Raw genomic sequence first — 48,664 nt, 5'->3', positions numbered from 1 at the left:
GCCGCCCTGCGCGCCACCGAAGACGAAGTCATCCCGCTGCTCGGCGAGGACGTGACGATCGCGGCCGTCAACTCGGCTGACAGCGTGGTCATTTCGGGCGATGAGGCAGCCGTCGAGGCCGTGCTCGCCCACTTCTCCGACCGCAAGCACACCCGGCTGAAGGTCTCGCACGCCTTCCACTCACCGCTGATGGACCCGATCCTCGAAGACTTCAGGACGGCCGCCAAGAGCATCACCCACCACGCGCCGACCATCCCGGTCATCTCCAACCTCACCGGCCAGCCCCTCACCGACGCCAACGCCGACTACTGGGTCAACCACCTCCGCGGCACCGTCCGCTACCACGACACCGTCACCCACCTCGCCGAACAAGGCATCACCACCCACCTCGAAATAGGCCCCGACGCCGCCCTCACCCCCCTCACCCCCAACACCACCCCCACCACCCGACGCAACCACCCCGAACCCCGTCAGCTGGTCACCGCCCTCGCCACGCTGCACCTCACCCCCCTCAACCCCACCGCCCACACCATCCCCCTCCCCACCTACGCCTTCCAGCGTGAGCAGTTCTGGCTGCCCACCCCGCTGACCACCGCCGACCCGGCGGCTCTCGGCCTCACCCCCCTGGGCCACCCGATCCTCACCACGCACCTCATCGTCCCCGACACCGGCACCACCGTCCTCACCGGGCGCCTGTCCACCACCGCCCAGCCCTGGCTCACCGACCACGTGGTCGCGGGCACCATCGTCTTCCCCGGTACCGGCCTGATCGAGCTGGCCACCCAGGTCGGCGACCACACCGGGTGCCCGACCGTCGAAGAGCTCACCCTCCACACCCCGCTGACCGTCCCCGAGCAGGGCACCGTCCAGCTCCAGGCCGTCGTCACCGCACCGGACGCCACCGGCCGCCGCACCCTCACCATCCACTCCCGCCGCCCCGATGAGCAGGACTGGACCCGCCACGCCGAGGGCACCCTCGCCCCCACCACCGACGCGACACCCGAACCACTCACCACCTGGCCCCCCACCGGCGCCGAGCCGGTGGACGTCAGCGGGCTGTACCCGCGGATGGCCCTGGGTGGTCTGCCGTACGGCCCGGTGTTCCAGGGCGTACGCGCCGCCTGGCGCCTCGGCGAGGACGTCTACGCCGACATCGCCCTCCCCGAGGACGAGGACGCGTCCCCCTTCAACCTGCACCCGGCGCTGCTCGACGCCGCCCTGCACCCGATGGCGCTGACCAGCGCCTCGGAGGACCGCGCCGCCCTGCCGTTCGCCTGGTCCGGCCTGCACCTGCACGCCACCGGCGCCCGCGCCCTGCGCGTGCGGATCACCCCGCTGCGGCACGGCGAGATCCGGCTGACGGCCGCAGACCCGACCGGGCAGCCGGTGCTGGCACTGGACTCGCTCGTCCTGCGGGAGTTCAGCGCCGAGCAGATCGGTGGCGGCCCCGGCCGCAACCCCTTCGAGTCGCTCTACCGGGTGGCCTGGGAGGCCCTGCCCGCGCCCGCGGGCGGCGTGCCCGAGGACGGCCCGGCCGCGTCGTACGGCCGCTGGGGCGAGCCGACGGCCGACGGGGCGGTCCCGGGCCTGGTGTTCCTGGACGCCGCGCCGGCCGAGGGCCTGGACGTTCCGGAGGCGGTGCAGGAGCTGACGGACCGCCTGGTCGGTGCGCTGTCCTCGTGGGCCGCCGACGAGCGCTTCGCCGAGTCCCGGCTGGTCGTCCGCACCCGGGGCGCGGTCGCCCTCGACGGCGAGCGGGTCACCGACCTGGCCGCCGCGTCGGCGTGGGGCCTGGTCCGGGCGGCTCAGGCCGAGGCACCGAACCGCTACCTGCTGGTGGACGCCGACGACGCGACCACCGAGGCCCGGATCGCCGCGCTGCTGGCCTCCGGGGACGAGCCGCAGCTCGTGGTGCGCGCCGGTACGGCCCACCTGGCACGGCTGCGCGCGGTGTCCGCCCGGGACGGGCTGGTGCCGCCGGCCGGGCCCTGGCGGCTGGAGACGACCGGCGGCGGCACCCTGGAGAGCCTCGAACTCGCCCCGGCTCCGGACGCCGCGGCGCCGCTGGAGCCCGGACAGGTCCGGGTCGGGGTCCGGGCGGCCGGCGTCAACTTCCGGGACGTGATGATCGCGCTGGGCATGTACCCCGGCGGAGGGGCGATCGGCGGCGAGGGAGCCGGCGTGGTGCTGGAGTGCGGGCCCGGGGTCACCGGCCTGCGGCCCGGCGACCGGGTGTTCGGCATCTTCGAGAACGCCTTCGGCCCGGTCGCGGTGAGCGACCACCGGCTGCTCGCCCCGATGCCGACCGGCTGGACCTTCCAGCAGGCGTCGACCGTCCCGATCGTCTTCCTCACCGCCTGGTACGGCCTGGTCGACCTGGCCGCGGTCCGTCCCGGCGAGCGGGTCCTGGTGCACGCGGCGACCGGCGGTGTCGGCATGGCCGCCGTACAGGTGGCCCGGCACCTCGGGGCCGAGGTGTTCGGCACCGCCTCCCCCGGCAAGTGGCCCGCCCTGGCCGAACTCGGCCTGGACGAGGCGCACATCGCCAACTCCCGCACCCTGGACTTCGCCGACCGGTTCCGCACCGCCACCGACGGCGCCGGGGTGGACGTGGTCCTCAACTCGCTCGCCCGCGAGTTCGTGGACGCCTCGCTCGGTCTGCTGCCGCGCGGCGGCCGCTTCGTCGAGATGGGCAAGACGGACGTCCGCGACGCCGAACAGATCGGCCTGGACCACCCCGGCGTCACCTACCGGGCGTTCGACATGCTGGACGCCGGGCCCGAGCGGATCCGGCAGATGCTGCACGAGCTGCTGCCGCTCTTCGAGTCCGGCGCGCTGCGCCCGTCACCGGTCACCGCGTGGGACGTCCGCCGGGCCGCCGAGGCCTTCCGGCACATCAGCCAGGCCCGGCACGTCGGCAAGGTGACGCTCACCGTCCCCACCGACCTGGACCCCGAGGGCACGGTCCTCGTCACCGGCGGCACCGGTGGCCTCGGCGCCCTGGTCGCCCGCCACCTGGTCGCCGAGCAGGGCGTCCGCCACCTGCTGCTGCTCAGCCGGCGCGGCGGCGACGCGCCCGGCGCCGCCGAACTCGTCCGCGAACTCACCGGACTCGGCGCGGACGTCCGGATCGCCGCCGGGGACGTCGCCGACCGGGAGCTGCTGGCCGCCGTCATCGACGGCATCCCCGCCGAACACCCGCTGACCGGCGTGGTGCACACCGCGGGCGTCGTCGACGACGGCGTCATCGCCTCGCTCACCCCCGAGCGCGTCACCACCGTCCTGCGCCCCAAGGCCACCGCCGCCTGGCACCTGCACGAGCTCACCCGCCACCTCGACCTGGCGATGTTCGTCCTGTTCTCCTCCGCCTCCGGCATCGTCGGCTCCGGCGGGCAGGGCAACTACGGCGCGGCCAACGCCTTCCTGGACGCCCTCGCCGCCCACCGCCGGGCGACCGGACTGCCCGGTCAGGCACTGGCCTGGGGCCTGTGGGCCGACGGCATGGGCCGGGCGATGAGCGAGACCGACATCCGCCGGGTCGCCCAGTCCGGGATGCGCCCGCTCTCCGCCGAGCAGGGCGTCGGGCTCTTCGCCGCCGCCACCCGGCTCACCGAACCGGTGGTCCTCCCGATGCGGCTCGACCTCCAGGTCGTCCGCACCACCACGCCGCTGCTCTCCGGACTCGTCCGGGTGCCCACCCGCCGCACGGCCGCCGACGGCGCCGCGAACGGCGACACGCTCGCCCTGCGCATCGCCCAGGCCCCGGCCGACGAACGGCTCGAACTCGCGCTGAACGCCGTCCTCACCCAGGCCGCCGCCGTCCTCGGGCACAGCTCGGGCGCCGCCGTCGACCCGCTGCGGGCCTTCAAGGACCTCGGCTTCGACTCGCTCTCCGCGATCGAACTGCGCAACCGCATCAACACCGCCTCCGGCCTGCGCCTGCCGGCCACCCTCGTCTTCGACTACCCGAACGCCGAAGCCCTCGCCCGCCACCTCGCGGCCGAGCTCGCCGCCGACGGACCCGGCACCGCGGCCACCACCGCCACGCCCGGCAGCACCGGACGCACCGCCGGCGCGGGCGACCCCGACGAGCCGATCGCCATCATCGGCATGGCCTGCCGCTACCCCGGCGGGGTCTCCTCACCCGAGGACCTGTGGCGGCTGGTCGCCGACGGCGTCGACGCCGTCTCCGCCTTCCCCACCGACCGCGGCTGGGACCGGACCCACCTCTACGAGGCCGCGGCCGGCGCCGACGGCGGTCACACCCTGGAGGGCGGATTCCTCTACGACGCGGGCCGGTTCGACCCCGCGTTCTTCGGCATCAGCCCGCGCGAGGCGCTCGCCATGGACCCGCAGCAGCGCCTGCTGCTGGAAGCCTCCTGGGAGGCGCTGGAACGGGCCGGGATCGCCCCGGCATCGCTGGCCGCCACGGCGACCGGCGTGTTCGTCGGGGCCTCGCACCAGGAGTACGCGAGCGGCTCGGGCGTCCCCGAGGAGGTCGCCGGGTACACGGGCGCCGGACGGGCGACCAGCGTCGCGTCGGGGCGCATCTCCTACACCTTCGGGTTCGAGGGCCCGGCCGTCACCGTCGACACCGCCTGTTCGTCCTCCCTGGTCGCGCTGCACATGGCCGCCCAGTCACTGCGCACCGGCGAGTCCACACTCGCCCTCGCGGGCGGGGTCTGCGTGATGGCCACCCCCGAACTGTTCGTCGAGTTCAGCCGCCAGCGCGGACTCGCCGCGGACGGGCGCTGCAAGGCCTTCTCCGACGCGGCGGACGGCACCGGCTGGGCCGAGGGCGTCGGCATGCTGCTCGTCGAACGGCTCAGCGACGCCCGACGCAACGGCCACCCGGTGCTCGCCGTCGTCCGCGGCACGGCCGTCAACCAGGACGGCGCCTCCAACGGCCTCACCGCACCCAACGGCCCCGCCCAGCAACGCGTCATCCGCGCCGCGCTGGCCAACGCGCAACTGACGGCGGCCGACGTCGACGCCGTCGAGGCGCACGGGACGGGCACCACGCTCGGCGACCCCATCGAGGCCCAGGCCCTGCTCGCCACCTACGGACAGGACCGCCAAGCCCCGCTCTGGCTCGGCTCGTTGAAGTCCAACATCGGACACGCCCAGGCCGCGGCCGGCGTCGGCGGCATCATCAAAATGGTCGAGGCCATGCGCCACGGCGTCCTGCCGAAGACCCTCCACGTCGACACACCGTCCAGCCATGTCGACTGGGAGACCGGCAAGGTCGAACTCCTCACCCAGGCCCAGGACTGGCCGCAGACCGGGCGCCCGCGCCGGGCCGCCGTCTCCTCCTTCGGCATCTCCGGCACCAACGCCCACGTCATCATCGAACAGGCCCCCGAACCGGCAGCCGTCGAACCGGCCACCCCGGCCACCGAACCCGCCCTGCCGCTGGCCTGGCCCCTGTCCGCCCGCACCCCCGACGCCCTGCGCGACCAGGCCACCCGCCTGCTCGCCCACATCGAGGCGACCGACGCCGACCCGCGCGACATCGCCCACTCCCTCACCACCACCCGCGCCCAGCTGGACCAGCGGGCCGTCGTCATCGGCACCGGACGCGACGAGCTCCTCGACGCGCTCCGCGCACTGGCCGAAGGGAAGAACCACCCCGGGATCGTCAGCAGCCAGCCCCTCACCGGCCGCCTCGCCTTCCTCTTCACCGGCCAGGGCGCCCAACGCCTCGGTATGGGCCGGGAGCTGTACGAGGCGTTCCCCGTCTTCGCCTCGGCGCTGGACGACGTCCTCGCACGCTTCGACGTCCCCGTCCGGGAGGTCATGTGGGGCGAGGACCCGGACGCCCTCAACCAGACCGGCACCGCCCAACTCGCCCTGTTCGCCTTCGAAACCGCGCTGTACCGACTGCTGGAGTCACTGGGCGTCCGCCCGGACTACCTCGCCGGACACTCCCTCGGCGAGATCACCGCCGCCCACGCCTCCGGCATCCTCACCCTCGACGACGCCTGCACCCTCGTCTCCGCCCGCGCCCGCCTCATGCAATCCCTGCCCACCGGCGGCTCGATGGCCGCCCTGCGCGCCACCGAAGACGAAATCCAGCCCCACCTCGGCGAAGACGTGACGATCGCCGCCGTCAACTCCGCCGACAGCGTCGTCATCTCAGGAACCGAAGCCGCCGTGGACGCCGTGCTCGCGCAGTTCGCCGACCGCAAGCACACCCGACTGAAGGTCTCCCACGCCTTCCACTCCCCCCTCATGGACCCGATCCTCGAAGACTTCCGGGCCATCGCCACGAGCATCACCCACCACGCCCCGACCATCCCGGTCATCTCCAACCTCACCGGGACACCCCTCACCGACGCCAACGCCGACTACTGGGTCAACCACCTCCGCGGCACCGTCCGCTACCACCACACCATCACCCACCTCGCCACCCAAGGCGTCACCACCCACCTCGAAATCGGCCCCGACGCCGCCCTCACCCCCCTCACCCCCAACACCACCCCCACCACAAGCCGCAACCACCCCGAACCCCGTCAGCTGGTCACCGCCCTCGCCACCCTCCACCTCACCCCCCTCAACCCCACCGCCCACACCATCCCCCTCCCCACCTACGCCTTCCAACACCGGACGTACTGGCTCGCCACACGGGCCGGATCCAGCAGCCCCGACCATCCGCTGCTCGGCGTCGCCATCGACACCCCCGACGGCGCCACCCACGTCACCAGCAGCCTCACCCCGGACGCCCTCCCCTGGCTGACCAGCACCGCCGTCGTCGAGCTGGCCACCCGGGCCGGCAACCACACCGGCTGCCCGGTCATCGAAGAGCTCACCCTCCACGCCCCGCTGACCGTCCCCGAGCACGGCACCGTCCAGCTCCAGACCACCGTCACCGCACCCGACACCACCGGCCGCCGCACCCTCACCATCCACTCCCGCCACCCCGACCAGCAGGACTGGACCCGCCACGCCGAAGGCACCCTCGCCCCCACCACCGACCCGACACCCGAACCACTCACCACCTGGCCCCCCACCGGCGCCGAACCGATCCCCCTCGACTCCCTCGACGGCCTCCACGACCAGCCCGCCGTGCTCGACACCGCGCTCCGGTGCCTGCGCGCCGTCTGGCGCCTCGGCGAGGACGTCTACGCCGACATCGCCCTCCCCGAGCACGAGACCGAGGTCAAGGCCGAGACCGAGGACGCGACCCCGTACAACCTGCACCCCGCCCTGCTCGACGCCGCCCTGCTCTCCGCCCTGGCCGCGCGGGGCGGTGTCGCCTCACCGGTCGCCTGGCGCGGGGTGAGCGTGTTCGCCGCCGGCCGGCGGGTGCTGCGGGTCCGGCTGACCCGCAGCGACGAGGAGACGGTGTCGCTGGGCATCGCCGACGACGAGGGCCACCCGGTGGCGGTGGTGGACGCCGTGACGCTGCGGGCCGAACGTCACCGGGCCCCGCTGTTCCGGGTGGAGTGGCAGCCGCTGGCACCGGCCGCGCCGAGCCGTTCCGCCGTTCTCGTGGAGCTCGGGGAAGTCCGGCCCACCGATGAGGAGTTGGCGGCCTCTGACGGCGCCGTCTTCCGCTGCCCGTCGAACGCCCGGGCGGCCGCCCGTACGCTGGCGGCGCTCCAGCGGTGGCTCTCGGACGACCGGTGCGCGGACACGCCGCTGGTCGTCGTGACGACCGGGGCCGTCGACGGGCCGGACCCGGCGCAGTCCCAGGTCTGGGGCCTGGTGCGCGCGGCGCAGGCGGAGCACCCGCACCGGTTCGTCCTGGTGGACACCGACGGCGGCCCTGGAGCCGAGCGGGCACCGGCGGTCGCCCTGGCCTCCGGCGAGGCCGAACTGGCCTTCCGGGGCGGCGTACCGCACTCCCCGCGCCTGGTCCGCCGCCGGTCCGTGGAACCCGAGGCCCAGGCCGCGACCGCGAGCCCGTCGTTCGACCCGGACGGCACCGTCCTGGTCACCGGCGGCACCGGCGCCCTCGGCTCCCTCCTCGCCCGCCACCTCGTCACCCACCACGGCGTCCGCCACCTGCTTCTGCTCGGCGCCGGTAGCGACCCCGCCGAACTGGCCGCCCTGGGCGCGGACGTCCGGGTGGCCGACGGGGACGCCGTCGCCGACCGTGACGCGCTCACCGAGCTGATCCGTGGCACCGAGCCGCCGGTCCGCGCGGTGGTCCACGCCGCTCCGGCCGGTGAGGCCGCGACGGTGTCCACGTTCGCCCCGGAGCGGTTCGGCGACCTGCTCGCCGCCGGGGCCGACGACGCCCGCACCCTGCACGAGGTCACCGGCGAACTCGGCCTGGAGCTTTCCCAGTTCGTCGTTCTCACCGGGGCGTCCGCACTGCTCCAGTCGGCCGGTCAGGCGGCCGCCGCAGCGGTCGACGCCGGGCTCGCCGCGCTCGCCGGGCACCGCCGCGGCCTCGGCCTCCCGGGGATCGCTCTCGCCTACGGGCCCTGGGCCGGGGCCAGGACGGAGGGGTCCGAGGACTCCGACCGTCCGTCCCGACGTCGGCCCGGTCTGCGGGAGTTGGCCCCGGCCGACGCCCTCGCGCTGTTCGACGAGGCCCTGTGCCACCCGGAGGCGCTCCTGGTGGCCGCGCGGCTCGACCAGGGCGCGATCCGCGAGCTGGCCTCGGACGGCGTCCTGCCGCCGCTGCTGCACGGCATCGTGCGCCCGGTCGCCCGCTCCGGCTCGGCCGGCCGGGCCGACGGCGCCGCGGCCGCCGAGGACCTGCTCCGCCGGCTGGCCGGCCTGGCCCCGGCGGAGCGGGAACGGACGCTGACCGAGCTGGTGCGCTCGCACGTGGCCGTGGTGCTGGGGTACCCGTCGGCGGCCGCCGTGGACCAGCGGCTGCCCTTCCGCGAGTTGGGCTTCGACTCGCTCAGCGCGGTGGAGCTGCGCAACCGGCTGACCACGGCGACCGGCGCCGTGCTGCCCTCGACGCTGGTCTTCGACCACCCGACCGTGCCCGATGTGGTGGCTCTGGTGGACGAGCTGGTCGGGGAGGCCGAGCGGGCCGGGACGACGGGCGCCGTGCTCGCCGAGGTGGACCGCCTGGAGGCGGCCATGGACGCGGCGTTCGCGGCGGCCGATCCGGCGGGCGGGCCGGCGGCGGGTGACGCCGCCCGGGCCAAGGTGACGGACCGGCTGGAGGCGCTGCTGCGCCGCTGGCGGGTCGACCGGGAGGCGGTGCCGGAGGCCGACCTCAGCGCCGCGACCGACGACGAGCTCTTCGACATCCTCGACCAGGAGTTCGGCCTGCCCGACCAGCCCTGACCGCCACCGCCCGACACGGGCACGACTCCGCACCGCACCACGAAGCACCGCACCACGAAGCACCGCACCGCACCACGACCGCACCGCACCGAGCCCGCCGAGGACAGGGGCGACTAGGGGTGCCCGGCCGAAAAATCCCCGCCCTATCGTGGCGGGCGCCGGGCACCCCGCCCCGGGCCTTGCGCCCCCGGGCATCCGGGCCCGTACGCCGACCCGGGTGACCGCCCGGTGTTCTCCGGCACCATTCCCGTCGCGCGCCGAGGAGTTCCGCGCCACGGGGCCGACCGACACGATCGGAGCCCGTCATGACGACGACCGAACCGACCACCGAACCGGTGACCGACGCCACCCGCGAGGCGGCCAACACCGCGCTGAACCGTCTCGGCACGCCGCCGATGGTCACGGACCCGTACCCGCTGTACGACGAGCTCCGCTCCGCCGGCCGGGTGTTCCCGAGCGCCCAGTACCCCGGCCTCTGGGCGGTGACGGGCTACCGCGAGGTGGCCGAGGTCATGCGGATGCAGAACACCGCCAACGGCCCGGCGGCCGCGGCGAAGTGGCGCGAGGACTGGGCCGACCACGAGTCGATGCGCCTCTACCTGAGCGCCCTCGTCTGCCTGGACGCGCCGGACCACACCCGGGTCCGCGGCGCGGCCGGCCACGTCTTCACCCCGAACGCGATCCAGAAGATGCGCGAGGTCGTGGAGCGGCTGGCCGCCAAGCACCTGGACGACCTGGCCGAGCAGGGCGCGGGCGGTCGGCCGGTGGACCTGATCGACGTGCTGGCCAGCCGCTTCCCGGTGGCCGTCATCGCCGAGATGCTGGGCGTCCCGGACGACCAGGCGATGCTCTTCTACGAGCTGGCGAACGGCTGGACCCGGGTCTGGGCCGGCTACTACACCGAGGAGGACCTCGCCGGGGCCGACCGCGCCGCGACCCAACTGCGCGGCTACTTCAGCGAGTTGCTGGACGAGCGGGCCCGGAACCCGCGCGAGGACCTGCTCTCCGGCCTCGCCGCGCGGCGCGGCCAGGACGGGATGTCCGAGGACGAGCTGCTGGGCCTGGCGAGCTTCCTGTTCGTGGCCGGTTTCGAGACCACGACCAACTTCATCGGCAACGCGGTCCACGCGCTCTGGGAGTTCCCGGACCAGCAGAAGCTGCTGCGCGACGACCCGAGCCTGACCCCGAAGGCGATCGAGGAGCTGCTGCGCCACGGCACGCCGATCGTGGGCGCCAGCCGGGTCGCCACCGAGCCGACCCTGCTGGGCGGCCAGGAGATCCCGCCGGGCCACTTCATGTGGCTGATCCTGGCGGCGGCCAACCGCGACCCGCTGCAGTACCCGGACCCGGCCAAGCTGGACTTCACCCGCGACCAGGGCCCGCACCTGAGCTTCAGCGGCGGCCCGCACTTCTGCATGGGCGCGGCGCTGGCGCGGATGGAGACCCAGGTGCTCTTCCCGGCGCTGCTGGAGCGCTTCAAGACCATCGAGGTGGTCGGCACGCCGGAGAAGCGCACCGGCCTGGGCCTGATCGGTTACGAGCACCTTCCGGTCGTCGTGGGCTGACCGGCCCGCCCGCAGCACGGCGAAGGCCGCGCCCCCTGCCCGGGGCGCGGCCTTCGCCGTCGGTGCGGCCGTGGGTCAGGCGCCCGGGCGGGCTCCGGCGGCGAGCTTGTTGATCATGCCGGCGTCGACCCGCAGCTGGGTGCCGGTGACGAACCGGGACTCCTCCGAGGCCAGGTAGACGATGGCGTGCGAGACGTCGGCGGGCTCCAGGAAGGCCACCGGGAGGCCGTGGACGGCGTGCAGCGCGCCCGCCACGTCGTCCGCGGTGGGGTTCTCCAGGTCCGGGCGGAAGGTCTTGTACATGGTGGTGTTCTGCATCAGCTCGGTGGCGACGGTGGTGGGGTGCACCACGTTGACGCGCTGGTTGTGCGGGGCGAGCTGCACGCCCAGCCAGTCGGCGTACTCGGTGAGCATGGACTTGGTGAAGTTGTAGCCGGCGTTGCCCGGGCCGCCGATGCCCATGCCGTCGAAGCGCGGCATGAGGGCGACCACCGAGCCGATGACGATGATCGAGGCGCCCTCGCCGAGGTGCGGCAGCGCGGCGTGCACGGTGTTGATCGCGCCGACCAGGTTGATGTCGACGGTGTCGGTGAAGGCGGTGACCGGCAGGTCGTTGCCGACCGGGTTGATGCCGGCGTTGGGGATGACGACGTCGAGCCGGCCGAGCTCCTCGACGGCCTCGGCGATGGCCGCGGCGAGCGCGGCGCGGTCGCGCACGTCGGCCTGCTTGGCGACGGCGCGGCGGCCGGTCTTGCGCACCAGCTCGACGGTCTCGTCCAGGTCGGAGACGGTGGAGCCGGCGTAGTGGGCCGCCGAGGGGTCCTTGCAGACGTCGACGGCGATGATGTCGGCGCCCTCCTCGGCCAGGCGCAGCGCGTGGCTGCGGCCGAGTCCGCGAGCGGCGCCGGTGATAAGTACGACCTTGTCCTGCACGCGACCCATCTGGTCCTCCATCGTTGAGCGGTCGGGTTGGGGGCTGCCGCGCCGACGGGCGGCCGCGTGCGGGACGCGGTCGGCCGGTGGCGGGAGCGGTGGTGGTCCGCCCCCTTGTCCTACCGCCTGGCGGGAGGAAAGCTGACCCCTAACCGTGCTCGGTGAGCACTGTTAGGGGTCCTGAAGAGCCCGCCGGGGTACGGCTGTTGGCGGGGCCGGCCCGGCGGGCCGACAGGTCTCAGCGGTGCAGCCAGCCCTGGCGCCGGGCCACGTCGACCAGCCGGTGGCAGAGCGAGGACGCCTGCTGCGGTGTCAGGGCGGCGTCCTCGGTGCTGATGACGGCGGCGACCTCCCGCCGGTACTGCGCCTCGGCGAGCGGGGTCGCCCGTCCGACGGGGCGCCGCGGGGAGGAGAGCCGGGCCGTGGCCTCGGCCTCGCCGATGACCTGGACCGCGTAGGCCTTGAGTCCGCGGTCGCTCGAGAAGATCTCGAACGACACCCTGACCCCGGGACGCAGTTCCCGGTCGGCCGTGACGAGGTCGTTGGCGTGGACGAAGACGTCGGCTCCGCCCTCCATCGGCGTGATGAAGCCGTATCCACGGGCTTCGTCGAAGCGGATGACCCTTCCTACGGTCATGGCTCGTCGCTCCTCTCTCGCGGTTGTGCCGTACGGGGTGGGATGGGCCGGATCAGGCCTCGGGGTCCTCGGGGAACTCGTCGGGGACGCCGCGGAGGGTGTAGATCGAGATCACGGCGAGCACCATCAGCAGGCAGGCGGTGATCAGGGTGGCCTTGTTGAGGCCGTGGGCGAAGGCGGTCTTCGCGGCCTCGATCACCTTGCCGCCGACGTCGGCGGGCAGCTGGCCGGCGGCCTGCATGGCACCGCCGAGCGAGTCCTTGACGGCGTCCGTCGCGGCGCCGGCGGGCACGCCCTTCGGGACGGTGATGTCGCGGTGGAAGACGGCGTTGAGGATGGTGCCCAGGACGGCGGTGCCGAGCGCGCCGCCGAGTTCGGCGCAGGTGGTGGCGATCGCGGAGGCGGCGCCCGAGCGCTCCTTGGGGGCGCTGTTGATGATGATGTCGGCGGTCACGGTGAAGGTGGAGGTCGCGCCGATGGCCTGGATCAGGAGCGGGATCAGCACGGAGACGTAGCCGGAGTCGGCGTCCACCCAGCCGTACATGAACATCGAGACGCCGATCAGGAAGATCCCGGTGCCGATGATCTTGGCGCGGCCCAGCTTGGGGATGAGCATCGCGACGACCGGCCCGAAGAAGATCGCCAGGACGATCGGCGGCAGCATCGACATGCCGGTGCGCAGCGGGGACCACTGGTGGCCGAGCTGGAAGTACTGGCTGAGCAGCAGGGTCACGCCGATGAAGGCGAACAGGCCGCCGGTGTTGGCGGTGACGGCGCCGGCGAAGTAGCGGTTGGTGAACAGCCGCACGTCGATGAGCGGCTCCTCCAGCCGGGTCTGGCGCCAGACGAAGAGGATCAGGGAGAGCACGCCGATCGCGATGGCGGCGATGATGCGCGGCTGGCCGATGCCGTCCCGGACGGACTCCTGGATGGCGTAGACGATGCCGATGATGCCGATGGCCGAGAGCGGGACGCTGACGACGTCGAGCCGGCTGGCGTTGGGGTTGCGGGACTCGGGCACCACGAAGAGGGCGACCAGGACGACCGCGGCCATAACGAAGGGGTTGATCAGGAAGACCGAGCCCCACCACCAGTGGGTGAGCATCGGGCCGGCCAGGATCGGGCCGAGCGCGAGGCCACCGCTGATCAGGCCGGACCAGATGCCGATGGCGGTGGTCCGCTCCTTCGGGTTGGTGAAGATGTTGCGGATGATCGACAGCGTGGTCGGGTAGACCGTGGCGCCGGCGATGCCCTGGATCGCGCGGGCGGCGATGAGCATGCCCGCGCTGTCCGCGTAGGCGGCCATCAGCGAGGCCGCGCCGAAGGCGACGCAGCCGAAGAGCAGGAGCTTCTTGCGGCCGATCCGGTCCCCGAGGCTGCCCATGGTGATGAGCAGGCCGGCGAGGGCGAAGCCGTAGATGTCCGCGATCCAGAGGATCTGCGAGGCGGAGGTGTCCAGGTCGTCGATCAGGTTGGGGATCGCGAGCTGCAGGACGGTGGTGTCGAGGCTGAGGACCAGTGCGGCCATGCAGATGACGACCAGGGCGATCCATCGGCGGGCGGCCCCGACGGCGGGCGGCGCCGAGGCGGCGGGTGCGTGGAGATCAGCGGCCATGGAAGGACGCTCCTTCGGTGACGGATGTGGTGGCACGGCAGCGGGACAGGCTGCGGGACAGGCTTTGCTGATGGGCCAAACTGTATAGCCCTCATACCTGACTGCTTAACTTGTATACTGGTCCCACGTCCGGTGTCAACCGGCCTGCGAACAGGGCCAGTCGGGGTCAACACGAGGCCACCAGCGCATACGTCTCGACATGGCACGACGAGGATGAAGAACCGCAGTCAGATGCCCGGGAGAACACAGATGTCATCGAAGGAAGCCAGCGTCTTCGGCGATCGGGAGCGGAGCGTCAAGCTCCTCTGGCGGCCGCGCCAGAAACCCACCCGGGGGCCGAGACCAGGTCTGTCGGTCGAGATGATCGTGGAACGGGCGATCGCCATCGCCGACGAGGAGGGCTTCCCCGCCTTCTCGATGCAGCGGGTGGCCGGCGACTTCGGCTTCACCACCATGTCGCTCTACCGGTACGTGCCCGGCAAGGCCGAACTGGTCGACCTGATGATCGACACCGCGCTCGGCCCGCCGCCGACCTTCGACCCCGGGCTGACCGGCTGGCGCCCCCGGCTGGAGTTCTGGGCGCGCGCCATGCGGCACGTCTACGACCAGCACCCGTGGGTCTCCCGCGCGGTCACCGACGACCGTCTGATGGGTCCCAACGAGCTCGGCTGGGTCGAGATGGCCATGCAGGCACTCGCCGACAGCGGACTCACCGGCAGCGAGAAGACCGACGCCATCCGGGTGGTCTCCAGCCACGTCCGCAGCTGGGCGCAGTACTCGGTCGACATGGGCAGCGCCAAGCACGCCATGACCGGCGAGCAGTGGGGCATGGCCATCGCGACCCTGATCAACGACCACCAGGACCGCTACCCGGCGCTCCAGGAGGCGCTCGTCTCCGGCGCCTTCGGGCCGGCCGAGGGCTCCGGCCCGGAGTTCGGGCTGCGCTGCGTACTGGACGGCATCAGCGTCCGGGTCGCCGAGCGCGAGGCCAAGCGTTCGGCCTGACCGGGGCACCCGCCCCGGAAACGGCGGCGGGGTGACGGCCGTACGCCGTCACCCCGCCGCCGTTCCGTCCGCTCAGCTCCCGGCGGCCCGCTCGGCCAGCAGCCCCCGGTCCACCTTCCGGTTGGCGTTGAGCGGAAACTCCGCCAGGTGCTCCAGCCGTCGCGGCACCATGCCCGCGGGCAGCCGCTCACGCAGCAGCCTGGCCAGCACCACCGGCGCGGTCCGTTCACCGGTGTAGTACACGGCCAGCTCGGTCGTGCCCCCGGCGGTCACCGGCACCGTGACCGCGTCCGTCACCCCGGGGAGCTCGCGCACCGCCTGGTCCACCTCGGAGAGCTCCACCCTCAGCCCGTGCACCTGGACCTGGGAGTCCGAGCGGCCCAGGTAGGCCAGCTCCCCGCCGGGCAGCAGCCGCACCCGGTCGCCGGTGCGGTACCAGGTGCGGCCGGCCATCTCGACGAACCGCCCCCGGTCCTGCTCCGGGTCCAGGTAGCCCGGCGACATCTGCGCCCCGGTGACGCACAACTCGCCCTCGTCCTCGGCCGGTTCGCCGTCCGGGCCGAGCAGCACCCGGTCGTGGCCCTCGTGCACCCGGCCGATCGGCACCAGCCCGTTGACGGCCAGCTCCCGGGTGCGCGGCGAGTACCGGTGCCCGGTCACCGTGATGGTCAGCTCGGTCGGCCCGTAGAGGTTCTCCACCACTCCGCCGGTCGCCCGCTGCCACTGCTCGGCGTCCGAGCACAGCAGCGCCTCGCCCGCGAAGTAGCTCAGCCGCAGCCCGGGCAGTGCTCCCGGCCGCAGCCCGCCCATCCGGCGGACCAGGGCGATCGCGCTCGGTGTCGAGAACCAGACCGTCAGGCCGTGCTCGGCCGCGAACCCCGGCAGGTCGCCGAAGGCCTGGCCGGACACCACCTGGACGGCGGAGCCGGCCGCCCAGGCACCGAACATGTCGACCAGGGAGCAGTCGAAGTTGAGCCCCAGGGTCTGCGAGAACACGTCCTCCGGCGCGAAGGCGTAGCGGGCGTCGAAGGTGCGGAAGTACGCCGCCAGGTTGGCGTCGGTCAGCCGCACCCCCTTGGGCCGGCCGGTGGAGCCCGAGGTGAACAGGACGTACGCGCTGTCCCGGGCGGCCGCGGCCGGCTCGGACGGCGCGCCCGCCGCCCCGTCCGACTCCGCCGGGCTGAGCACCGGCACGTCCACCCCGGTCGCCGCCAGCGCGGCCCGGCCCGGCCCGTCCGCCAGGACGGTCTCCACCCGGGCGTCCTCCAGCATCCAGCGGATCCGCGGCGGCGGGAAGGACGGGTCCATCGGCACCACGGTGGCCCCGCTGTACAGGCCGGCCAGGATGCCCGCGTACGCGGTCGTGCCCTTCTCCGCCAGCACGCCGACCACGCCCGGCGGCCGCCGCGCACGGGCGGTGAGCAGCCCCGCCCAGCGCAGCGCGATCTCGTGCAGTTCCTCGTAGCTGAGGGCGCGCCCGCCGAAGCGGACCGCCGGGCGCCGCGGGGCGAGGGCCAGCCCACGGAGGAACCGCTGGTGCAGCAAGGGGGATTCAGTCATCTTCACTCCCGGGATAAGGGGCGGTAAGGGTGGTTGGCGCTCGCCCGTCCGGCCTACCGTCACGGCGGTATTCGTGCTCGTTCGCACTCGGGAGAGGATCGGACCATCGTGTGGGACCAGCAGTTCGAGGAGATCGTGCGCAAGCGGCTGCCGTACCTGACGGCCGCGGACGCCTTCACCGCCGACCTCAGCCTGCGTGACTACGGGCTGGACTCCATGGGCGTCGTGGAGCTGCTCAAGGCCCTGGAGACGGCCTACCGGATCGAACTCGCCGACGACGCCATGGACCTGGCGAACTTCGAGACGCCGGCGGTGCTCTGGAGCACCCTCGCCCGTCAGCTGCCCTGAGGCACGGCCGGCCGGGTCACGGTGCTCCGGCGCCGCGGGCGCAGCGCCAGCTGCGGGGTGAGCGGGACCACCTCGAAGGTGTCGGTGACCACCGGGACCCGGCCCCAGAGCGCGTCCGGGCCCGAGACCACGGCCGTGCCGACCCCGTGCTCGCGCATGGTCCGGACGGCCTGCGGCCAGCGGACCGGGCGGGTGATCGCGTCGAGCAGCAGTTCGCGGACGCCGTCGGCGGTGGTCACCAGGGAGCCGTCGTGGTCGTCGACCAGCGGCAACCGCGGGTCGGCCAGGGTGAGTCCGGCGAAGACCTCGGCCGCGACGGCCTCCCGCAGCGGGGCGAACGCGGCCGAGTGCATCGGCGGGCGCATCGTGTACAGCGGCAGGCCGCCGAGGGCGCGGGCCCGCCGCAGCAGCTGCTCCAGCCGGTCCTCGGTGACCGACACCAGGTGGAAGTCCTCGTCCACGTAGCAGGCGATCTCGTACCAGGCGCGGGCCTCGAACAGCTCGGCCAGGACCTCGGCGAGCCGGTCGGCGGACAGCCGGGCGATCGACTGGGTGACCACGTCACGGTGCTCGCGGGCGAAGTACTCCTCGGTGTGCCGGCCGAGCGCGACGGTCAGCCGGACGGCATCGGGGAACGCCAGCGCCCCGGCGTACACCGCCGCCGGGGTCCCGCCGAAGCTCGGCCCGACGCAGAGCTCCGGCCGCAGGCCCCTCGCCTCGTGGGCCCACTCCGCCAGCGCCAGGCAGTTCACCAGGAAGGCCACCCGGGAGGCCTCGTCGAAGTCCTCCCCGGTCTCCTGGAAGCGCTCCAGCAGCGAGTAGCCGAGGACCTCGTCGGCGACGGCGACCAGGCGCCGCGCGGCCGGGTTCACGACCATGAACCTGGCCACCTCAGGAAACCGCGACGGCGCGATCCCCGGAAATATCAGCCCCTGCTTTTCCCGGATGGCGCCGGCCGCCGCATTCTCGGACAACGCATTGTCGGACACCACCGAAGCCTCATTTCTGCCGTTTTCCCCGCACCGCGCGTTTATCCGCGCGCCGCGCGTCGATCGGCGTCATTCTGTTCGGCGGCCCGGCCGGCACTGTACCCCTAGCACCCCCTAAGCCTCCCGGGCGCACCGCACCGCCGGTCCGCGGACCGTCGACGGAAGTGTGCCGGAATGCCAAGCTGAACCCGCCGATCACTGATCGAGTCCGAAGGTGAATACGTGAATACAAACCAGCTGCCGGCCGCCCGGGTGCACGGTTCGGTGGAAAACCTGCACCGATTTCTGCTGGCCGCCGCGGAAACCGCGCCGGACCGCGTCGCCGTGGTCGAACTCGGACCCGACGGCGCGTTCACCGACGTCAGCTACCGCGAGCTGGCCCGGCGCACCGACGCCTACACCGAGGCGCTGGCCGGGCTCGGCCTGGACGTCGGCGACCGGGTCCTGATCGAGTCCGACACCTCGTCCTGGGCGATCGCGATGCTGCTGGCCTGCGCCCGGCTCGGCCTGCCGTTCGTCCCGGTCAGCCACGAGACGCCCGAGCAGCGGCTGCGCACCATCGTCGAGGCCGCCGAGCCGGCGCTGCTGGTCCAGGCCGCGGGCAACGCGCCGCGCGAGCTGCCCGGGTCGGTCGGCACCGGGTGGTTCGGCCCGGACGGGCTCTCCGTGGAGCGCCGGCCGGCCGCCCGCGCCCGGCACCGGCACGAGGTCACCGAGACCGACCCCGCCTACCTGGTCTTCACCTCCGGCACCACCGGGCGCCCCAAGGGCGTGGTGATGAGCCACCGCGCGGTGGTCACCTTCTTCCGCGGCATCCTCCAGTACGGCGTCATCGGCGCCGAGGACCGGGTCGCCACCACCTCCTCGCTCCAGTTCGACTTCGCCCTCTTCGACATCGGCTTCACCCTGGGCGCCGGCGCGACCCTGGTCGTCGTCGACCGCGACCGGCTGCGCTGGCCCCGGCGGTTCGTCAACCTCCTGCGCGACACCGGGGTCACCCACGTGGACGGCGTGCCGTCGATCTGGCGTCCGATCCTGCAGAACGAACCCGGGGCGCTGGCCGGCCTGGACCGGCTGCGCGGCATCCTGTTCACCGGCGAGGACTTCCCGCTGCCCGAGCTGCGCCGGCTCCAGGAGCTGCTGCCGCACGTGCGCTTCGTCAACGGCTACGGCGCCACCGAGTCGATGGCCTGCTCGGCGGGGCTGCTCGGCAACCCGCTGCCGGAGGGGCTGGAGCGGCTGCCGATCGGCACCGGCCACCCGGGCGCCGAACTGCTGCTGTTCGACCCCGAGGGGCGTCCGGTCGAGTCCACCGGCGTGGTCGGCGAGATCCACCTGCGCAGCCCCGCCCTGTTCACCGGCTACTGGGACGACCCGGAGGCCACCCGCAAGGTCCTGGTGCCCGACCCGCTGAACCCGCGCTCGGGCCAACTGGTGTTCCGCACCGGCGACCTCGCCTACCGCGGCGAGGACGGCCAGCTGTACTTCTGCGGACGCGCCGACTCGCAGGTCCAGATCCGCGGCCACCGGGTGGAACTCGGCGAGGTCGAACGCCGGCTGCGCGAATTCCCGGGCGTTTCCTCGGCGGTCGCCCTGGTCGCCCCCCGGCCCGGCGCGGACCCGGCCCTGCACGCGTTCGTGGTCGCCGACGATTTCGACGCGATCGGAATCCGGAAGTTCTGTCTGGAATCCCTTCCGCATTACATGGCGCCGCAGCTGGTCCACGCCGTGGACGACATCCCGGTGACCGTCAACGGAAAGGTCGACCGGGCCGCGCTGCTCGCCGTCGCGGCCGCCTCCGAGCAGGCGAACAGGGGGATCTAGGGGTTCAGCCCGAACTCCCCCGAATTTACGCTGGCCGGGCCCGGCGTCCGATTTCCGGCGCTTTCCCGGCCTGTCGCCCCGCGCCCGGCGCCGCCGTCCCGGCGCCGGCGGCGACGGCCCCCTTTCCCGGCCCACACCCTGGAGTGCAGATGAGCGAGCCCGGCGATCTCCCCGCACGGCTGGCGGCCGCGACCGCGACTGAACAGCAGGAGATCCTGCGCGACCTCGTCCGCTCCGGCCTGCTGGCCGCCCTGCGCCGCACCAGGCCGGACGCCGACCCCGACCCGGACCTCGACCGGCCGTTCCTGGCCCTCGGCCTGGAGTCGCTCGGCCTGGTCGACCTGCACGCCCGGCTGACCGCGGCGACCGGGCTCGCACTTCCGGTGACCATCGGGTTCGACCACCCCACCGTGGCCGCGCTCGCCGACCACCTGCGCGCCCTGCTGCTCGGCGAGGACGCGGCGCCCGCCGCCGAGCCGCTGCCGGCGCGCCCGGCCGGTGCCGAGGACGAGCCGATCGCCATCGTCGGCATGGGCTGCCGCTTCCCCGGCGGCGTCTCCTCCCCCGAAGAGCTGTGGCGGCTGCTCGACGACGGCACCCACGTCATCACCGGCTTCCCCGCCGACCGCGGCTGGGACCTGGCGACGCTCTACGACCCGGACCCCGACGCGCCCGGCGCCAGCTATGTCCGGCACGGCGGATTCCTGCACGACGCCGGGGAGTTCGACGCCGACTTCTTCGGCATCAGCCCGCGCGAGGCCGTCGCGATGGACCCGCAGCAGCGCCTGGTGCTGGAGACCGCCTGGGAGGCCCTGGAACGCTCCGGCACCGACCCGGCCACCCTGCGCGGCAGCCGCTCCGGTGTCTTCCTCGGCGTCGAGCCGCACGAGTACGGGCCCCGGGTGCACGAGGCCCCCGAGTGGGTCGAGAGCTACCTGATGTCCGGCACGATGCTGAGCGTCGTCTCCGGGCGGGTCGCCTACACCCTCGGACTCGAGGGCCCGACGCTCACCGTCGACACCGCCTGCTCCGGCTCGCTGGTCGCGCTGCACCTGGCCGTCCAGTCGCTGCGCCGCGGCGAGTGCTCGCTCGCGCTGGCCGGCGGCGTCACGGTGATCTCCAGCCCCGGCACCTTCATCGCGTTCAGCCGCCAGCGCGGCCTGGCCGAGGACGGACGCTGCAAGGCCTTCGCGGCGGCCGCCGACGGCACCGGCTTCGCCGAGGGCGCCGGCGTGCTGGTGCTGCGCCGGCTCTCCGACGCGCTCGCCGACGGACAGCAGGTGCTCGCCGTCGTCCGCGGCTCCGCGATCAACCAGGACGGCGCGAGCAACGGGCTCACCGCCCCCAACGGCCTCGCCCAGCAGCGGGTGATCCGCGACGCGCTGGCCGACGCCGGGCTGACCGCCGACGAGGTCGACGCGGTCGAGGCGCACGGCACCGGCACCCGCCTCGGCGACCCGATCGAGGCCCGGGCGGTGATCTCCGCGTACGGGCGGGAGCGCCGCCGGTCGCTCTGGCTCGGCTCGGTGAAGTCCAACCTGGGCCACACCGGGGCCGCGGCCGGCGTCGCCGGGGTGATCAAGATGGTCGAGGCGTTGCGCCACGGCGTCCTGCCCAGGACCCTGCACGTGGACGAGCCGACCCCGCACGTCGACTGGACGGCCGGGGACGTCCGGCTGCTCACCGAACCGGTCGCCTGGCCCGCCGCCGACGGCACCACCCGGCGGGCGGGCGTCTCCTCCTTCGGCGCCAGCGGCACCAACGCCCACGTGATCATCGAGGACGCGCCCGCCCCGGCCGCCGAGCCGCGGCCCCGGACCGCCGCACCCGGTGTCCTGGCCCTGCCGCTCTCCGCCCGCACCGAGGCCGCGCTGCGCGACCAGGCCGCCCGGCTGCACGCGCTGCTCGACACCGAGCCCGCCCCGGCCCTGGCCGACGTCGCCTACTCGGCCGCCACCACCCGCACCGCCTTCCCGTACCGGGCTGCCGTCCTGGGCACCGACCGCGCCGAGGTGCTGCCCGCCCTCGCCGCGCTCGCCGCGGGCGAGCCCGCCACCGCCCTCCGGCTCGGCCGCGCCGGCGGCAAGCTCGCCTACCTGTTCACCGGCCAGGGCAGCCAGCGCCTCGGCATGGGCCGCGAACTGTACGAGCGGTTCCCGGTCTTCGCGCAGGCCCTCGAGGACGCCGCCGACCACCTCGACCTCCAGCTCGAACTCCCGCTGCTCGACGTGCTGTTCGGCACCGAACCGGCCCTGCTGGACGGCACCGGGTACGCCCAGCCCGCGCTCTTCGCCGTCGAGGTCGCGCTGTTCCGGCTGCTGGAGTCCTGGGGGCTGCGGCCCGACCTGCTCTCCGGGCACTCGGTCGGCGAGTTCGCCGCCGCGCACGCCGCCGGGGTGCTCACCCTCCAGGACGCCGCCCTGCTGGTCGCCGCCCGCGGCCGGCTGATGCGGGAACTGCCCGCCGGCGGGGCCATGGCCGCGCTGCCGGTGTCCGCCGAGGACGTGCTGCCGCTGCTCGCCGAGCACGCCGACGCCGTCGGCCTCGCCGCCGTCAACGGGCCGGCCTCGGTCGTGGTCTCCGGGACCACCGAGGCCGTCGCGGCGATCACCGCGCGGTTCCCGCGCAGCCGCACCCTGCGCACCTCGCACGCCTTCCACTCCCCGCTGATGCGGCCGATGCTGGCCGAGTTCCGGCAGATCGCCCGCGCGATGGCCTACGCGCCGCCGAGCATCCCGCTGATCTCCACGGTCACCGGCCGGCCGGTCGCCCCCGACGCCGAGCACTGGGTCCGCCAGGTCTGCGAGCCCGTTCGCTTCCAGGCCGCGCTGGAGCGGCTGGCGGCCGCCGGAGCCACCACCTTCCTCGAACTCGGCCCCGACCCGGTGCTCTGCGGCCTGGGCGGCGCCGTCCTGCCCGACGCCGCCTTCGCCCCGACCCTGCGCGCCGACCGCGGCGAGGAGCAGGAGCTGACCGCCGCCTTCGCGCTGGCCCAGGTCCGAGGTGCCCGCCCGGACTGGGAGGCGTTCTTCGCCGGCCGCGGCGCCCGCCGCACCGGCCTGCCGACCTACGCCTTCCAGCGCGAGCACTACTGGCTCGACCCCGCCGCCGGACGCGACAGCGGCCACCCGCTGCTGGACGGCACCGTCCGGCTGGCCGACGGCGGCGCCGTGCTGACCGGCCGGCTCCCGGCCGAGCGAGAGGCGGCCGACGCGGAGACCGTCCCCGGCGCCTCCTTCCTCGAACTCGCCCTGCACGCGGGGCGGTCCACCGGCGCACCCGTGGTGCACGCGCTCTCCGTCGAACCGCTCCCGCTGGCCGTCGGCACCGCAGCCGAGTACCAGCTCGTGGTCGGCACGGCCGACCTGGCCGGCCGGCGCACCGTCGAACTGCACGGCCGGGCCGTCGGCGGCGACTGGGCCCGCCAGGGCTCCGGCCTGCTGGCGCCCGAGCCGGACGGCACCGAACCGGGCAGCACCGACCCGGACGGCCTCGCAGCCGCGGCGGACGAAGCCTGGCCGCCCGTCGGCGCCGAGGCCACCGAGTGGACCGACCCGGCCGGCACCGGCGGTACCGCCGTCAGCACTGTCAGCGCCGTCTGGCGACGCGGGGACGAGCTGTTCGGCGAACTCGACCTGCCCGAGGCCGTCGCCGAGGACCCGGACACCGAGCGCCACGGTCTCCACCCGACCCTGCTCGCCGCCCTCGCCCGCGCCACCGCACTGATCCTGGACACCCCGCAGGACCACCTCCGGCACGCCGTCGGCTGGGCCGACGTCACCCTGCACGCGGCCGGCGCCACCGCCGTCCGCGCCCACCTCGCGCCCACCGGCGCCCCCGACTCCGTCCGGGTCACCCTCACCGACCCCCGCGGTGAGCAGGTCGCGACCATCGCGGCCCTGGTGACCCGGGCGGTGCCGACCGGCCTCCCGGCCGGGTCGGCCGGCAGCCCGGCGTCCACGCCCACGCACGCCCCCGCGCGTCGCGCTGGACGCCGGGCCACCGTCAAGGCGACCCCGCTCGCCAAGCGGCTCGCCGCACTGCCCGACAACGAGCACCCGCAGGCCGTCCTCGACCTCGTGCTCGACCAGATCGCCGCCGTCCTCGGCCACCGCGGCCCCGGCGCGGTGGACCCGCGCCGGGCCTTCAACGAGCTCGGCTTCGACTCCCTCGCCGCGATCGAGCTGCGCAACGGGCTCAACACGGTGACCGGGCTGAGCCTGCCCTCCTCGCTCGTCTTCGACTACCCGACGCCCACCGCGCTGGCCGAGCACGTCCGCGCCAAGGTCGCACCCGCCGACGCCACCGCGCCGGCCCGCGGGACCGGCGGCACCGCCCGGGTCCTCCCGGACGAGCCGATCGCCATCGTCGGCATGGCCTGCCGCTTCCCCGGCGGCATCACCGGCCCCGACGAGCTCTGGCAGCTGGTCACCGACGGCGTCGACGCGATCTCGCCGTTCCCCGCCGACCGCAACTGGGACACCGCCGCCCTGTACGACCCGGAGCCCGGAACCCCCGGCAAGAGCTACGTCCGCGAGGGCGGATTCGTCGACCGGGCCTCCGAGTTCGACCCCGCCTTCTTCGGCATCAGCCCGCGCGAGGCCCAGGCCATGGACCCGCAGCAGCGCCTGCTGCTGGAGACCACCTGGGAGGCGTTCGAGCACGCGGGCATCGACCCGCACAGCGTCCGCGGCACCCGCACCGGCGTCTTCACCGGCGTCATGCCGTACTTCTGGCCGAGCCGCTCCAACGAGGTCCCCCAGGAGATCGCCGGCTACCTCGGCAACGGCAGCGCGGGCAGCATCGCCTCCGGCCGCATCTCCTACGTCCTCGGGCTGGAGGGCCCGGCCGTCTCCGTCGACACCGCCTGCTCCTCCTCGCTGGTCGCCCTGCACTGGGCGATGCAGGCGCTGCGCTCCGGCGAGTGCACGCTCGCCCTGGCCGGCGGCGTGACCGTCATGGCCGAACCGGACGCCTTCGTCGACTTCAGCCTCCAGCGCGGGCTCGCCACCAACGCCCGCTGCAAGCCCTTCGCCGACGCCGCCGACGGCACCAGCTGGGGCGAGGGCGCCGGCATGCTGATGCTCGAACGGCTCTCCGACGCACGCCGCAACGGACACCGCGTCCTCGCCGTGGTGCGCGGATCCGCCGTCAACCAGGACGGCGCCTCCAACGGCCTCACCGCACCCAACGGGCCCGCCCAGCAGCGGGTGATCCGCGCCGCGCTCGAAAGCGCCCGGCTGTCCACCGCCGACGTCGACGCCGTCGAGGCGCACGGCACCGGCACCCGCCTCGGCGACCCGATCGAGGCCCAGGCACTACTCGCCACCTACGGGCAGGACCGCGAAGCCCCGCTCTGGCTCGGCTCGATCAAGTCCAACATCGGCCACCCGCAGGCCGCCGCCGGCGTGGCCGGGATCATCAAGATGGTCGAGGCCATGCGGCACGGCGTGCTGCCGAAGACCCTCCACGTCGACAAGCCGTCCACGCACGTCGACTGGACCGAGGGCTCGGTCGAACTCCTCACCGAGGCAAGGGAATGGCCTGAGACCGGGCGCCCGCGCCGGGCCGCCGTCTCCTCCTTCGGCGTCAGCGGCACCAACGCCCACGTCATCATCGAACAGGCCCCGGCGCAGCCGGCCGCCGGCGCGCCGACGGCGCCGGCGAAGCCGGATGCGGTGCCGCTGGCCTGGCCGCTCTCCGGGCACACCGAGGCCGCCTTGCAGGCCCAGGCGGCCCGGCTGCTCGCGCACGTCGAGGCGACGGACGCCGACCCGCGCGACATCGCCCACTCCCTCACCACCACCCGGGCCCGACTGGACCAGCGGGCCGTCGTCATCGGCACCGGACGCGACGAACTCCTCGACGGGCTCCGCGCGTTGGCCGAGGGCCAGAGCCACCCGGGGGTGATCCCCGGACGGTCCGCCGACGGGCAGCTGGCCTTCCTGTTCACCGGCCAGGGCGCGCAACGCCTCGGCATGGGACGCGAGTTGTACGAGGCGTTCCCGGTGTTCGCCTCGGCGCTGGATGCCGTGCTGGAGCGGTTCGACGCCCCCGTGCGGGAGGTGATGTGGGGCGAGGACGCGGACGCGCTCAACCAGACCGGCACCGCCCAGCTCGCCCTCTTCGCCTTCGAGACCGCGCTGTACCGGCTGCTGGAGTCGCTGGGGGTACGCCCGGACTACCTCGCCGGGCACTCCCTCGGCGAGATCACCGCCGCGCACGTCTCCGGCATCCTCACGTTGGAGGACGCCTGCACCCTGGTCTCCGCCCGCGCCCGCCTCATGCAGTCCCTGCCCACCGGCGGAGCCATGGCCGCCCTGCGCGCCACCGAAGACGAAATCCAGCCCCACCTCGGCGAGGACGTCACCATCGCCGCCGTCAACTCCGCCGACAGCGTCGTCATCTCAGGAACTGAAGCCGCCGTGGACGCGGTGCTCGCACAGTTCGCGGACCGCAAGCACACCCGGCTGAAGGTCTCCCACGCCTTCCACTCACCGCTGATGGACCCGATCCTCGAAGACTTCAGGACGGCCGCCAAGAGCATCAACCACCACGCGCCGGCCATCCCGGTCATCTCCAACCTCACCGGCCAGCCCCTCACCGACGCCAACGCCGACTACTGGGTCAACCACCTCCGCGGCACCGTCCGCTACCACGACGCCGTCACCCACCTCACCACCCAAGGCATCACCACCCACCTCGAAATCGGCCCCGACGCCGCCCTCACCCCCCTCACCGACAACACCACCCCCACCACAAGGCGCAACCACCCCGAACCCCGTCAGCTGGTCACCGCCCTCGCCACCCTCCACCTCACCCCCCTCAACCCCACCGCCCACACCATCCCCCTCCCCACCTACGCCTTCCAGCGCAAGCGCTACTGGATCGACGTGACGGGCGCCTCCGACCTCGGGTCGGTCGGGCTGGAGCCGGTCGGGCACCCGGTGCTCACCGCCGCGCTGCCCTCTCCCGACCCGGACGGTGGGGTGGTGCTCACCGGCCGTCTCGCCGAGCCCGCCGGACTGGTGCCGAGCGCGGTCCTGGTCGAGCTGGCGATCCGCGCGGGCGACGAGGTCGGCTGCGGTCGCCTGGTGGAGCTGGTCACGGACACGCCACTGGTGCTGACCGGGCCGGGTGGCGTGCGGATCCAGGTGGCCGTCGGAGCGGTGGACGGCTCCGGACGGCGCAGCGTTCGGATCGACTCCCGTGACACCGGGGGCGGCTGGACACGGCACGCGGCCGGCACCCTGGGGACCGCCACCGGCGAGCCGGGCTTCGACGCGGAGGTCTGGCCGCCGGCCGGCGCCGCCGACGACGAGGTCCACACCGAGGTCGCGCTGGAGCCGGGCGAGTCGGCCGCCGGTTACGCCCTGCACCCGGCACTGCTGGACGCCGCCCTCCGGGCCGGCGGGCAGGTCGACGACGCCGTGGTCGCGGTCCGCTGGAGCGGGGTGGAGCTGTTCGCCGAGGGTGCCGAGCTGCTGCGGGTGCACGGCCGGCGGACCGGCGCGGACGGGGTGCTGCTGCACCTGTCGGACGGCGCCGGCCGGCCGGTGGCGGTGGTGGAGGGCGTCGCGCTGGGCCCGGTTCCGGCCGGGACGCTCGGCGCGGTGCGCAACGCCCCGTACCGGATCGAGTGGCGTCCGGTGCGGCTGGGCGCCGAGGACGGGGTCACGGCCGCCCCGGTGGAGCCGGCGGAGGTCGACCGGGCCCGCCCGGCACCGGACACGGTCGTCCTGCGGGTCTCCCCGGCCGACGGCGACCGTCTGGCCGCCGCCCACCGGACCACCGTCGAGACCCTGGCGACGATCCGGACCCACCTGGCCGACCCGTTCTTCGCGGACTCGCGCCTGCTGGTGCTCACCCGCGGCGCCACCGACGGCGGCGATCCGGCGCAGGCCCCGGTCTGGGGTCTGGTGCGCGCCGCCCAGGCGGAGAACCCGCACCGGATCACCCTGCTGGACCTCCCCGCCGGCGGCGACTGCACCGCGGAGCAGCTTCGCGCGGTGGCCGCGGCGGCCGGCCGGGAGCCCGAACTGCGCCTCCGCGAGGGCGTGTTCCTGGTGCCGAGGCTGGTCCGTGCGCTCTCCGGCAGCCGTCGCTTCGACCCGGCCGGCACGGTCCTGATCACCGGCGGCACCGGCGGCCTGGGCGCGCTGGTCGCCCGCCACCTGGTGGCCGAGCACGGGGTGCGCCATCTGGTGCTGCTGAGCCGGCGCGGTCCGGCGGCGCCCGGTGCCGAGGAGCTGGTGGCGGAGCTCGCCGCGGCCGGTGCCGAGGTGACCGTACGGTCCTGTGACGTCGGCGACCGGGCGGCGCTGGCCGCGGCCGTCGACTCCGTTCCGGCGGACCGGCCGCTGCGCGCCGTGGTCCACACGGCCGGCGTGTCCGACAGCGGACTGTTCGCGTCCTTCACGGCCGAGCAGGTCGCGGCCTCCTTCCGCCCGAAGGCGGACGCCGCGTGGCACCTGCACGAGCTGACCCGGGACCACGGACTGACGCACTTCGTCCTGTTCTCCTCGCTCGGCGGCCTGGTGCTGGCGGCCGGGCAGGCCAACTACGCGGCGACCAACGTGTTCCTGGACGGACTCGCGCTGCACCGCCGCTCGCTCGGCCTGCCCGCGACCTCGCTCGCCTTCGGCCTCTGGGCCCTCAACACCGAGATGAACGGCGAGCTGACCGACGGCCAGCTGGACGGGATGGCCCGTCTCGGCCTGCCGCCGCTGACCGCCGAACGCGGCCTGGAGCTGTTCGACGCGGGTGTGGCGGGCGAGGAGGCGCTGGTCCTGGCGACCAACCTCGACCCGGCCGCCGTCCGGGCCCGGACGGACTACCTTCCGGCGCTGCTGCGCGGCTTCGGCGGAGCCCCGGCCCGACGGGCCGCGACCAACGAGCCGGCCGTCGCCGAACTCCCGCTCGCCGAACGCCTGTCGGCCATGGCGCACGAGGAGCGCGAGCGGCTGCTGCTCGACCTGGTGCGCAAGCACGTGGCCGCCGTGCGGCACGACGACGAGCCGGACGCCATCGGGCCGCACCGGCCGTTCAGCGAGCTGGGGCTGGACTCCCTGGCCGGGATCGAGCTGCGCAACGGGCTGGCCGGGGCCACCGACGTCCGGCTGCCCGCGACGCTGATCTTCGACCACCCCACCCCGCTGGACCTGGCCCGCTTCCTGCTCGACGAGCTGGTCCCGGACAGCGCCCCGGAGGCCGAGGACGAGGAGGGCCTGGTCCGCCGGGCGCTCGCCACCGTCCCGCTCGCCCGGCTGCGCCAGGCGGGACTGCTCACCGCCCTGCTGGACCTGTCGGCCGAGGGCGGCGCGCCCGCGGCCGCCGCGACGCCGGAGCCGGCGGCCGACCCGGAGGCGGCGATCGCGAGCATGGGGCTCGACGAACTGCTCCGCGCGGCCCAGCAGAACACCACCGACTGACCGACCGCGACCTGGAGGCACCTAGTGCACACGACAAGCCCGACGGAACCGGACGTCGTCCAGTACCCGGACGACCCGGAGCTCCTGCACCGGGTACTGACGCCCTACCGGGCCAAGAACTGCGAGTACCTCAAGTCGGCCGTGATCCTCCGCGAGGGCCGCACGCCGGAGACGGCCAAGCTGACCGCCCGCTGCACCTTCGAGATCCCGGAGTCGTGCTACATCGACGACACCGGCCACTTCAACTCGGTCGAGTTCAACATCTGCTACAACCAGATGGCCTACTACCTGACCGCGAAGGCGGTGAAGGACAAGCTCGTCGAGCCGCTGTCCCGCTGGGACATGGCGGACTTCTGGGACCGGCAGCTCGGCAACATCCTGATCACCGACTTCCGCAGCGCCTTCCGCACCGAGATGCGCGGGCGGCACTTCCGGGGCGAGATGGAGATCATCGACATCGCCGAGTGGGAGGGCACCGACCTGCGCGAGCCGCTGCTCGTCATGCGGACCAAGTGCCGCTACTGGGACGAGTTCGACGGCGACTCCTTCGGCGAGGTCACGGTGGCCATCACCAACCCGCCCGCGCCGGCCGCGCCCGCGGCCGGGCAGTGACCGGCAGGAGGAGCGCGCGATGAGCATCACCCAGGACTCCGGTCCGGCCGCCGGGAGCGCGTGGCCGCCGCCGGACGCCGAGCCGGTGGACCCCGAGGCCCTGTACGGCCGGCTGGCCGACCGCGGCCTGCGCTACGGGCCCGCGTTCCGCGGCGTCCGGCGGGCCTGGCGCGACGGGGCACGGATGAGCGCCGAGGTCGCCCTGGACGCCGGCGTGCCGACCGGCGACTTCCTGCTCCACCCGGCCCTGCTGGACTCGGCGCTGCACGCGGCCGTCGTCCCGTTCCTGGACGGGGACGACGAGTCGGCCCAACTCCCGTTCGCCTGGCGGGGCGTTCGGGTGCACGGCCCGGCCGGACGGGCGGTCCGGGTGCGGATCACGCCCGGCGACGACCGGACGATCGGGCTGGAGCTGACCGACGGGGAGGGGCGCCCGGTCGCCACCGTCGACTCGCTGGTGGTCCGCTCGGTCAGCCCGGAGCAGCTCGGCGCCCGCGGCGGACGACTGCTGCGGACGGTCTGGCGCCCGGTTCCGCCGGCCACGGGCCGACCCGCGCCGCAGGGCTGGGCCCTGCTGGGCGCCGACCACCTCGGGCTGACCGGAAGCCCCGCCGCCGACCGGGCGCTGGCCGCCGTCCACCCGACCCTGCGCTCCCTCGTCGTCGCGCTGCGCGAGCGCCGGGTGCCGGAGACGGTCCTGGTCTGCGTGGACGGCTCGGCTCCGCTCGCCAACGCGCTGCAGCGCGCCCTCTCGCTGCTCCAGGAGTGGCTGTTCGACGAGCGGCTGGCCGACGGCCGGCTGGTCTTCGTGACCCGCGGCGGGGTCGCCGTCCGCCCGGGCGAGGTGCCCGAGCCCGCGGCCGCGGCCGTCTGGGGCCTGGTGCGCAGCGCCCAGCTGGAGCACCCGGGCCGGTTCGCCCTGGTCGACCTCGACGCCGACGCGCCGTGGCGCGCCGTGGAGGCGGCGGCCGGTTCCGATGCCGCCCAACTGGCCGTCCGCCAAGGCGCGTTGCTGCACCCCCGGCTGGCCGCCGCGGCGAAGGCCGCGCGCCCCGGGTGGGACCCGCGGCGCAGCGTCCTGATCACCGGCGGCACCGGCTCGCTCGGCCGGCTGGTCGCCCGCCACCTGGCCGAGCGCCACGGGGTGCGCCACCTGGTGCTGCTCAGCCGCCGCGGCCCGGACGCCCCGGGCGCCCGCGAACTGGTGGACGAGCTGGCCGGGTTCGGCACCGAGGCGAAGGTCGTGGCCTGCGACGCCGGGGACCTCGCCGCGCTGCGCGCGGTGGTGGCCGCCCTGCCGCCCGAGCACCCGCTGGGTGCCGTGGTGCACTCCGCCGGGGTCACCTCGGACGCCACCGTCGGTTCGCTGACCCCGCGGCTGCTGGACACGGTGCTGGCCGCCAAGGTGGACTCCGCGCTCGCGCTGCACCGGCTCACCGAGGACCTCCCGGACTGCGCGCTGGTGCTGTTCTCCTCCGTCGCCGGTGTGCTCGGCAGCGCCGGCCAGGGCAACTACGCCGCCGCGAACGCCGCGCTGGACGCGCTCGCGCACCGCCGCCGGGCCGCCGGACTGCCCGGCGTCTCACTGGCCTGGGGGCTCTGGGCGGACGAGGACGGCATGGCGAGCGGCCTGGCCGCCGCCGACCTGGCCCGGATGGCCCGCTCCGGCCTGGCGGCGCTCTCGGTCGAGCAGGGCCTGGCCCTGCTCGACGACGCGCTGACCGCCGAGGACCCCGTCCTGGTGCCGCTGCGGCTCCACGAGGACGCGCTGCGCTCCCCCGACGCTCCGCTGCCCGAGCTGCTGCTGGACCTCGCCGCGCCGCGGACCCGCGCCACCGCCCCGGTGGCCGACGCGGACGCGTTCCGGGCCCGGCTGGCCGGGCGGCCCGAGGACGAGCGGGCGCAGGAGGTGCTGGAGCTGGTCCGCGCCCAGGTCGCGGTGGTCCTCGGTTTCACCGGCGGGGAGGAGGTCGAGCCGCACCGGGAGTTCTCGGCGATCGGCTTCGACTCGCTGACCAACCTGGAGCTGATCCGGCGGCTGACCGCGGCCACCGGCGTCCGGCTGCCGAACACGCTGGCCTTCGACCACCCGACTCCGGTCGAACTGGCGAACTCGATGACGAAGTTGCTCGGATGAGCGGGCGCACCGCCCGGCCGGGCGCGATGCGGGCGAGGGTCCGCGAAAGGGGCATGCCATGCATGTGGTGATCGTCGGCGGCGGGGTGATCGGCCTGGCCACCGCCTGGCGCTCGCTGGTCGCGGGCCTGACCGTGACCGTCCTGGACCCGGAGCCGGCCGGCAAGGCCACGGCCGTCGCCGCCGGGATGCTGCCGGCCGGCAACGAGAACCTGTACGACCAGGAGCTGTTGCTGCGGCTGTGCATCGCCTCCCGCGACCGCTACCCGTCCTTCGTCGCCGAACTGGAGGAGACCGCCGGCCTCCCCGCCGGGTACCGTCGCGACGGCGTGCTCGAAGTCGCCTACGGCGAGGCGGACCTGGCCGTGCTGAACGGTCTGCGCAGGTGGCAGGAGAACCTCGGGTTCGCCGTCGAGGCACTGGACGCCGAGGAGTGCCGCCGGCAGGAGCCCCAGCTCGCGGAGCGGGTCAGCGGCGGTCTGCTCAACCCGGACGACGGCTCGGTGGACCCGCGCACCCTGAGCGCCGCGCTGATCGCGGCGATCGGGCGGCTCGGCGGCACCGTGCGAGCCGAGCGGGTCACCGACCTGCTGGTCGAGGGCGACCGGGCCGCCGGCGTCCGGCTGGCCGACGGCGGCGAGGTGCGCGGGGACCGCGTGGTGCTCGCCGCCGGGGTGTGGACCCACCGGCTGGGCGGCCTGCCCACCGGGATCGTCCCGGAGATCAAGCCGCAGAAGGGCCAGACCGTACGGCTGCGCGCCGAGCGGCCCTTCCTGGCCCGCACGACCCGCGGGCTGGTCAACGGCCGGTCGGTCTTCGCGGCGCCCCGGCTGGACGGCGAGGTGATCGTCGGCGCGACGCATGAGAGCCGCGGCTACGACACCACCGTCACCGCCGGCGGGATCGGCGAACTGCTGGACATCACCCGGGAGTTGCTGCCGGGCATCGGCGAGCTGGAGTTCGTCGGCGCCGGCGCCGCCTCCCGGCCCGGGTCGCCGGACGGCCTGCCGGTGCTCGGCCACACCGCGCTGGAGGGCCTGCTGCTGGCCTCCGGGCACGGGCGGATCGGCATCCAGCTGGCGCCGGTCACCGGCGACGTGATGGCCCACGCGCTGATCTCCGGGGAGCTGCCGGAGGTCGCGAAGCCGTTCTCGGCGCAGCGGTTCTGACCCGGCGCACCCGCAGCCCGGCGGCGCACCCGCAGCCCGGCGGCGCACCGGAAAACCGGCGGCGCCCCGGAAACGACCCGCCCCCGCCAGAGCCTCACGCTCTGGCGGGGGCGGCTGTCTTTCCGGCCCGGCCGGCCTCAGCGCCCGGCGCTGCCCCGCCAGCCCCGCGGCGGGGCGTAGCCCTCGCGGGCCCAGGCCGTCGGGGGCGCCGCCCGCGGGACCGGCGGGACCGGCCGCCGCCGGCCGAGGACGACGGCGGTGACCACGGCCAGCTCCTCCGCCGTCGGGCGGCCGGCCAGCACTCGCAGCAGCGGCTCGCCGGTCACGTCGGCGGGTTCCCGTGCTTGCGGGCGGGCAGCCGGGCGTCCTTGCGGCGCAGCGCGTCCAGCGCGCCGATCAGCACCGCCCGGGTCTCGGCCGGGTCGATGACGTCGTCCACGAGGCCGCGCTCGGCCGCGTAGTACGGGTGCATCAGCTCGTCCTTGTAGGCCTTGACGCGCTCGGCCCGCGCGGCCTCCGGGTCGGGAGCGGCGGCGATCTCCTTGCGGAACACCACGTTGGCCGCGCCCTCGGCGCCCATCACCGCGATCTCGTTGGTCGGCCAGGCGTAGCAGAGGTCCGAGCCGATCGACCGGGAGTCCATCACGATGTACGCCCCGCCGTAGGCCTTGCGCAGCACCAGCGAGACCCGCGGCACGGTGGCGTTGCAGTACGCGTACAGCAGCTTGGCGCCGTGCCGGATGATGCCCTCGTGCTCCTGGTCCCGTCCGGGCAGGAAGCCGGGCACGTCCACCAGGGTCACCAGCGGGATGGAGAAGGCGTCGCAGAGCTGCACGAAGCGGGCCGCCTTCTCCGAGGCGTGGATGTCCAGCACCCCGGCCAGCGACTGCGGCTGGTTGGCGACGATGCCGACGGTGTGGCCGTCGAGGCGGGCCAGGCTGCAGACGATGTTGGTCGCCCAGCCGGAGTGCAGCTCGAAGTGCTCGCCGTCGTCGACGATCTCCTCGATCACCTGGCGCATGTCGTACGGGCGGTTGCCGTCGGCGGGCACCAGGTCGAGCAGCCGCTCGGTGCGCCGCTGCGGCGGATCGTCGCTCGGCTGGACGGGCGGCAGCTCGCGGTTGTTGGCCGGCAGCAGGGAGAGCAGGTAGCGCACCTCGGACAGGCAGTCCTCCTCGGTGTCGCAGACCACCTGGGCCGCGCCGGAGACCGCCCCGTGGACGTCCGCGCCGCCGAGTTCGTCGTGGCTGATGGTCTCGCCGGTGACGGCGCGCACCACGTCCGGCCCGGTGATGTACATCTGCGAGATGTCCCGGACCATGAACACCACGTCGGTGAGCGCGGGCGAGTAGGTCGCGCCGCCCGCGCAGGGCCCGAGGATCACGCTGATCTGCGGGATCACCCCGGAGGCCCGGACGTTGCGCAGGAAGATGCCGCCGTACCCGGCCAGCGCGGTGACGCCCTCCTGGATCCGGGCGCCGGCCCCGTCGCAAAGGCTCACCAGGGGCGCCCCGGCGGCCTCGGCGAGGTCCATCACCTTGTGGATCTTCTGCGCGTGGGCCTCGCCCAGCGAGCCGCCGAAGATCCGGAAGTCGTGCGCGTAGACGAAGACGGTCCGGCCGTCCACCTTGCCCCAGCCCGTGACCACGCCGTCGGTGTGGTGGCGGCGGTCCTCCAGCCCGAAGCCGACGGCCCGGTGCCGGCGCAACTGCTCGACCTCCTGGAAGGTGCCCGGGTCGAACAGCAGGTCCAGCCGCTCACGCACCGTCAGTTTCCGGCGCGCGTGCTGCTGTTCGGTCGCCCGTTCGGACGGTCCGGCTGCGGCCGCACGGCGCAGCTCCGCCAGCTCGGCGGCTCTGCTCCTGGTGTCCGAGCCGTGGACACTCGGTTCCGCGACGACGGTCATATGCCACCTCTCCCCGTTCTCCTGTGGTGTCCGATCCACCACGTGGGTTCCGATCCACCACGAACGGCGCGTTCTCCGCGCGCGGAGACGTGTCCTCCGCGCGCGGCGCGCGAGAACGGGGTCCCCCCGGTTCGATGGCTCCCCCCGATTCAATGGCGCCGCGCCGACCGCCGCCAGCGGACCCGGCCCCTACCATGTCCGGCCATCCCCCTATCGCCGGTTAGGGGTTGGGCCCGGCAGGACGCGGTGAAAACATCGCCACCGGAACGGCGTGAGCGCCAGCGCGCCCGCCGTTGCGACCGGAGCAGGACAGAGCGAGGAAGCGGGCCCAAGGTGACCGGATCGACGGTGGAGAACACGGCAGGCGACGTCTGGATCCGGCGGTACCACCCGACCGGGGCCGGAGCCCCGCGCCTGGTGTGCTTCCCGCACGCCGGCGGCGCGGCCAGCTACTTCTTCCCGCTGTCCGCCGCCCTGCGGGACGAGGCCGAGGTCCTCGCGGTGCAGTACCCGGGCCGCCAGGACCGGCGCCACGAGCCGGCCGTGGACGACATCCACCGGCTGGCCGACCTGCTCACGGTGGCGCTGGAGGGCACCGTCGACGACCGCACGGTCTTCTTCGGGCACAGCATGGGCGCCTCGGTCGCGTTCGAGGTCGCCCGGCGGCTCGAACGGGGCGCCGGGCGCGGCCCCGCCCTGCTGATCGCCTCCGGCCGGCGCGCCCCCTCCCGCCACCGCGACGAGCGGATCCACCGGCTCGACGACGCCGGCCTGGTCCGCGAGACCCGGGCGCTCAGCGGCACCGACAGCACGCTGCTGGACGACGAGGAGATCCTGCGGATGATCCTCCCGATCCTGCGCAACGACTACCGCGCCGTCGAGACCTACACCAGCGCGCCGGACGCCGCCATCGACGCGCCGATCACCGCGTTCATCGGCACCGGGGACCCGAAGGTCTCCGTCGACGAGGCGCAGGACTGGTCGCACCACACCCGCGGCGCGTTCCGGCGCGAGGACTTCGCCGGCGGGCACTTCTACCTGACCGAGACCCCGGACGCCCTGCGGCACAAGCTGCTCGCCGAGCTGCGCACCGTCGGCTGAACGGGGCGGGAACCCCCAGGCCCGGGGGACAGCCCCTAGGCGAATCCCCTGGCCACCGTAGGGGTGGGCACGGGTAGCACCACCGGTCCGGACCCGAGGACCATCGAGTAGACACGGCGACCGCCCGTGACAGCGGTGCCCGCGGGGCAACGCCATGAAGGCCCGGTCAGCCGCACGCCTTCATGCCCTTGGCCGGTCCAAGATCGAGGAAGGCGTTCGGCACATGATGGGTGAGACCTCCCCCTCCGCTTCCACCGTCCAGGATGCCCGGGAAGACGCGGTCGCGGTCATCGGCATGGCCTGCCGGCTCCCCCGCGCGGCGACCCCGGACGCCTACTGGCGGCTCCTCAGCGAGGGCACCAGCGCGGTCGGCGGCGTACCGGCCGACCGCTGGGACCTCGACGCCCTCCCCCTCGACGACCTCACCCCCGACGCCCGGCAGGCGCTGCGCCACGGCGCCTTCGTCGACCGGGTGGACGGCTTCGACGCCGGCTTCTTCGGGATCTCCCCGCGCGAGGCCGCCGCGATGGACCCCCAGCAGCGCCTGATGGCCGAACTCGGCTGGGAGGCCCTGGAGGACGCCCGGCTGCTCCCCGACACCCTGCACGGCACCGCCACCGGCGTGTTCGTCGGCGCCATCGCCCACGACTACGCCACCCTCCTCCAGCAGCACGGCCCCCGGCAGCTCGACACCCACAGCCTCACCGGCCTGCAGAACGGCGTCATCGCCAACCGGCTCTCCTACCTGCTCGGCGCGCACGGCCCCAGCCTGACCGTCGACACCGGCCAGTCCTCCTCGCTGGTGGCGGTGCACCTCGCCGTCGAGAGCCTGCGCAAGGGCGAGTCGAGCCTCGCGCTGGCCGGCGGCGTCAGCCTCAACCTGCTGCCGGAGAGCGCCGTCGCGGTCGCCAAGTTCGGCGCCCTCTCGCCGGACGGACGGTGCGCCACCTTCGACGCCCGCGCCAACGGCTACGTCCGCGGCGAGGGCGGTGCCGTCCTCGTCCTCAAGCCGCTCGCCCGCGCCCTCGCCGACGGCGACACCGTGTACGGCGTGATCCGCGGCAGCGCGGTCAACAGCGACGGCGGCACCGACGGCCTGGCCAAGCCCGGCCCCACCACCCAGGCGGCGGTCCTGCGCGCCGCCTGCGACCGGGCCGGGGTCGACCCCGCCGCCGTCCAGTACGTCGAACTGCACGGCACCGGCACCCGGATCGGCGACCCGATCGAGGCCGAGGCGCTCGGCCGGGCGTACGGCACCGAGCGCACCGAACCGCTGCTGGTCGGCTCGGCCAAGACCAACATCGGGCACCTGGAGGGCGCCGCCGGCATCGCCGGCCTGCTGAAGGCCGTCCTCAGCGTCCACCACCGGCGGATCCCCGCCAGCCTGCACTACGAGCACCCCAACCCGCGGATCGACCTGGACGGCTGGAAGCTGCGCGTCCAGACCGAGGCCGGGCCGTGGCCGCACCCGGACCGCCCGCTGCTGGCGGGCGTCAGCTCCTTCGGCATCGGCGGGACCAACTGCCACCTGGTGCTCTCCGGTCCGCCCGCCGACCTCCCGGCGCCCGAGGCCGGCGGGGACGCCGAGGCCCCGCGGGTGCCGATGGTCCCGTGGCTGCTGTCCGGCCGGACCGAGCCGGCGCTGCGCGCCCAGGCCGCCCGGCTTCGCGAACACCTCGACCGGCACCCGGAGCCCGACGACGAGCGGATCGGCTGGTCGCTCGCCACCACCCGCGCCACCTTCGAACACCGCGCCGTCCTCGTCGGCGAGGACCGCGCCCGGCTGCTCGCCGGCCTGGACGCCCTCGCCCTCGGCGAGGACGCCCCCCGTCTCGTCCGCGGCCGGGCCGGCCGCACCGGCGGCACCGTCCTGGTCTTCCCCGGCCAGGGATCCCAGTGGCACGGCATGGCCGTCGGCCTGCTCGACCGCTCCCCGGTCTTCCGGCAGCACCTGGAGGCCTGCGACGCCGCGCTCGCCGAACACCTCGACTGGTCACTGCTCGACGTCCTGCGCCAGGCCCCCGGCGCACCCTCGCTGGACCGCTCCGACGTCGTGCAGCCCGCGCTGTTCGCCGTGATGGTCTCGCTCGCCAGGCTCTGGGAGTCCCTCGGCATCCGCCCCGACGCCGTCGTCGGACACTCCCAGGGCGAGATCGCCGCCGCCCACATCGCCGGCGCCTTCACCCTGCGCGAGGCGGCCCGGATCAGCGCCCTGCGCAGCAAGGTCCTGATGGAACTGCGGCAGAGCGGCAACATGGCCTCCGTGCCGCTGCCGGCCGACGAGGTCGCCGAGCTGATCGCCGAATCCGGCGCCCCGATCGAGATCGGCGCCTACAACAGCCCCAGCAACACCGTCCTGTGCGGCCCCACCGAGGCCGTCACCGCGCTGCTGGAACGGTGCGCCGCCCGCAACGCCCCCGGGCGGCTCGTCAACATCGACTACCCGTCGCACTCCGCCGGCGTCGAGCCGATCGAGCGGCGGCTGCTCGCCGAGCTCGGCACGCTCACCCCGCGCAGCTCCGACATCCCGTTCTACTCCACCGTCACCGGCGCACCCCTGGACACCGCCGAGCTCACCGCCGAGTACTGGTACGCCAACCTGCGCCGACCGGTGCTATTCCGGCAGGCCGTCGAGGCCCTCGCCGCCGACGGCCACGGCGTGTTCGTCGAGAGCAGCCCGCACCCGGTGCTGCTCGGCGGCATCCGGCTGACCCTGGCCGGCGCCGAGCAGCCGCCCGTCGTCATCAGCACCCTGCGCCGCAACGAGGCCGAGTGGCCGCGCGTGCTGACCGGCCTCGCCGAGCTGCACACCCGGGGCGTGGACGTGCCCTGGCGACAGCTGCTCAGCGGCCGGCCGACGGCCACCACGGCCCTGCCGACGTACCCGTTCCAGCGCGAACGCCACTGGGCGGCCGACGAGTCCGCGCCCGGCACGGCGCGGGGCGCCGTCCCGCACCGCCCGGTCGCGGCCACGGCTGCGGCTACGGCTACGGCTACGGCTACGGCTACGGAACCGGAGCCGGCGGGCCGGGAGCTCGGCTGGGCCGAACGACTGGCCCAACTCCCGGACACGGAACGGCTGGACCGCCTGCACGAACTCGTCCGCACCCAGGCCGCCGTCGTCCTCGGCCACGCCACCGCCGACACCCTCGACCCGGACCGCACCTTCAAGGACCTCGGCTTCGACTCCACGCTGACGGTCGAGTTCTGCACCCGCCTCGCCTCCGTCACCGGCCTGCCCGTCCCCAGCACCACCACGTACGACCACCCGACCCCGGGCGACGTCGTCCGCCACCTCCACACCCGGATCACCGGCCCCGCCCCAGCCGGGAACCCCCTCGCCCCGGCACACCCCGGGACCGCCACCGGCCCGCGCCCCGACGAGCCGATCGCCATCATCGGCATGGCCTGCCGCTACCCCGGCGGGGTCTCCTCACCCGAGGACCTGTGGCGGCTGGTCGCCGACGGCGTCGACGCCGTCTCCGCCTTCCCCACCGACCGCGGCTGGGACCTCGGCGAGCTCTACGACCCGGAGCCCGGCCTGCCCGGCCGCACCTACGCCCGCGCCGGCGGCTTCCTCACCGGCGCCGACACCTTCGACGCCGCGTTCTTCGGCATCGGCCCCCGCGAGGCCCAGACGATGGACCCGCAGCAGCGCCTGCTGCTGGAGACCACCTGGGAGGCCCTGGAGCACGCCGGCATCGACCCGGCCACCCTGCGCGGCAGCAACACCGGCGTCTTCACCGGCATCATGTCCCCCGAGTACGGCCCGCGCCTGTACGAGACCGCGGAGAAGCTCAACGGCTACCTCCTCACCGGCACCACGGCGAGCGTCGCCTCCGGCCGGATCGCGTACACCTTCGGGTTCGAGGGCCCGGCCGTCACCGTCGACACCGCCTGCTCGTCCTCCCTGGTCGCGCTGCACATGGCCGCCCAGTCACTGCGCACCGGCGAATCCGACCTGGTGCTCGCGGGCGGCGCCGCGGTCATGTCGACACCCGGCATGCTGGTGGAGTTCAGCCGCCAGCGCGGGCTGTCGGCGGACGGGCGGTGCAAGGCCTTCTCGGACTCCGCGGACGGCACCGGCTGGGCCGAGGGCGTCGGCATGCTGCTCGTCGAACGGCTCAGCGACGCCCGACGCAACGGGCACCGGATCCTGGCCGTGGTGCGCGGCACGGCGATCAACCAGGACGGCGCCTCCAACGGCCTCACCGCCCCCAACGGGCCCGCCCAGCAGCGCGTCATCCGCCAGGCCCTCGCCAACGCCCAGCTCACGGCAGCGGACATCGACGCCGTGGAGGCGCACGGCACCGGCACCGCACTGGGTGACCCGATCGAGGCCCAGGCGCTGCTCGCCACCTACGGACAGGACCGCGAACTTCCTTTCCTCCTTGGATCGTTGAAGTCCAACATCGGGCACGCCCAGGCCGCGGCCGGCGTCGGCGGCATCATCAAGACGGTCGAGGCGATGCGGCACGGCGTCCTGCCGAAGACGTTGCACGTCGATACGCCGTCCACGCACGTCGACTGGACCGAGGGCTCGGTCGAACTCCTCACCGAGGCAAGGGAATGGCCCGAGACCGGGCGTCCTCGCCGGGCCGCCGTCTCCTCCTTCGGCATCTCCGGCACCAACGCCCACGTCATCATCGAACAGGCCCCCGAACCGGCAGCCATCGAACCGGCCACCCCGGCCACCGAACCCGCCCTGCCGCTGGCCTGGCCCCTGTCCGCCCGCACCCCCGACGCCCTGCGCGACCAGGCCACCCGCCTGCTCGCCCACATCGAGGTGACCGACGCCGACCCGCGCGACATCGCCCACTCCCTCACCACCACCCGCGCCCAGCTGGACCAGCGGGCCGTCGTCATCGGCACCGGACGCGACGAACTCCTCGACGCGCTCCGCGCACTGGCCGAAGGGAAGAACCACCCCGGGATCGTCAGCAGCCAGCCCCTCACCGGCCGCCTCGCCTTCCTCTTCACCGGCCAGGGCGCCCAACGCCTCGGCATGGGCCGGGAGCTGTACGAGGCGTTCCCCGTCTTCGCCTCGGCGCTGGACGACGTCCTCGCACGCTTCGACGCCCCCGTCCGGGAGGTCATGTGGGGCGAGGACCCGGACGCCCTCAACCAGACCGGCACCGCCCAACTCGCCCTCTTCGCCTTCGAAACCGCGCTGTACCGACTGCTGGAGTCGCTGGGCGTGCGCCCGGACTACCTCGCCGGACACTCCCTCGGCGAGATCACCGCCGCCCACGCCTCCGGCATCCTCACCCTCGACGACGCCTGCACCCTCGTCTCCGCCCGCGCCCGCCTCATGCAATCCCTCCCCACCGGCGGAGCCATGGCCGCCCTACGCGCCACCGAAGACGAAATCCTCCCGCTGCTCGGCGAGGACGTGACGATCGCGGCCGTCAACTCGGCTGACAGCGTGGTCATTTCGGGCGATGAGGCAGCCGTCGAGGCCGTGCTCGCACAGGTCTCCGACCGCAAGCACACCCGCCTGAAGGTCTCCCACGCCTTCCACTCCCCCCTCATGGACCCGATCCTCGAAGACTTCCGGGCCATCGCCACGAGCATCACCCACCACGCCCCGACCATCCCGGTCATCTCCAACCTCACCGGGACACCCCTCACCGACGCCAACGCCGACTACTGGGTCAACCACCTCCGCGGCACCGTCCGCTACCACCACACCATCACCCACCTCGCCGAACAGGGCGTCACCACCCACCTCGAAATAGGCCCCGACGCCGCCCTCACCCCCCTCACCCCCAACACCACCCCCACCACAAGCCGCAACCACCCCGAACCCCGTCAGCTGGTCACCGCCCTCGCCACCCTCCACCTCACCCCCCTCAACCCCACCGCCCACACCATCCCCCTCCCCACCTACGCCTTCCAGCGCAAGCGCTACTGGATCGCCCCCAGCTCCACCGGTCTCCCCGCCACCGGCCACCCCCTGCTCGGCGCCGTCATCGAAACCCCCGACCGCGTCACGCACCTCACCGGCCGTCTCAGCCTCGACACCCACCCCTGGCTCGCCGACCACCGGATCGCGGGCACCCCGATCCTCCCGGCCAGCGCCTTCGTCGACCTGGTCGTGCACGCCGGCCACCACACCGGCCACCCGTACCTGAGCGAGCTGACCCTGGAGGCCCCGCTGGCGCTGCCCCGCACCGGCGGTGTGCAGCTGCGGATCTCGCTGGCGCCCGAGGACGGTGCGGGGCAGCGTGCGGTCACCGTCCACGCCAGGGTTGCCGAGGACGCCGACTGGGTGCGGCACGCCGAGGGCGTGCTCGCCTCGCAGAGCCCGGCGGGCGCGCCGGCCACCCGGCTCGCCCGCCCCGCCTCGGCCGAGCCGATCGACGTCACCGACCTCTACGACCGGCTCGCCGACCGGGGGTACGAGTACGGCCCGGCGTTCCGGGGTCTTCGCGCGGCGTGGCGAGTCGGCGAGGAGGTGTACGCCGAGATCTCCCTGCCGGGTGCCGACCAGGCCGAGGCGTACGGCCTGCACCCCGCCCTGCTCGACGCCGTGCTGCACGCCGCGCTGATCGACGGCGAGGCGCTGGACATCCCGTTCGCGTGGACGGGCGTCACCCTGTACGCCCAGGCGCCGACCACCCTCCTCGTCCGGGTGACCAGGACGGCTCCCGACGCGGTGGCGCTCGTCATCTCCGATCCGGCGGGGAACCCGGTGGCCGAGGTCGAACGGCTGGTGCTGCGCCCGGTCGCCCGGGAGCGGATCGCCGCAGCCCCGACCGGTTCCGACGCCCTGCTCGACCTGGTGTGGGGTCCTGCCCCGGCTCGTCCCGCCCCGGGCCGTACCGGCTCGGCCGGCCGCCTGGCCGTCCTCGGCACCGCGCCGGACTCCCTCACCGACGCCGCCGCCGACCGGTTCGCCGGGCTCTCCGCACTGATGACCGCCCTGGACGGGGGCACGCCGGCGCCTGACACCGTCGTCGCCCTGGCCCCGCAGCGGGCGACCGACCTCGGCGCCACCGCCCAGGAGGTGCTGTCCCTCCTGCAGGCCTGGCTGGCCGCGGAGCGGCTGGCCGACACCCACCTGATGCTCGTCACCCGCCGCGCGGTCGCGACCAGCGCGGGAGAGCCCGTGGAGGACCTCGCCGCCGCCGCCGTCTGGGGCCTGGTGCGCACCGCGCAGAGCGAGCACCCCGGCCGGTTCACGCTGGTCGACACGGATGGCTCGGAGGCCTCCGACGCCCTGCTGGCCTCCGCCGTGGCCCTCGGCGAGCCGCAGCTCGCGCTGCGCGCCGGCACGAGCCTCGTCCCGCGGGTCGTCCGAGTGACCGGGCGGCCGTCGGACGAGGCCGGCGACCCGGCGCTCGACCGGGACGGCACGGTCCTGATCACCGGCGGCACCGGCAGCCTGGGCGCCCTGGTCGCCCGCCACCTGGTCACCGCACACGGCGTCCGCCACCTCCTCCTCACCAGCCGCCGCGGACCGGACGCCCCCGGCGCCACCGAACTCACCACCGAACTCACCGAACTCGGCGCCACCGTCCGCGTGGTGGCCTGCGACGCCACCGACCGCGACGCCCTCGCCACCGTCCTGCGCGAGGCCACCCCCACCGTCCGCGCGATCGTCCACACCGCCGGCATCACCGACGACGGCACGCTCACCCTGCTCACGCCGGAGCGTCTGGGCTCCGTCCTGGCGCCCAAGTCCGAGGCCGCCCAGCACCTCCACGAGCTCAGCCTCCAACTCGGCCTCGACCTCACCCACTTCGTCCTCTTCTCCTCCGTCTCGGGCGTCCTCGGCACCCCCGGCCAGGCCAACTACGCCGCCGCGAACACCCAGTTGGACGCCCTCGCCGCGCACCGCCACGCCCGGGGACTGCCCGCCACCTCCATCGCGTGGGGGCTCTGGGAGACGACGACCGGCATGGCCGGGCAGCTGGAGGAGGCGGACCTGGCGCGCTGGGCCCGGGCCGGAATCCCGGCCCACGACACGGAGTTCGGCCTGCGCCTGTTCGACATCGCCTTGGCCTCCGGCCGGCCGGCCCCCGTCGCCGTCAGGCTCGACCGCGCCGCGCTGCGCGCCCGCGCCGCCGCCGGCACCCTGCCGGCCGTCCTCGGCTCGCTCGTCCCGGCCGCCCCGGCCCGCGCACAGCGTCCCGACCGCCCGACGCTCGGCGGCACCGGCGTGGGCGACCAGCGCGCCCAAGTACTGGCCCTCGTCCAGAGCACCGCCGGGGCGGTCCTCGGCCACAGCGACAGCGCGTCCGTGCCCGCCGCCCGCTCGTTCAAGGAGCTGGGCTTCGACTCCCTGGCCGCCGTCGAGCTGCGCAACCGGCTCAGCGGCGCCACCGGGATGCGCCTGCCCAGCACCGTCACCTTCGACTACCCCACCCCGACCGCCCTCGCCGACCACCTCCACCAAGCCCTGTTCGGCGGGCGGCCCGAGGCGGACACCCCCGCCCCGACCGCCACGGTCAGCGGCTCCGACGAGCCGATCGCCATCATCGGCATGGCCTGCCGCTACCCCGGCGGGGTCTCCTCACCCGAGGACCTGTGGCGGCTGGTCGCCGACGGCGTCGACGCCGTCTCCGAGTTCCCCGGCGACCGCGGCTGGGACGTCGACTCCATCTACCACGCGGACCCCGAGCACCCCGGCACCTCCTACACCCGCGAAGGCGGGTTCCTGCACGAGGCCGCCGAGTTCGACCCGGCCTTCTTCGGCATCAACCCGCGCGAGGCCGTCGCGATGGACCCGCAGCAGCGCCTGCTGCTGGAGACCACCTGGGAGTCCCTGGAACGCGCCGGACTCGACCCGACCACGCTGCGCGGCAGCAACACCGGCGTCTTCACCGGGATCATGTACGACGACTACGGCGCCCGGCTGCGCCCGCTCCCGGCCGGCTACGAAGGGTACGTGGGCAACGGCAGCCGGCCGAGCGTCGCCTCCGGTCGCGTCTCCTACACCTTCGGGTTCGAGGGCCCGGCGATGACCGTCGACACCGCCTGCTCCTCCTCCCTGGTCGCCCTGCACCTCGCCTGCCAGGCCCTGCGCAACGGCGAATCCGACCTCGCGCTGGCCGGCGGCGCCACCGTCATGGCCACCGCCTCGACCTTCGTCGAGTTCAGCACCCAGGGCGCCCTGTCGGCGGACGGCCGCTGCAAGGCCTTCTCCGACACGGCGGACGGCACCGGCTGGGCCGAGGGCGTCGGCATGCTGCTCGTCGAACGGCTCTCCGACGCCCGACGCAACGGCCACCCGGTGCTCGCCGTCGTCCGCGGCACGGCCGTCAACCAGGACGGCGCCTCCAACGGCCTCACCGCCCCCAACGGCCCCGCCCAGCAGCGCGTCATCCGCCAGGCCCTCGCCAACGCCCAACTGACGGCGGCCGAGGTCGACGCGGTCGAGGCGCACGGGACGGGCACCACGCTCGGCGACCCGATCGAGGCCCAGGCCCTCATGGCCACCTACGGGCAGGACCGTCAAGAGCCGCTGTGGCTGGGCTCGTTGAAGTCCAACATCGGACACTCGCAGGCCGCGGCCGGCGTCGGCGGCATCATCAAGATGGTCGAGGCCATGCGGCACGGCGTGCTGCCGAGGACGCTGCACGTCGACAAGCCGTCCACGCACGTCGACTGGATCGAGGGCTCGGTCGAACTCCTCACCGAGGCGAGGGAATGGCCGGAGACCGGGCGTCCTCGTCGGGCCGCCGTCTCCTCCTTCGGCATCTCCGGCACCAACGCCCACGTCATCATCGAGCAGGGCCCCCGCACGACGGCCGCCACGCCGACGACCGGCCCGAACGACGCCTCCCTTACGCTGGCGTGGCCGCTCTCCGGGCACACCGAAGCCGCGCTGCGCGACCAGGCGGCCCGGCTGCTCGCGCACGTCGAGGCGACCGACGCCGACCCGCGCGACATCGCCCACTCCCTCGCCACCACCCGGGCCCAGCTGGACCAGCGGGCCGTGGTCATCGGCAGCGGACGCGACGAACTCCTCGACGGGCTCCGCGCACTGGCCGAGGGCAAGCGACTCTCCTCCGTCGTCACCGGCACGGCCACCGACGGGCAGCTGGCGTTCCTGTTCACCGGTCAGGGCGCGCAACGCCTCGGCATGGGACAGGAGCTGTACGAGGCGTTCCCCGTCTTCGCCTCGGCACTGGATGCCGTGCTGGAGCGCTTCGACGTCCCCGTGCGGGAGGTGATGTGGGGCGAGGACCCGGACGCGCTCAACCAGACCGGCACCGCCCAACTCGCCCTCTTCGCCTTCGAAACCGCGCTGTACCGGCTGCTGGAGTCGCTGGGAGTTCGCGCCGACTACCTGGCCGGGCACTCCCTCGGCGAGATCACCGCCGCCCACGCCTCCGGCATCCTCACGTTGGAGGACGCCTGCACCCTTGTCTCCGCCCGCGCCCGCCTCATGCAGTCCCTGCCCACCGGCGGCTCGATGGCCGCCCTGCGCGCCACCGAAGACGAAGTCATCTCGCACCTGACCGACGACGTCACCATCGCCGCCGTCAACTCCGCCGACAGCGTCGTCATCTCAGGAACTGAAGCCGCCGTGGACGCAGTGCTCGCACAGTTCGCTGACCGCAAGCACACCCGGCTGAAGGTCTCTCACGCCTTCCACTCCCCCCTCATGGACCCGATCCTCGAAGACTTCAGGACGGCCGCCAAGAGCATCACCCACCACACGCCGACCATCCCGGTCATCTCCAACCTCACCGGCCAGCCCCTCACCGACGCCAACGCCGACTACTGGGTCAACCACCTCCGCGGCACCGTCCGCTACCACGACGCCGTCACCCACCTCACCGAACAGGGCGTCACCACCCACCTCGAAGTGGGCCCCGACGCCGCCCTCACCCCCCTCACCGACAACACCACCCCCACCGGACACCGCAACCACCCCGAGGTCCACCAGCTGGTCATCGCCCTCGCCACCCTCCACACCAAGGGCATCCCTGTGACCCTCACCGCCTCCGGCCGCACCGTCGACCTGCCGACCTACGCCTTCCAGCACCAGCGCTACTGGCTCGCCACCCCGGCCGGATCCAGCAGCCCCGACCACCCGCTGCTCGGCGTCGCCATCGACACCCCCGACGGCGCCACCCACGTCACCGCCCGGCTTTCCCTCGACGCCCTGGCCTGGCTCGCCGACCACCAGGTCGCCGACAGCGTCGTCCTGCCCGGCACGGCTTTCGTCGAGCTGGCCACCCAGGCCGGCGACCGGACCGGCTGCCCGGTCGTCGAAGAGCTGACGCTCCACGCCCCGCTGACCGTCCCCGAGCAGGGCGCCGTCCAGCTCCAGACCACCGTCACCGCACCGGACGCCACCGGCCGCCGCACCCTCACCATCCACTCCCGCCTCCCCGACGAGCAGGACTGGACCCGCCACGCCGAAGGCACCCTCGCCCCCACCACCGACGCGACACCCGAACCACTCACCACCTGGCCCCCCACCGGCGCCGAACCGATCCCCCTCGACGGCCACTACGACCGGCTGGCCACCGACGGCCTCGGCTACGGCCCGGTGTTCCAGGGCGTACGCGCCGCCTGGCGCCTCGGCGAGGACGTCTACGCCGAGATCGCCCTCCCCGAGACCGAGACCGAGGACGCGACGCCGTACAACCTGCACCCCGCGCTGCTCGACGCCGCACTGCACACCATCACGCTGACCAGCGCCGCCTCCGAGCGGACCGCGCTGCCGTTCTCCTGGTCCGGCCTGCACCTGCACGCCACCGGCGCGCGTGCTCTGCGCGTGCGGATCACCCCGCGCCGCACCGGCGAGGTCGCACTCACCGCGGCCGACACCACCGGCCGACCTGTGCTGACCCTGGACTCGCTCACCCTGCGCGAGTTCGACCCGGCCCAGATCGCCGCCGCCGGCACCGCCCGCAACCTCTACCGGGTCGTCTGGAAGCCGCTGACGGCCGCCGTGACCACGGCGGTGCCCGTGGCCTGGGCGGACCTCGCCCCGGATGCCCCGGCTCCCGACCTGCTCCAGCTGAGCCTCACCCCGGAGACCACCGACCTGCACCATCTCCTCGGCCGGCTACAGGAGTTCCTCACCGAGCCGCGGTACGCCGCCGGCCACCTCCTGGTGACCACCCGCCAGGCCGTCGCGGCCCGCCCCGAGGACCTGGTGGACCCGACCGCCGCCGCTGCCTGGGGACTGATCCGCAGCGCCCAGAACGAGCAGCCCGACCGCATCACCCTGCTGGACGTGGAGAGCGCGACCGACCCCAGTGACGTCCCGGTCGGTCAGCCCGAACTCGTGCTCCGTGAAGGCACGTTCCACACTCCGCAGTTGGTCCGGGCGTCGGTGGACACCACCCACCAACCCACCCCCTTCGACCCCGACGCCACCGTCCTCATCACCGGCGGCACCGGCACCCTCGGCGCACTGATCGCCCGCCACCTCATCACCCACCACGGCGTCCGCCACCTCCTCCTCACCAGCCGCCGCGGACCCGACGCACCCGGCGCCACCCAACTCACCACCGAACTCACCCAACTCGGCGCCACCGTCCGCATCGTGGCCTGCGACACCACCGACCGCCACACCCTCACCACCCTCCTGCGCGAAGCCACCCCCACCA

17 protein-coding genes and 1 pseudogene are annotated in these 48,664 nt (G+C 74.3%); 11 read left to right on the top strand and 7 right to left on the bottom strand.

Annotated elements, in window-relative coordinates:
- Positions 1-51: 51 nt before the first annotated feature.
- Both IE332_RS42130 and IE332_RS38455 read left to right on the top strand, forming a co-directional pair.
- Positions 52-9,255, top strand: coding sequence for a type I polyketide synthase (locus IE332_RS42130; RefSeq protein WP_268256667.1), 9,204 nt, complete (start codon positions 52-54; stop codon positions 9,253-9,255).
- Positions 9,256-9,560: 305 nt separating this feature from the next.
- Entirely contained in the window at positions 9,561-10,820 is a 1,260-nt protein-coding gene (locus IE332_RS38455; RefSeq protein ID WP_189926033.1) for a cytochrome P450, read from the top strand.
- A gap of 75 nt (positions 10,821-10,895) precedes the next feature.
- Here the strand turns inward: IE332_RS38455 and IE332_RS38450 are convergent, their stop codons facing one another.
- From IE332_RS38450 to IE332_RS38440, 3 genes are all read right to left on the bottom strand, one after another.
- Positions 10,896-11,762 carry a mycofactocin-coupled SDR family oxidoreductase gene (locus tag IE332_RS38450; RefSeq protein ID WP_189926030.1) on the bottom strand — a complete coding sequence of 289 codons (867 nt, stop codon included), beginning with the start codon at positions 11,760-11,762 and terminating at the stop codon, positions 10,896-10,898.
- A gap of 229 nt (positions 11,763-11,991) precedes the next feature.
- A complete protein-coding gene (locus tag IE332_RS38445; RefSeq protein WP_189926028.1) occupies positions 11,992-12,390 on the bottom strand; it encodes a cold-shock protein in 399 nt (132 codons plus the stop codon).
- Between the two features lie 52 nt (positions 12,391-12,442).
- On the bottom strand, positions 12,443-14,005 hold the full coding sequence (locus IE332_RS38440; RefSeq protein WP_189926026.1) for an MFS transporter: 1,563 nt from the start codon (positions 14,003-14,005) through the stop codon (positions 12,443-12,445).
- 249 nt (positions 14,006-14,254) lie between these two features.
- On the opposite strand from IE332_RS38440, the gene IE332_RS38435 reads away from it, so the two are divergent.
- On the top strand, positions 14,255-15,010 hold the full coding sequence (locus IE332_RS38435) for a TetR/AcrR family transcriptional regulator (RefSeq protein ID WP_189926024.1): 756 nt from the start codon (positions 14,255-14,257) through the stop codon (positions 15,008-15,010).
- Positions 15,011-15,082: 72 nt separating this feature from the next.
- Here IE332_RS38435 and IE332_RS38430 read toward each other — a convergent pair whose 3' ends face one another.
- Entirely contained in the window at positions 15,083-16,570 is a 1,488-nt protein-coding gene (locus tag IE332_RS38430; RefSeq protein ID WP_189926022.1) for an AMP-binding protein, read from the bottom strand.
- Between the two features lie 108 nt (positions 16,571-16,678).
- Between IE332_RS38430 and IE332_RS38425 the strand changes: the two genes are divergently transcribed.
- The gene (locus tag IE332_RS38425) at positions 16,679-16,918 is read left to right on the top strand and encodes an acyl carrier protein (RefSeq protein WP_189926020.1); all 240 of its coding nucleotides are present in this window, start codon (positions 16,679-16,681) and stop codon (positions 16,916-16,918) included.
- Here the strand turns inward: IE332_RS38425 and IE332_RS38420 are convergent.
- Positions 16,906-17,796 (bottom strand): ACP S-malonyltransferase, encoded by an 891-nt coding sequence (locus IE332_RS38420; RefSeq protein WP_229929258.1) that lies wholly within the window; start codon positions 17,794-17,796, stop codon positions 16,906-16,908. The two genes, IE332_RS38425 and IE332_RS38420, sit on opposite strands and share 13 nt — an antisense overlap.
- A gap of 333 nt (positions 17,797-18,129) precedes the next feature.
- On the opposite strand from IE332_RS38420, the gene IE332_RS38415 reads away from it, so the two are divergent.
- The 5 genes and pseudogenes from IE332_RS38415 (at position 18,130) to thiO (ending at position 33,079) form a co-directional block, all read left to right on the top strand.
- Positions 18,130-19,731, top strand: a complete 1,602-nt coding sequence (locus IE332_RS38415; protein ID WP_229929257.1) for an amino acid adenylation domain-containing protein — start codon at positions 18,130-18,132, stop codon at positions 19,729-19,731.
- A 179-nt stretch (positions 19,732-19,910) separates the two neighbouring features.
- Positions 19,911-29,162, top strand: a pseudogene (locus tag IE332_RS38410) (SDR family NAD(P)-dependent oxidoreductase); the annotation flags it as partial.
- Positions 29,163-29,186: 24 nt separating this feature from the next.
- Positions 29,187-29,774 carry an FcoT family thioesterase gene (locus IE332_RS38405; protein WP_189926016.1) on the top strand — a complete coding sequence of 196 codons (588 nt, stop codon included), beginning with the start codon at positions 29,187-29,189 and terminating at the stop codon, positions 29,772-29,774.
- Positions 29,775-29,793: 19 nt separating this feature from the next.
- Entirely contained in the window at positions 29,794-31,911 is a 2,118-nt protein-coding gene (locus tag IE332_RS38400; RefSeq protein ID WP_189926014.1) for a type I polyketide synthase, read from the top strand.
- Between the two features lie 58 nt (positions 31,912-31,969).
- A complete protein-coding gene (thiO, locus tag IE332_RS38395; protein ID WP_189926011.1) occupies positions 31,970-33,079 on the top strand; it encodes a glycine oxidase ThiO in 1,110 nt (369 codons plus the stop codon).
- 137 nt (positions 33,080-33,216) lie between these two features.
- Here the strand turns inward: thiO and IE332_RS38390 are convergent, their stop codons facing one another.
- Entirely contained in the window at positions 33,217-33,405 is a 189-nt protein-coding gene (locus IE332_RS38390) for an acyl-CoA carboxylase epsilon subunit (protein WP_189926009.1), read from the bottom strand.
- Positions 33,402-34,985, bottom strand: coding sequence for an acyl-CoA carboxylase subunit beta (locus IE332_RS38385; protein WP_189926007.1), 1,584 nt, complete (start codon positions 34,983-34,985; stop codon positions 33,402-33,404). The genes IE332_RS38390 and IE332_RS38385 overlap by 4 nt, the downstream gene beginning before the upstream one ends.
- 333 nt (positions 34,986-35,318) lie before the next feature.
- Between IE332_RS38385 and IE332_RS38380 the strand changes: the two genes are divergently transcribed.
- Both IE332_RS38380 and IE332_RS41605 read left to right on the top strand, forming a co-directional pair.
- Positions 35,319-36,086: a thioesterase II family protein gene (locus IE332_RS38380; protein ID WP_229929256.1), complete on the top strand. Its 768-nt coding sequence runs from the start codon at positions 35,319-35,321 to the stop codon at positions 36,084-36,086.
- A 226-nt stretch (positions 36,087-36,312) separates the two neighbouring features.
- The coding region (locus IE332_RS41605) for an SDR family NAD(P)-dependent oxidoreductase (protein ID WP_444542948.1) at positions 36,313-48,664 on the top strand (12,352 nt) is incomplete at its 3' end.

Source organism: Kitasatospora xanthocidica, assembly GCF_014656195.1.
GTDB classification, from domain to species: Bacteria; Actinomycetota; Actinomycetes; order Streptomycetales; family Streptomycetaceae; genus Kitasatospora; species Kitasatospora xanthocidica.
The sequence above is the reverse complement of the archived record's forward strand: the minus strand, read 5'-3'. Positions and strand labels throughout refer to the sequence as shown.

Excerpts from the sequence above, each read along its gene's own strand:
- IE332_RS38445 (WP_189926028.1), bottom strand. The coding sequence starts at position 12,390 with ATGACCGTAGGAAGGGTCATCCGCTTCGACGAAGCCCGTGGATACGGC.
- IE332_RS38420 (WP_229929258.1), bottom strand. The coding sequence starts at position 17,796 with ATGGTCGTGAACCCGGCCGCGCGGCGCCTGGTCGCCGTCGCCGACGAG.
- IE332_RS38440 (WP_189926026.1), bottom strand. The coding sequence starts at position 14,005 with ATGGCCGCTGATCTCCACGCACCCGCCGCCTCGGCGCCGCCCGCCGTC.
- IE332_RS38435 (WP_189926024.1), top strand. The coding sequence starts at position 14,255 with ATGTCATCGAAGGAAGCCAGCGTCTTCGGCGATCGGGAGCGGAGCGTC.
- IE332_RS38450 (WP_189926030.1), bottom strand. The coding sequence starts at position 11,762 with ATGGGTCGCGTGCAGGACAAGGTCGTACTTATCACCGGCGCCGCTCGC.
- thiO (WP_189926011.1), top strand. The coding sequence starts at position 31,970 with ATGCATGTGGTGATCGTCGGCGGCGGGGTGATCGGCCTGGCCACCGCC.
- IE332_RS38400 (WP_189926014.1), top strand. The coding sequence starts at position 29,794 with ATGAGCATCACCCAGGACTCCGGTCCGGCCGCCGGGAGCGCGTGGCCG.
- IE332_RS38430 (WP_189926022.1), bottom strand. The coding sequence starts at position 16,570 with ATGACTGAATCCCCCTTGCTGCACCAGCGGTTCCTCCGTGGGCTGGCC.
- IE332_RS38385 (WP_189926007.1), bottom strand. The coding sequence starts at position 34,985 with ATGACCGTCGTCGCGGAACCGAGTGTCCACGGCTCGGACACCAGGAGC.
- IE332_RS38455 (WP_189926033.1), top strand. The coding sequence starts at position 9,561 with ATGACGACGACCGAACCGACCACCGAACCGGTGACCGACGCCACCCGC.